This is a genomic window from Brevibacterium picturae (genome assembly GCF_900105045.1).
GTDB classification, from domain to species: Bacteria; Actinomycetota; Actinomycetes; order Actinomycetales; family Brevibacteriaceae; genus Brevibacterium; species Brevibacterium picturae.
Window position 1 is genome coordinate 3,148,744 of sequence record NZ_LT629739.1, and the last position, 57,521, is coordinate 3,206,264.

Below are 57,521 nucleotides of genomic sequence, written 5' to 3' on the forward strand. Positions count from 1 at the left end.
CTCTGGTCTTCACCGCGCTCTTCTTCCCTGGCCGAGCCAATGTCGACATCGCCAACCAGTACGCGCAGGCCACAGGCGACATTCCGTTCTCCGATTGGCATCCGCCGATCATGAGCGCCGTGTGGCGAGTCCTCATCGGCCTCACCGGCGAGTCCGGCAGCCTGTTCGTCCTCCAAGTGGCCATTCTCGCGCTCGCCTGCTGGCTGCTCGGCGTGCTTGTGCACCGGTGGGGAGAACATCGGTGGGTGTCGCTGGTCGGGCCCGCGATCATGGCGACCCCTTGGGTCGTGTCGCAGATGACGACGATGTGGAAGGACACGCAGATGGCCGTGGCCATGCTGCTGGCCGTGGTCCTGCTCATCATCACCCGCTTCGTGCCGAAGACGTGGGTGCTCTGGATACCGGCAGTGGTGCTGCTCGTCTACGCGTTCGGGCTGCGGAAGAACGCCATCTTCGCCATCATCCCGATCGCGGTCTATGTCGCTTGGCTGCTGGTCAAACGGCTGCGTAGCAGTCCGCAGCGCGATAGTCGGCTGCTGTCGCGGTTCGTTGCCAAGCGAGGTCTGGCCACGGCCGTCGCCTCCCTGCTCGTCCTCATGGTCTTGGGTGCTGGAGTCAAGGCCACAGACCTGGCCATCGCATCCCAGGAGGACGTGGCGGCCACCGGTCAGATCTCGCAGATCTTCCTCGACGACGTCATGTTCTCCGTGCCCGATGACGAGCTCCAAGCTTCCGATGCTCCCGCCGAGCTCAAGGACAAGATCAGCACAGCACGGGACAAATGCCTGGAGAAGGGCGAGATCTGGGACGCCTACTGGAACTGCTACGACATGGGGGCGACCGAAGAGCCGTTCTCACCTATCGCCCACCAGGACGATCTCAGGGATCTCTGGCTGTCGGAGGTCATCACTCACCCCCTGCGCTATGTGGAGTACCGAGCCGCAGTGTTCTCCTTCTACTTCTTCTCCTCGGCTCTGGAATACTGGCCGGCCGACTGGCACTATGACGCGGCGAAAGTCGGACTCGAACAGGGTAATGACAAGGCCGACTACATCGTCAAGCCCTACGTCGAAGACTTCGCACTCGACACATTCCCGATGCTGTTCAAGCCGTGGTTCTGGACCCTCCTCGCCGGCCTCCTGCTGGCCTTCGGATATCGCGCCCGGCGGCGGAGTTCGACGTTCGCCACCGCGGCGGTGAGTTCGCCCGCGAAATCGACTGCTGAAACGACCTCGAAGCCTGTCCAGAAGATGGTCTCGAGGCCTGCCGACGCACGGACCTTCTGGCCCGAGATCACGATGTTGGCCACCTCGGCGCTGTTCTATGTGGTCGGATATTTCCCCATCGTCCCGTCGAACCATTTCCGGTACACGTTCTGGCCGGCGCTGGCCGTCACCACCGCGCTGCTGTTCGTTTTGGCGATGTGGCGGTCCAAACGTACAGAGGCCGCCTCGGACGGCTCGGAGGGGTCGAAGCCAGCGGATACCTCGGACATCGTGGACAACTCAGACACTCGAGAGCCGGGGGACACCCCATGATCGCCGGGCACGCCGCGATCGGGGGCATTCAGCGAGTCCGAAACCTGGCCGATTAGACTCGGTGACTGTAATGAAAGAGTCATTTTCGGCCCGTATGCGGCGCCTCGCGGCGGAAGCGTTCAAGTTTCTCACTGTCGGTGGTCTGGGATACATCGTCGACGTGGGACTCTCCAACGTCCTCGCCTACGGCGTGGGATCGATGCCTGCGCTGCTCGAGGGCAGCCCGATCAAGTCCAAGATCGTCTCCACCATCATCTCGATGATCGTCGTATGGCTGGGCAACAGGCTCTGGACCTATGGGGACCGGACCACGGGTTCGAATCTGCGCGGCGTCTCGCTCTTCGTCGCGGTCAACATGGCTGGCATGATCATCACCGTCATCCCGCTGGGCGTGACCTGGTACCTGCTCGACATGCGTGACCAGCTGACCTACAACATCTCGACGAACATCATCGGCGTCGGCCTGGCCATGATCTTCCGCTTCTACGCCTACCGCACGTGGGTGTTCAAAGAAGCATCTCCCGACGCCGAGGTGGTCGTCGAGATGGACGAACCGAGCACCGTTCCCGACGACCGGAAGTAAGGTTGCCGCGCCGACTGCCGCGCCGACTGCCGTGCCGACTTCATCGAGACAACGGTGGAGCTTCGTGACACCTGTGCGTGCACAGGTGGTTCGGCGCTCCAGCGTCGTCTCGACGGAAGCTGAGATAACCAGAGAGGAACAGAGCAATGAGTGAAAAAGCCACGACCATTGATGAGTATCTGGAGGGGATTGATCCGGCTTTCCGGGCGGAGCTCGAACGGATTCGCGCACTTGTGACAGAGCTCGTTCCGAGTGTGGACGAGACGATGAGCTACAGCATGCCGACGCTGAAGTACAAGGGTCGTGCCCTGGTCTACTTCACTGCCTCGAAGAAGCACATGAGCCTGTTCCCCTCGTGCTGGGCGATCGAAGAGTTCAAGGACCGGCTGGAGGACTACAAAACCACTGTGCACGCGATTCAGTTCACGTTGGCAAAGCCACTGCCTACCGAACTGGTCGAGGACCTCGTTCGCTACCACGCACTCCAGATTGACGAAAACCGGCAATGACCAGCTCCCACATGGCCCTCCGCTGAGAAACAGGAGATCCCAACGTCGCGCGTCGGCTGGTCGGGATTGAAATGAGGGATTCATATCCCCAACCACCTGTGATCTAACGTGCACACGGTCAGCGTCGCCTGGTGACTCTGGTGGAATTCGGAGTCGCTGCTGACCCTCGGGAAGCGGCCGAACAGGGCGCCTTCTGACCACAAGGCAGCTGATCATTTCTGATCTTCAGTACAGGAAGCCCCGGCAGAATAGACCCATGACCGCGCTCCAGCCAATCCCACTGGTCCTGCTTGCAGGCGTGCCGGGGGCTGGAAAGACCGAAGCGCTGAAGATGATCAGCAAGCAGGCTCCATGGGTCCGCATCTCTGATTCGGAGACGGTACGTTCCCGGCTGAGCAACTACGTGCCTTGGCTGCCGTATACGATGAGCCGGCCTGTCGTCCACACGATAGGTCACTTCGCGGCACTGTTTCAGGTTCTTCGGCGAGACAGGGGTCCGCTTATCGTGCACGACCCGGGAACTCGTCATTGGAGCCGCCGTCTCTTACTGCGCTTAGCGCTTCTCCGAGGTCATAGACCAGTCGCCGTTTACATTGACATCGATCGCGAATCCGCAATTCTTGGCCAGGTGAGGCGCGGTCGTGCCGTCAGACATCAAGCGTTCGAGCGACATTGGCGGCATTGGGTCGAATTGCGCAAGGCGATTCTTGCTGGCGTCGAGCCTTCCCCGGGTGAGCGATGGCCGCGAATGATGCTCTCCAGCCGCGATTCGGCCGTAGACGACCTGCACCAGCTGCTGGATTCCACCGATTGTGGCCAGGAACTCCAAGCAGATCGAACTTAGTCCACTGAGCTGTCGTCATCTCTCCAGGCTCAATTTCGACAACTGGGCTGAACGCATCGCCTCAAGCTCGGCTGATGACCCTGTCGTAGAGGTCTGCTACTTCCTCAACCGCCGGTAGGCCCGAACTCGCAACGGTTCGATCCCGAGAATGCCGACGTGGTCCTGCGCCTGCTCTGGCGCGATCATCTCGACGTCGAGCAGGGCCGGCGTGGCCCGCGCCGGAAGCTCAGCGTCGATCAGGTCATCGATGCTGCGATCGTTCTCGCCGACGCGGACGGGCTCGAGGCGCTCTCGATGCGCAAGGTCGCCGAGGCGGTCGGAGTCTCGGTCATGTCCCTGTACAGCTATGTGCCGCACCGGTCAGGTCTGATCGGGCTCATGGTGGACAAGGTCATCGGCCGCAGTCCGCGGCCCGAGCATTCGGGGTCGTTGGCGGACCGGGTGCGCACCTTCTCGGAAATTCTCTGGGACGAGTATCACCGGCATCCATGGCTGGTCGATGCACAGTCACACCGGCCGTGGATCGGGCCTGAGATCTCCGCCCGCTATGAGTGGGCGCTCGAGGCCTTCGAAGGCACGGGCCTCGACGACATCGCCATGGACCACACGGTCTCACTCATCGAATCGCATGCCTCGGCCAGCGCGGCCGGCAGCATCAATGCGCAGAGACTCATGGAAGGTTCGGGTGTCAGCGACGTCGAGTGGTGGGACGCCAATGCTCCGCTGCTCGAGCTGGTGATGCCCGCAGGCTCTTTCCCCATCTCCAGCAGGGTCGGGTCAGCAGTGGGGGAGAAGTACCAGGCGGTGACCAGTCATAGGGCGATCTACGAATACGGGTTGGAGACCATCATCCTCGGTGTGGAGGCTCAGCTACAGAGCCGCGCCTGAGGCTACCGACCGCACAGCTTTATCGGCACAACGGTGGAGCTTCGAGACACCTGTGCGTGCACCGTTGGCTCGGCGCTCCAGCGTTGTCGCGGCGCGAAGTGACCAAGTGGCCCCGCGCGAAGCGGCCTCGTCAGCGCAGCGTGCGCAGCTTCCTGTAGGCACGGACCACTGGGGTGGGCGCAATTGTTCGCAGCTCGGCGCGGATGAGCAGACGTTTCTGCTTCCACACAGCGCTGCGCCGGTTCGGCAGCTGACCTTCCCTGGCTCGTGTGGCCAGCAGGCTCAGATGATGACGCAGTCTTCCCTCGTCGACATGGAAGTAATTCTCAGCCAACCACGCCGAGGTGGGGAAGCCGATGTCCCCAGCCGCCACCTCGGCGAGGGTGCCGGTGGCGCCGGATTCGGCGAAGGCCTCATTGAGCAGGGCCCTGTCGAAGCCGAAGTCCGAGATCAGCAGGGTGGGGATGCCACGGTCGAAGGACTCCAGAGCAGCCGTCGATGACACTGTCACCAGGGCTGATCCGGGCACGAGGAACTCGTCGAGAGGACCATAGCCGAGGCCGATGAGGTCGGCGCCATCAAAGCCCTGCTTGCGCAGAGAATCGAGGATGTCGAAGTACGAGTGCTGTTCATGGTGGGTTTCGTGCTCCCCGGGCCGGGACCGCATTTTGATGACCACGCTCGAGTTTTGGTGGTGCGAGGCGAAGCCAGCGAGGGCACGCACGATCGCTTCACGATCGGCCAGAGTTTCGGGCACCTTGGCCTGCGGAGCGAAGACGAGAGTCTGGGGGACGTCGTCAGGCATGGGCAGCGAGTGTGCACCCGCGGCGGCGGGCTGCTCGACGTCCTCAGCGACGGCGAGCTGCGGGATCCCGAGTGAGCGCAGCATCGGCAGGCGGGCCAGGTAGATCTCACAAGGCACCTGCGTGAGTGCACTGACCTGGGTGTACTGGGCCACCTCGGCGAAGGAATGGGCAATGAACGCGTCCATCAGACGGCGATAATTCATGCCTTTGGTGCTGGCAGGAAGGCCCATGCCGGGAAGGCCCGAGACCAGGGCCGGGCGGTGCTCGAGCAGGTGCGCGGTGAGGAAGAGCTGAGCGACGATCGGGCCGGTGGCGGCACCGAGGACGATGTCGGCGTGATGGTCGGTGATGATGCGGGCCAGATCGGTGCGGGTCACGACAGGGATGCGGCGGCCGGCCCAGGCGGTGCCGGCGACGGCGTGGGTGATCTGCTCGTCGGTGGGCAGGATCGGGCTGTCGATGAGGTAGACGTGGGCCTCGACGCCGGGCAGGGAACTCAGCAGCCGGGTCGCCCATTTGAGGTAGGACTCGGAGTCGGAGACGGAGACGATGCGGATTGGTACGTCCGAGCGCGATGGTGGTTCAGGTATCGACATCTGCCTTGACCGATTGGGCATTGAGGGACTTACGCAGACTATCGGCTGAGGCACCGGTCCACCATTCCGGCGGAATCTCGGTGACGGCGATCGTCACGTCCGGGTTGAGCGTGGCCAGGGAGATCGCTGCGGTGCTGGGCAGACTGCGGATGGTGGAGTTCGGCGGCAGATTCACCAGGCGCAGCTCGATCGGCAGACCGACGTGTTTGATGCGCACACGTTCGTCGCGGTCGAGCTCGGCGAGGAATTCGTCGGTCTCGCGGCGGTGCGGGTAATAAGTGATGGGACCGTGGGCCATGAGCTCGTCGAGCCAGGCGCGGTAGGAGTCTTCGTGGATCAGTCCGTCGGCGACCAGGGCCGAGCCGATGACCGGGTTGTCCCTGGGGTGGCTGCCGCCGGTGGGCAAGGTCTGCAGATGCTTGAACTTGTGACGGGTGATCTCCGCGCCGGTTTTCAGGAAGGCCTTGCGCATGGTCTTCGACACCGGCAGCGCGGTATGCCAACGCAGCTTCCCGGCCGGAGCCAAGCCGCGCAGACGGTCAGCGACATGTGCGGCCATCACCGCACGTGAGGCCTTGAGCTTCTGCCGCGGGCGCACCAGGGGTCCGCGCTTGGCGGTGAGGATCTCGATGGTCGAGTAGGTGGCCAGGCCGTCGTCGAGGATGACGACCTCGGGCATGCGCCTCTCGAGGTAGGCCAGCGAAAGTGCCTTGTGGACCTGCCCGGAGCAGGCATCGCCGATGTAGATGCGATCGAAGGTCTGCTTGCGCAGGATTCCGGGCTTGGCACCGACACGTTCGAGGGAGACGCGCTTCGGCAGCCAGGCGGGATCGAAGGCGTCGAGGAACGAGGTCATTCCCTTCGCATTGGCGCGAGCACGGATGAGCAGGTCCTCATCGGGGTCGTGTGTCTCGAGTGCGGAGAGGAACTGGAGGGGCGACTCGACGAAAGCGATCGAAGTCAGTCGAATCTTCTTCGCCTGCTTGGCCGGACTCTTCTGCGCCTCAGCTGCCTGGCCTGGGGCCTGCTGCGCGGGGGCTTCTGCATCCTGCGTGAGAGTCATTGTGACCTCGTCTTTCTTCGGGCCTGACTTCTTCTTGGCTGACTGCTTCTCGCTCGACTTCTTCTTCGTCGAATTCTTCTTGGCGGAGCTCTTCTTGGAAGCGCCCTTCTTGGCCATCATCACTCTGGCTCCGATCTGCGTTTCGGTCCCAGCTTCGACCTCAGCCTCGACCCCACTCCTGAGTTCATTGCCGAGTCCAGTCGCGAGCTCAGCCTCGAATTCACCTGCGGGACGAGCTTCGCGCCGTCGATGGAGATTCCGTAGGTTCGCAGTGTGCGCTGCGTCCGCTTGGCCTGTGTGCGCAGGCGTCGCTTCGCCGAGCTCAAACCCTTGCGGTGCGGTGGAATCTCCAATTGTCCGGGCAGGTCCAGCTTCGTCAGGCGCTTGCGCTTGAAGTACTTCATGTCCTCCCCGCCGACGGCAGATTCGAGGAAGTCGATTGCACTGTCTCGCAGATACGAGGCCGTTTCGGACTGCATGCAGTAGGTGACCGCATCGATGAGCGGCCCCAGGTCCTTCGTGCCGATTGAGGCCCCACCGGCACCGGACTCCGCGTTCGCCGATCCGGGACCCACCTCGGCGAGGTCACCTGGCAGGACGTAGCCGCCCGTGTGAAGGGCATCGACGATGGTCAGCGGGATCCGGTTGCTGTTCTGGTACGGCGCCAGGGCGTGAAGCATCATCGAGGTTCCGATGGCGGCAGTGGCGGTGCCGAACAGAGCCCGAGCGGTCGCCAGCCCGGTCGAGTAGCAGGACACGACCAGCTGTGGTCGGGTGGTGGCGATGACGATCTCGGCCAGCAGCGGGACGTCGGCGAGCACGAACTCCAGTCCCAGTTCGTGACTGCGTTGGCGCAATGGTTCGATCGTCGTCCGCGCCGAGGTGGGGTGCGGTTTGAAGATGACCGTGGACAGTCCCTGCGCTTTGACCTCATCGATCATCTGCAGGTGCAGTTCCAGCTCCTCCTCGGCGGTGATGAGGTCGATCTGGGCCAGGTACTGACCGAGGACGATCGCAGCGTCGGGAATCGGATCACCGAGGTTCGCCGCCGCCAACTCGGGGGCCACCTCGGCGGCCATGTCGTCGATGACCGACTTCAGGTCGGTAGGCGGCAGGGCCACACGGTCGGGGGAGTGCTCGGCGAGCTGACGGGGTGTGATGCCTGGCAGGAGGTCCGTGTAGTAGATCGTGGTCAGCCGCTGGTACTGCGGCAGGGACAGTGGATTGCGGATCGGGCCGTAGCTCATCAGCCCATCGGAGTGCACCGAGATCCTCGCGGTGGTGAAGATCTGAGTGAGCACGCCGGCAGGATGGCCGGGCAGGGATTCGACGATGAGGTCGAGTGGCTCGTCGTCGGGGATCGTCCATGCCAAGCGCAACGACCGCTGCATGAGCGGGGCGCGTTCGCCGGAGATGCCGAAGGTCTTCGGATGGTTGGGCCAGATGGTGGCGTTCCAGTCCACGACGAGATCGAAGAAGGTCAGCAGGCTGGCCGAGCCGGGCATCGCGTCGGCCGCAGGTGTGAGCTCGGGGGCGAAGGAGTTGTTGGCGACGACGAGGATCCGTCGCCGGCCTGCCTCGCCGAGGCGCCCGGCCCGGATCAGGGCGACGATGTTCGCGAGCTGGTACTGGGTGGAGATCTGGATGATCTGGGTCATCAGCGTGCCCTCCTGACGATCGAGTCGATCACGGGCAGTCGGTGCTCCCCGAAGTTGTGCAGGGCCTGGTCGATGATGTCGGTGTCGACGCCCTTGAGTGTGTTCACCGCGCCCAGGTTGAGCTTCGACCTGACGTCGTGGGTCATCGAGGTGCCGCGATTGTGGATCTGGAAGTAGAGGATGGAGAGGAAGTTGCGGACCGCCTTCTGCTCGAAGCGGCGGAACTCCGGCTTCTCCTCGAGCATGGCGAACACGGACCGGAATGCGGGGATGAAGTCGAGTTGACGTTCGTCGTAGATCGCCGTCAACGAGGTGGCGCTGCCCTTGCGGTAGCAGAGGCCGGCGGTGTCGACGACGGCGAAGCTGTCGGCCTCGAGGTGGTGGCGCCACGTCCAGGGGCGGTCCTCGCAGGTGCGCAGATCCGGGTTGAACTCGAGCAGGCCGCGCCGCGCCATGGAGCGGGAGTAGATGCCTGTCCAGCACTCGGGGAAGTCGACCATCGTCGAGGCATCGTGGGGGAGTATGTAGTTCCTCGGGCGCAGCGCTGTGTTGTGAGTGAAGCAGGGGGCGTTGCGCAGTTTGCGGTTGAACCCGTTGACGATGAGGTAGTTGGTCTTGACGAAGTCCACGCCCAGACCGGTGATCGCATCCGTCAAGGAACGCAGATGTCCGGGGGCGTACCAGTCGTCACCGTCGAGATAGGTGATCGTGTCGCCGGTGGCTGCTTCCAGCGCCGTGTTGCGGGCGGTCGAGACTCCGAGCGATTGGGCGTTGTGGATGTCGACGAGGTTGAGCTGGTCTGCGAATTCGGCGATGACTCCGGCCGTGTCATCGGTGGACCCGTCGTTGACGACGACGACTTCCAGTTCGTCACGATCGAAGCGCTGGTTGACCAGACTCTTCAGACTCCCGCCGATCGTATCCTCGGCGTTCTTCGCGGCGATGATGACACTGACGACTGGCGCTGTCATTGGGTCCTTTCGCGGTGGTGCTCTTGACTCGTGGAGCTCGTGGCGTGCGCTGGTGCTTGCACGCGTTCTCCTGGGCGGACGGGCGGTGTGATTCGCATTCGATTGATCCTAAAATTCCTAAGCGAACGGTGGGTTGCGCCGAGGTTGACGCCCCGGACAGCTCGAATTCATCCGGTGTTCGCTTGTCGCCCACAGTCACGTCGTCGCTCGCCCATAGCCTTGTGCAATGCCAGACCTGAAGCTCTTTCACTTCGACATCCCGACCTGGGGAAACTACGGCGACAAGGCCCTGTTCCCCGTGGTCAGGGACGCATTCCGTGTGCTGGGACCCGGTGGCGCGGACGGTGGGGTTGACTTCACCTCGGCGGCGGCCCTGCGACGCGAGGTGGACACGGCGCTCGTCGAGCGGATCAACGCCCGGGCCGATGCCGTGGTCATCGGCGGTGGCGGACTGTTCCTGCAGGACACGAACCCGAATCGTCTTTCGGGATGGCAGTGGAAGATCTCCGCCGAGGCGCTCGCCGCCATCGAGGTCCCGCTCATCATCTATGCGCTCGGCGACAACCGGTTCCCCGGCCAGCCCGAGTTCGACGAGTTGATGCGCTCCCATGTCGGCCAGGTCCTCGACCAGTCCGTGTTTTTCGGCCTGCGCAACACCGGCAGCATCGAGACGATGTCGCGGTTCCTCGGAGCAGAGGGCATTTCGGCAGACGATTCGGGGCTCGGGACAGCGCGGGAGCGATTCAACCCGGGCCTGGAGGGATTCAACCCAGGCCCTGGGGGAGAGGCAGCGCACGTTCATCCCGGGCCGATCCGATTCCAACCCTGCCCGACGACCATCGCAGGTCTGCTCTACGAACCCTTGCGCGGACGTCGCCCGGATCCTCGTGAGAAGGTGTTAGCAATCCAGATGCTCGTACATCCCCGCCAGCAGGCGGCTGGCTTTGACGCCGAGGTGATCCACCAGGCCACGGTCGACGCAGCCCGCATGCTCGTGGCAAAGGAGTGGACCATCCTCAGCGTTCCCTTCCACCCGGATGATGCTGAGGTGTCGAGACAGTTGGTCGCCGAGGTGCCCGAGGTCAAAGAGATCACACTGTATGGATCGGACGTCGGCTTCTTCGCCGGCTTCGACCTGTTCGCCTCCATCCCCTATGTGCTCGGTGGTCGCGGGCACGCGCAGATGATCCCCTTCGGAGTCGGCTCGATTCCGATCTCCCTGGACCTGCATGCCAAGCTGGGGTACTTCGCCCACGATATCGGGCATCCCGAGTTCATCGTGCCGGTTGAGCCTGAGGGGATGGCGGCGGAAAGCACGACCACGGAGACCGATGGCGCAGGCATCACCGGCACTGGTGGCAACGGTCACGGTGAAGGCACCGGGGACGTGGCTCGGCGAGCACATGCTCTGGCTCAGCGGATTGTCGACACGATCGACCAGGCTTACGCGCACGGCAATGATCTGCAGGACGATCTCGCAGCGACTCGGCAGAGGCTCTTCGACATCACGGCTGAGAACCACGTGGACATCCGCGATGTGCTGCGGCCTTCGTCGGGCACGGGGAATTCCGGTGCGGCCACAGGGAGTCCCGGTGCCGGAACTGGGAGGTGTGGATCAGAAGCTAGTTCCCGAGCCGACCGGGAATCTCGAACCGTCCAAGTTCCCCGAGCAAGCGCCGATATCCGAGCCGAGGAATTCCACCTCGCGGCAGTGTCCGAGGCCGAGGAAATCAGCGCCGCTCAAACGCGAGAGCTCACGAAGCTACGCCGTGAGCACAAGCAACAGCTCGAGAGCGCCAACGCACAGCGCAAGGCCCACGAAGCGGAGTGCGAGAACCTCTGTGCGGAGATCAAACAGAAGGAAACTCAGTTCGAGCGACAGTCTGCAGACCTTGATGCCCGGACCGCGGAGCTCGACGCTCAGACCGCGGAGAAGAACCGTCATGCCGACGATGCTGCCGGACTGCGGAAGCAGCTCGACGAATCCGATGCCCAGCTCAGGTCGATCAACGACCGTGCAGCCATCGCCGAAGCGAAAGTCCTCATCGACAAGACGGTGCACGGGCTGGCTTGGAGAGCCCGGAGAATCAAGCGAAGGCTTCGTCGCTGAAGAGCGTGTGAGGAACCCCGCGGTTGCGAGAGGAAATCGGGCTCATCGAGAATGGGAGTATCGAACGGCCATCCGCTCACTGCCGGCGATGCGTTCGAGCCGGCGCACGATGAGGGCATCTCCCGTAGCTCCTGAGTCGGCGGGGGTGAAGCCAGCGCCGGCTGCGTCTTGCAGTGCGATTCGAGCGATGGCGCGCTGCATTTCCTCGCGTCTAGGCATGTGTGCCCATCAGCTCGGGAAAGCGTCCCTCCCACAGCTCGCGCACGCGAGAATCGAGGCTCAGCTGCGGCCACAGCCGCATCAGCGTGTTCTTGTCCATCAGCTGCGCCTGGATCTCGTTAGTGCCTTCTGCCAGGAGCGCTTGATAGGCCATACGAGCACCGCCGAGGTCGGTCACGTCGATATCACCATCATCGAGCCAGCGGACCCAGATCGGCAGGCGAATAGTGCCCTGCGCTGGGCCGTGCAAATCATCGAGGCTACCAACGACCTCATACGGTTTGATATCCCGGAAACGAACTCTGTCCATGACTCCCCCTCTCACGCTCGTTGTTCTCATTCTAACTATCGGCACAGAAGCGATATAGAAGATGCTTCGGGACAGCCCTGCTGTGGGACAGAGTTTCGGACGGTCAGCGTGTTGAGATTCGTTTAGGACGGCCCGTCGGCGGCCCGATACCTGCGCGGACGCACGGCAACCGCCGCACCACCTCGGCGCGGAAACACGGCAACCGCCGCACCACCTCGGCGAGGGAACACGACAACGGCCCCACCACCTCGGCGAGGTGATGGGGCCGTTGGCAGCTGATCGAGTCAGACTGCGATCAGATCAGACGAGGTTCAGGTCAGATCAGACGCTGACCTTGCGCAGCGAATCGATCTTCGACTCCTCGCCTGGCATGACGCGCTTCTCGCCGTCACCGAAGGCAGTTTCGAGGACGCGCACGCCCTTGACGAGCGAGGTGAACTCGCGTGGTTCCATGGAGGCGGACTGGTCCGAGCCCCACATCGAGGAGTCGAGGGTGATGTGGCGTTCGATGGTCGCGGCGCCCAGTGCTGCGGCGGCGAAGGAGATCTCGAGGCCGAGCTCGTGGCCGGAGTAGCCCACGTTCACACCGTAGCGCTCGCGCATGGCTGGAATGGCCATGAGGTTGACCTCTTCGGGAGGCAGCGGGTAGGTCGAGGTGGCGTGCATGAGGACGAGCTTGTCGCGATCGAAGACCTCGACAGCAGCATCGAGCGTCGCCCAATCGGACATGCCCGAGGAGCAGAGGACGGGCTTTCCGGTGGCGGCGATCGCACGGAGGAGTTCGAAGTCCGTCAGCGAGGCCGAGGCGACCTTGTAGGTGACTGCGTCGAACTCGTTCTCGAGGAAGTCCACGGAGTCAGTGTCCCAGGGGGAGGCGAACCACTGCAGACCGACTTCCTTGGCGTAGCGATCGATCTCGGCGTACTCTTCGTTGCCGAACTCGACGCGCCACTTGTAGTCGAGGTAGGTCATCTCGCCCCACGGGGTGGAGCGCATCTTCGACTTCTGGTGTTCGGGCACAGCCACGTCGGGGTTGCGCTTCTGGAATTTCACGGCCTGGGCACCGGCGGTGACGGCGACATCCATGAGCTGCTTCGCGATCTCGACGTCGCCGTTGTGGTTGATGCCGATTTCGCCGATCATGTACACGGGCTGATTCGGTCCGACGAGCTGGTTGCCGATGGCCACTGGTGCGAGTTGATCAGTCATGAAACCTGCTTTCGATTGGTACGCATTGGTTCTGCGTGATTCGTGAGCAACGGCTGTTGCTGCTGGATGGACGGTTGCTGGATGTGTGAGTCTGAGTCGAGGACCGATGTCAGTCCTCGCGTCGGCAGGTGCTGCTGTGCCTGGTCGGACACGGGGATGAGGTCGCAGATTTCGCGCACTGCTCCCTTTCCGCCGGGCCGATCGAGGACCACTCGAGCCGCTGCGAGCACCTTGGGGTGGGCGTCCGCGACTGCGATGGGCCAGCCGACGACGTCGAAGGCTTCGAGGTCGTTGATGTCATTTCCGACGTAGGCCACGCGAGCCGCGTCGAGGCCCTGTTCATCAATCCACGACGCCAGGACCTTCGCTTTATTGTCGACGCCCTGGGTGACATCCACGTGAAGTTTCTCCGCCCTGCGGGTGACAACTGGATTGCGTTCCTTCGACAGGATCATGACAGGCAGTCCTGATTTCACGAGGCGTGAGACTCCCAGGCCGTCGCCGCGGTGGACGCGGACCTGTTCGTTGCCGTCCTCATCGACGTAGGCACCGTCGTCGGTGTGGACTCCGTCGAAGTCGGTGACGAGTCCGTCGACATCGATGACCTGTGCAGTCTCCTGCGTCGAGGCGATCGCGCGGACCAGTGACAGGTCCGACATGTCATCGATCTCGCGGGCGTGCTCGGGCGGGACCTCTTCGATCGTGACGCGGCCGAAGAAGCGGTGTTCGTGCTCGAGGAGGCCGTCGGTGCGCATGACGTAGAACGCGCCGGTCTCGTTGTAGTGCTTGGCCCGGTCCTGGCGGCGCGGCCGGAAGCTGGCCTCGTGTCCGACGGCTACTGCCGTCTCGCCATCGTCGAGTCGCCACAGGAACGAGTGGTCCTCGACCGCGGAGAACACGACGTCGGCCTCATCGTCGCGGACGGCGGCGACCGCATTGTCGATCGAGGCCGAGTCGATGAATGGGGAGGTGCACTGCATGAAGACTGTGGTGTCGAATTCCTCGCCGAGGTTGGCCAGTGTGTAGATCAGTGCCGACTCACTGCTCGCGGTGTCACCGGCGATGTCCGCGGGACGATGGGACACCTCGGCGCCGGCCCGGATTGCCTCAGCGGCGATGCCGTCGTGGTCGGTGGACACGACCACGCGGTCGATGCTCGGCGTCGCCTGGGCCGCGTTGATCGCGCGCGCCAGGAGTGAGACGCCGGCGACCTTCTGCAGGTTCTTCAGCGGAATTCCCTTGGATCCGCCCCGGGCGGGAATGATGGCCACGGCCCGATGCGGCCGTGCTGCGCTCTCTTTGTCGGCGGGCGTTGTGGCCACGCGATCGGTGGGCGCTGGGGGAGTCAGAGTCGATTGGTAGTTCACAATGATTCGACGCTAACGACGGCATGTGGCCCCCAGGTGAACGAGCAATGTCGCCGAGGCGACGGCTTCGTGGCGGGTGTGTGTCGAGTTCTCGCAGGGGGCTGTTGGGTCTCGTTGTGCGGCGGGGGCTCCCGTGGTTGGGGAGGGGAGCGGTCAGCGCCAGGTGACGTTCCACATGCGGTCGTTCCACGCGTCGAACGGGATGACCTCGCCGGTGTAGATCGGCCAGAAGTAGGCGAATGCCATGATCGCGGCCACGAGGATGAGCCCCACTGTCATGCGTCGGCCGAACAGGGACCAGGGAATTCGGGTGCCGCGGCCGGCGAAGATGGGGCCACGCGGATTGGGGGCGGAATCGAAGAAGCCGGCAGGGTCACTGACCACAGCTGCGCTGGAGGGCACACGTCCCCACAGGAGGGTGAGGCAGTAGGTGAATGCGAGCACGACGAAGGGCACCATGACGATCGTGTAGAAGGTGAAGATGGTGCGTTCCTGGTAGGCGAACCAGGGCAGCCAGGTGGCGGCGAGCCCGGCGAGGATGACGCCGGCGCGGACGTCGCGGCGGATGATCCAAGCGACCAGCGCGATGAGGACGGCGATGGGAGCCAGGCCCCAGATCACCGGGTTGCCGACCGAGGTGATCGCCGAGGAGCAGTGGTCAACGGCGCAGCCCATGCTTCCCCGGTCCGGTGACTCGTAGAAGAAGGAGGTCGGCCGCCACTGGACAATCCACCCCCACGGGTTCGACATGTAGGGGTGCTCCGAGTCGAGATCGACATGGAACGAGTACGCCGTGTAGTGATAGTGCGCCAGCGACGGCAGCCACTGCAGCCAATCTGGAAGCGCCTGCCACCAGCCGGTATTCTCGGCCGCCCACTGTCGGTCCCAGGCATCGTCGGAGCGGATCCATCCGGTCCAGGTGACGACGTAGGTCAGCACGGCGACCGGCACCAGCTTGAGGAACGCCGGAACGCTGTCACGGATGAACATCCCCAGCCAGGGGTGGACGACGCCGGCGCGGTGGCGCGAATGCACATCCCAGGCGACGACGAGGATCCCGAACGCGGCGAGAGCATAGAGCCCCGACCACTTCACGCCCATCGCCAAGCCCAAGCTGATGCCCGCGGCGATCAGCCAGGGTCGCACGCCGAGGCGGGGGCCGAAGTTGATCGGATCTCCACGTCGCGATGATCGACGGTCGCGGGCACTCGACGTGGCGGCCGCCTCGGCGGGGGGACTGGAAGGGGGTGCTTTCGCCCACTTCTCCAGTCGTTTCGTGACGAATTCTCGGTCGAGAACGATGAAGGCGAAGGCGAGGAGCACGAAGGCCATGAGGATGATATCGAGCAGGCTCGTGCGCGAATGCACGAAGTGCTCACCGTCGATGGAGAGCAGGCCGGCGGCGACGCAGGCGAAGAACGCCGAGCGGAAGAGCTTCCACGCGATGAAGCCCATGAGGAAGATCGTCAGCGTGCCGATGATCGCTACGGAGAAGCGCCAGCCGAAGGAATCATCGGCGCCGAAGAGGTGGATGCCGGCACCGATGAGCCATTTGCCCAACGGCGGATGCACGACATATTCGGGAGTGGACTCGATGACGCTCGGGTCACCGGCGTTGAAGGCCTTGTCGGCGTTCTCCGGCCAGGACCGTTCGTAGCCGAATTTGAAGACGGAGTAGGCGTCCTTGACGTAATAGGTCTCGTCGAAGATCAGGCGATGCGGGAACTCGAGATGGAAGAGTCTCAGGACGGCGCCGATGGCCGTGATGATCAGCAGCACCGGCCACATCCAGATCGGTGCGCGGGTCGTCCACATCCCGGCGGTGAAGGAGCGCCTGCGGATGGCGGCGGCGTTGGCGCGGACCGATTCGCGATGTTTCGCGCGACGTTCCCGGGCCATGAGCTTGGTCGGAGCTGCCGTGGTTGGTGTCGCTGATGCGGGTGCGGCGGTTGGTGTGGTTGACGCGGGGGCCGCGGGGGAGTGTGCGGGGTCGGTCGACTCATCCACGGGGTCGGTCGACCGCCTCGGCGCCTGGGGATCTTCGGGGTGAGTCATTATCGTCAAGTTTAAGGTCCGCGACGACACATGCTCCCATCCGGCCCTCAGGGTGCGTCGCGAGTGCGCGGGCAGTGACGTCGACTGCATTCGCCTCGCGCATTGTCCTGCGAACGCTGAGGATGACTAAGGTAGTCCACAACAGGCGGCAAAAACAGGCGGCAAACGAGTGAAACGGTGAAGAGCGTGTCCTACAACCCGAACTATCGCCCGAGCGATCCGCCGCAGGTCGGATCGCAGCAGTTCAACAACGGTTACGGTGCGTCGCAGCCGACGGGCTACAGTCAGCCCGGAGCGTACGGCTACGGACAGCCCGAGGCGTACAGCCAGCCGGGCGCATACGGATATGGCCAGCCGGGTTCCTACAGCCAGCCGATGACTTACGGTCCACCCACGGTCATGGTGCGATCGGCGGTGAACTCATTGTCGGGCTGGGCGATGTGGATGGGCATCATCGGACTCGGCGGCGGTTTCGTCTGCAGCATCCTCTCCCTGATTCCCTTCATCGGCGTCCTGTTCTCCATTCTGACGATGTTCCTGTGGATCGCCCCGGTCCTCGCCGTCATCTTCGGCCATGTATCTCGTGGCCAGATCAACAGGACCGGTGAAGACGGCCGAGGCCAGGCCACCGCCGGATTGGTCATGGGCTACATCGGCATCGGCTTCGCTCTGCTGATGGTCATCCTGTTCGTGGGCATCATGGGACTCGGGTTCATGGCCGCAGGTATGAATTACTGACGGATCCTCTGCAGTCACGGCCTCTTCTGCGGTCCCGTCCTCGACTGCTGTCCCGTCACCGGTGGTGCAGGATTGCAACAGGATCGCGTCTTCGTCTGCTGTTCGGCTCGATAGCGTTGTAGTCAGACGCACAGGGAGCATCCCCTCAGCAGGGAAACTACCCCACAGAAGCCACCGCAACGGGAGCGAATCAGATATGTACACTCGGCAACTGCCAGCCCTCAGCAGCAGCGGAGCTTCAGGTCATTCGCCCTACGGCGGATACCCGAACAACGCGGCATTCCCAAACGCCGCCCCATATGCAGCCCATCCCGGTTTCGCTGGCCCCGTGACCTATATCTACCAGCCGATTGCGCCGACCAACACCGTGGCGATCATCGGCATGGTGCTCTCACTTGTCGCGGCATTGACATCGTTCGTTCCCGCAGGAATCGTCGGGATCGTCATGGGCCACGTCGCCCGCAAGCAGATACGCCAGCGGGGAGAGCGCGGAGACGCAATGGCAGTGACAGCCCTCTGGGTCGGTTACCTCGGGACCGGATTCTGGCTGATCTTCTGGGTTCTCTACATCGGGGTCATGGTGATCGCAATCATGATAGGTGTTGCCGCCGAAGAAGCTGGCTACTGACGGAACTGAGACTCATCTGTAACAACCTGACCTTTTGTTGCGGAGAACGACTCGGTACCGTTGTAGGCATACGCAAGGAGATCGCGCCATGAGCAGTCAGAACAACTGGAACAATCCAGACATGTATTACCAGCAGCCGCAGTCGGGCCCCGCGGTGGACCCCGCTCCGGGCAGCGGCTACAACGGCGCTGATGCCACCTACGGTGCCGGTGCCTCGTACGGTGCCGCGAGCTATAACCCCAATGCTGCGTATGGTGCCAATGCCCAGTACGTCGGTGGAGGACCTGGGGTTGTCTACCAGCCGCTTCCACCCACGAACACGCTGGCGATCATCGCTCTCGTCTGCTCGATCTTCGGAATGATAAGCAGCCTCTTCATCGCCGGAATTGCTGGAATCATCATGGGCCACATGGCCCGCAAACAGATTCGGCAGTCCGGGGAGCGCGGCGACGGAATGGCCGTGGGCGCACTGTGGGTCGGCTATGTCGGCACTGCTCTGTGGCTGCTGTTCTGGGTCGGCTACATCGGCATCATGGTACTCGTTCTCGGAGTCGCCATGGTCGGTGCAGGCTCGGCCGGTTGATGCCGGAGATGTCGGCTGCCGTGGGCAGTCGGGACCACGCCACCGACGAAGCGGACTCAACCGGGGAAGCGGACACGACCGGGGACGCAGACTCAACCGGCGAAGCTCGGGACGGTCGTGATTCGGCGGATGCTGACCAAGCCTCGGCCTCAGCCGGCGGGAAACTCGTGCTGGTGGGTACACCGATCGGCAACCTCGGCGACGCCAGCCAGCGCATGCAGCGCGCCATCACCTCGGCCGATGTCATCGCAGCCGAGGACACTCGCCGGTTCCTGTCGCTGACGCAGCGCCTGGAGTTGACGCACACCAACCGTGTCATCAGCGTCTTCGACCACAACGAACAGTCCCGCGCGCCCGAGCTCGTCGAACTCATCCGCGCCGGCCAGACCGTCGTCCTCCTCAGCGATGCAGGAATGCCGGCCGTCTCCGACCCCGGTTACCGCGTCGTCAAGGCCTGCGCTGAGGCGGGTCTGCCGATCACTTCCACGCCCGGTCCCTCTGCCGTCCTCATGGCGCTCGCAGTCTCCGGGCTGCCCAGCGACCGGTTCAGCTTCGAAGGCTTTCTGCCGCGCAAATCCGGGGCACGCAAGAACCTCCTCGAGGAACTGCGCGGTGAGAAGCGGACCATGGTGTTCTTCGAAAGCCCTCATCGTATCGCCGACACGATGGGCGATTTCCTTGAAGTCATCGGGCCCGACCGTCCGATGAGCATCAGCCGCGAACTGACGAAGACCTACGAGGAGACCCTGCGGGGAACCGTGTCCTCGCTGCATGAACTGGCGGCCGACGGACTGCGCGGGGAGCTGACCCTCGTCCTCGCCGGAGCAACCGCAGTCGAGACCGCCCCGGAGGACCACCTCGGCGCCGTCGGTGAACTCGTCGAGTCCGGTGTGCGGGCGAAGGACGCTGCGGGCCAGGTCGCGAAGCAGTTCGGACTGTCCAAACGTGAGGTCTACGAGACCTGGCTGCACCGGGAGTGAGGTTCAGTTGGGCGGGAGCACACCGGCCGTCGAGTTGAACGTATGTGGGTGTGGACCCGCCGAAGCTCAGGTTGAGTCGCGCGTAGCGGCGTGTGGATTGGTTGGGGTTCGATCGAAGTTTCAGAGTTCGCATTTAAAGCAGGGCCCTGAAACTTCGATCGGCCTTAACCGCAAAACGCATTGGCGACTGCGCGCGGGCTCTCCACGTAATCCGCATGAAATCAGCTCAACTGAGCCTAGTCGGTGCGCCAAGTGCGTCTGATCCAGATGACCGAATCGGTGATTCACTCGGCCGCGACTGGCTGTGGATCCTTTGGCGACTCGTGTGCGATCGGCCTGGGGACGGGCCTGCGTGATCCACAGGCCCGTGTTGAGTGCTGGTCATAAGTCCGATGGGGACACCAGTGTGTCGGCATGTACAACGTCGTCCACTTCCAGGACCTCAGAGCAACGGGCGCTGCCACCACCGAAATCAGCAGTGCGCTGGGCTGCTGCCTGTTGAAGCTCGATCGCGGTGTCTACTCGGTGATACGGCGGTGCAAGGTCACCTCTCACCGGCGGTTCACCAGATTCGCGATCGATGCGGCATGGATGGAATATCACGAGACAGGACGACATCGGGAGCGCTCCCAGCGGAGGAAGTATCAAGAGCATCTCGACCGGCTTCGGATACTCCACTACCCTCATTACCGGTCTGGCGACGTGGTCTGGGGAGTGTCGGCGGCAAAGCTTCACAAACTGGGATTGTTCGACGTGCCGACTCAGCCAGTCAACGTCGCTCATCCTGTGTCCAGTTCACGAACTGGTTCTTTGACCAGGCGGCGTATTTCGGTGTGTGAAGAGGACAGCAGTGAAGTCGATGGAATCAGAGTCACTACACCAGAAAAGACCGCACTGGCACTGATTACGGTACTGGGGCCAGTGAGCGGGTTCGCCGTAATGGAACAAGTGCTTCGACGATCCATGCTCGGTACCGATGAAGAAGCGATCTTCAAGATGGGCTATCCGCCTGGGACCATGTCCCTGGTGACCGATGCCGTCGAGGGGTTATTCGGCCCGCCGATTTCTCGCATGCTTCGGGGCGCAAAGAACGCGCAGAAACTCACCGCGCTGATCACTCCGCTCTCGGAAAGCTACGCTGAGAGTCGGGCATCGTTCAATCTGCATCTGCTCGGTCTGCATAACTTTGTGCAGCAGTTCGATGTCAAAGAGGGGTATCGGACCTTAACTCGATTGGATTTCCTCTTCGAAGACTGTGGCGTTGCTCTGTACGTCGACGGAACTCAGAAGTATGTGGATGGAGGTTTCGACGTTATGAACAAGGAGAGTCGGCAGCACAATCGACTGCTGTCGTTGGGATACAAAGTGATCCGGTTCAAGTTCGGCGAGGTTATGAATGTCGCGACATTCTCCAGGAAGTTGTTCGACCAAGCACCTGAGCTGAAGCAGCAGTGCGCGAAGAAGCTTGTGCTGTGAGGTGAAGAGAACCTGCGGCGGGTGGATCCGGTCGGGCCGTGTAGTGCCCTTTGCGAAAAACCCAGTGTTGGGGATCGATCGAAGTTTGAGGGCTCACGTTCAAACTGGAGCTATAGAACTTCGACGGACCTGTTTCTCCTTACGGATACGAGCTGCTCTCATATCCACGGCGCCTCACACCTACACAATCCGCCCACCCCACCTTCCCCGCGGACCCTTGCGCGTGTGCGGCTCGGCTTCCCTTAGACTGTGAGGCCTATGGGTTATTACTTGACGACAGCTATCGCTTACCCCAATGGGGCCATCCACATCGGACACGCATATGAGTACATTGCGGCCGATACGATCGCGCGGTTCAAGCGCCTCGACAATCATGAGGTGTTCTTCGCGACCGGCACCGACGAGCATGGTCTCAAGATGCTGCAGGCGGCGAACAAGCTCGGCATCACTCCCAAGCAGCTCGCCGACGACAACGCGGCGAACTTCCGCGACACGCAGCTGGCGCTCGGCTCGACCTTCGACCGCTTCATCCGCACCACCGATGAGGACCACTACGAGGCGTCCAAGGCGATCTGGCGCAGGCTCGAAGAGGCCGGCGACATCTACCTCGACACCTACGCAGGCTGGTATTCCGTCCGCGACGAAGCCTTCTACACCCAGGACGAGACCGAGGTCGTCGACGGTGTCCGCCTGTCGACGGAGACCCGCACCGAGGTGACCTGGACGGAAGAGGAGTCCTACTTCTTCCGCCTCTCGAAGTACCAAGACAAGCTGCTCGAGCTGTACAAGAACCACCCGGAGTTCATCGGCCCCGATTCGCGCCGCAACGAGGTCGCCTCGTTCGTCGCCTCTGGCCTGAAGGACCTCTCGGTCTCCCGCACCACCTTCGACTGGGGAGTGCCGGTGCCGGGCAACGAGAAGCACGTGATGTACGTGTGGATCGATGCCCTGACGAACTACCTCACCGCGGCCGGATTCCCCGATGACCAGGAGCGCCTGGAGAAGTGGTGGCCCGCCGACGTCCACATCATCGGCAAGGACATCATCCGCTTCCACAGCGTCTATTGGCCCGCGTTCCTCATGAGCGCCGGCATCGAACTGCCGGGGCGCGTCCACGCCCACGGCTTCCTCTTCAACGCCGGTGAGAAGATGTCGAAGTCCGTCGGCAACGTCGTCGATCCCATTGCCCTCGTCGACGCATTCGGCCTCGACACCCTGCGCTTCTTCCTCTTCCGCGAGTTCTCCTACGGCAACGACGGGTCCTACACGAAGGATTCGATCATCACCCGCAAGAACTCCGACCTGGCCAACGAGTACGGCAACCTCGCCCAGCGCTCGCTGTCGATGATCGCGAAGAACTGCGAAGCGCAGGTTCCCCAGCCCGGTGAGCTCACCGAGGACGACGAGACCCTCCTGGCACTGGCCCGCGCGGTCCCCGAGACCGCTCGCCGTCACGTCGACACCCAGGCTCTTCACCTCTACGTCGAGGCCTGCTGGAAGGTGCTGACCGAGGCCAACCGCTATTTCTCCGCCCAGGAGCCCTGGAAATTGAAGAAGACCGATCCCGATCGCATGGCCACCGTGCTGTGGGTGACGATCGAGGTCGTGCGCATCATCTCGATCCTCATCCAGCCCGTCATGCCGGATTCCGCCAGCAAGATCCTCGACCTCCTCGGAGTCGAGGAAGGTGCTGGTGAGGCCGGAGCCAAGGTGTTGCCGACTGCGACGGACAACGGCGCCGGCGCCGAGGCGATGGCCCCCGTGACCGTGGGCGCCGGAGTCGGCGTCGCCGCAGGTGCTGCCATCGCCGGTGCAGGCATCGCGCCGGCAGCCGCAGAGTCGGCTGAAAGTGGCGTCAGTGCCGCCGAGGTGGATCCTCGGTCGTTCGCCGCCATCGACTTCCCGCTCGAGCCGGGCACCCCACTGCCCAAGCCGCAGCCCGTATTCCCCAAGTTCGTGGAGGAGACCGAATAATGGCTTCTCGCGCCGCCGGAACCTATCCTCCGGTGCCTGAACCACTTGCCCACCCGGTAGTCGACACCCATACACACCTCGATATCTGCACCGGTGCGCGACTGCCCTTGGGCGCCGACGAACCCGCACCCGAGGTGAGACCCGACGAGGACGAAGAGTTCCCCAGCCTCGACTTCTTCTTCGACACCGCGCAGTCGGCCGGAGTCCAGCGCATCATCCAGATCGGCTGCGATCTGCCCGCCGCGAGGTGGACGACCGAGCTCGTGAAGGAACAGCGTGAACTGGGCCGGTCGTGGATGCTCGGCGGTGCGGCACTGCACCCGAACGAGGCACCGAGGCTGGCCGAACGCGGCATGCTCGATGATGCGCTCACGGAGATCGAGTCGCTTGTGTCCTCCCATGATCGTATGCGCGTGGTGGGGGAGACCGGTCTCGACTACTTCCGCACCGGCGAAGACGGTGTTGCCGAACAGCAGCGCTCCTTCCGCGCCCACATCGAGATCGCCAAACGCACAGGCAAGGCCCTGCAGATCCATGACCGTGAAGCCCATGCCGACGTGCTGCGCATCCTCAGAGAGGAAGGCGCCCCCGAGGTCACGATCTTCCACTGCTACTCCGGCGACGAGGCGATGGCCCGGGAGTGTGCAGAGGCCGGGTACTACATGTCCTTCGCCGGAAACCTCACATTCAAGAATGCGGGCGAGCTTCGACGCGCAGCGGCTGCGGCGCCACTGGATCGACTGCTGACCGAGACCGATGCTCCGTTCCTCACCCCGCACCCGCACCGCGGCAAGCCCGGCGGTCCGTATCTGACCGCGGTCACGGCACGTAAGCTCGCCGAGGTGCGCGGGATGAGCGAGGAGGACCTCTGCGCCGCCGTATGGACGAACGCGGAGACCGCACTGGGAGGCTGGGACTGAACGACCGCCTCGGCGAGGGTGAGGATAACGCTCGACCAGCCACCTCGGCGGGGAAATGTCACGATTGTGACGAAGCCCTGAAGTACGGGGAAGTCCTGGTCAGAGCACCATTACGGTCACCACCACTGTTACATGTTCGTGATGTTTTGCGTATCTTGTAACGAATCGGTTACAGTAGACGAGTTGATGACCTCTGCCCAGGGATATTTTTGTGATTGATTTTCTCAAGAACCGCAAAGTGCAAATTGCTGCACAGGCGGTCGTGATTACCGGACTCGTGGGTGGCACGGGTGCCGTAGTTACCATGAACAAGCCAGTGACCTTGGATGTCAATGGTCAGTCCGAAGAAGTTCGGACCTTCGGCGGTACCGTAGGGGATGTCCTCGACAGCCGCGATCTCGACATCCAGAAGCGGGACAAGATCAAGCCAGGCGTGAACAAAGAGATCACGCGGGACATGACGATCACCGTCAACACCGCGAAGAAGCTCTCACTGTCCGTCGATGGCAAGGAAAGCAATGAGTGGACGAACGCGAACACCGTTGGTCAGGCACTGGCCGACCTCGGTGTGGACGCGAAGGGCGCCGATCTCAATGCTGAGCCGAGTCAGAAGCTCAAGGAAAAGGGCAATGACATCGATGTGACGACCTCCAAAGACATCACGATCGTTGCCGATGGCAAGGACCACAAGGTCTCGGCTACAGCGGAGACCGCCAAGGAAGCCCTCGGCGAGACCGATCTGAAGCTGGACAAGGACGACTTCATGTCCGTTCCTCTCAGCTCCAAGGTCTCCGACGGTCAGGTTCTCACCGTGAATCGCGTGGAGAACAAGACGGTCAAGGAAAAAGAAGCGATTGAGCCCAAGGTCGAGAAGAAGAAGTCTGACTCCCTGTACGAGGGCGAGACTGAGGTCAAAGAAGAGGGCAAGGACGGTCAGAAGGAGATCTCCTACAAGATCAAGACGGTCAATGGCGAGCAGGTGGAGAAGGAGAAGAAGGACGAGAAGGTCCTCTCCAAGCCTGAGACCAAGGTCGTCATCGAAGGCACCAAGGAGAAGGAAGCTCCCGCCGAGGAGCCGGACGACTCCGATGCCGGAACCGGTGACGGCGGCTCTGACGATGGTTCGGGCGGCTCCGATGACGGTGACAAGAGCACCGGCGGCGGCTCCGGCGGAGGCGGCGGTGACATGAGCACCCAGGAAATCAAGGACATGCTCGGCGGACCGGGATCCAAGTGGTACCAGGTCGCCAAGTGCGAGTCGAACTTCAACCCGCGAGCCGTGAACCAGTCGAACAACGCCCACTTCGGCCTGTTCCAGTTCAAGCTCCAGACCTGGCACTCCGTGGGTGGCAGCGGCAACCCGATCGATGCCAGCCCGCAGGAGCAGTTCGACCGTGCTAAGAAGCTGCAGGCTCAGGCCGGCTGGGGTCAGTGGGCCTGCGCCTGATCGCAGAGCGCGACCATTGACGCGAGCGTCCGCCAAATGAACTGAAGCGTTCAAGGCACACGCCTCAGGGCACACGTTCAGCGCACAGTGCGGACCCGGGAGATAGTCTCCCGGGTCCGTTCGCGCATTCACGGCCCGTCTCCGTCACGCTGCGCTGGTGCAAAGTGGCGGTATCAGGGCGGCAGTCGGCAACTCCTGGTCGAATCCAGGGCGCGGTGACGACCACCAATTACCGACTGTTCGCCACTTCGCGTCCCCGAGCACGCGAGGACGAGGAGTGTTCTGAGGTTGCCCCGACGGGCCCCTCGGAGCCTGCTTTCAAAGACGCCTCCGAGCGCTCTTCCTGGGGTTTCGCCCAGAGCGTGGACAATCCTTGGCACTCGAGTTGACCGAGTGCTAAGAGCGTTCTAAAGTCGAATTAGCACTAGCGCTCATTGAGTGCCAGTTTTATGAGACGGTCGAATCGCTCGGCACCCGCGACGACGAGAGGTTCATGGCACACGCCGCCGTCTGACTCAAAGAAGAATTGAACCCAGCGAAGGGAGAGGGCCCGATATGTCGGTCTCCATCAAGCCACTCGAAGATCGGATTGTCATCCGTCAGGTCGAAGCAGAGCAGACTACCGCCAGTGGTCTGGTCATTCCCGAAACCGCCAAGGAAAAGCCTCAGGAAGGCGAAGTTGTCGCAGTGGGCCCAGGCCGCGTTGCTGACAACGGAAACCGCGTCCCAGTTGACGTGGCCATCGGCGACAAGGTCATCTACTCCAAGTTCGGCGGCACCGAAGTCAAGTACGCAGGGGAAGAGTTCCTCGTGCTCTCGGCTCGTGACGTGCTCGCCGTCATCGGCTGAATCCCCTGAACAACTACTTCACTGACAGGAGGACGAATGCCTAAGAATCTGGAATTCAACGACGAGGCCCGTCGTGCACTCGAAAAGGGTGTGAACACCCTCGCGGACACCGTCAAGGTGACGCTGGGGCCCAAGGGTCGCAATGTCGTGCTCGACAAGAAGTGGGGCGCGCCCACAATCACGAACGATGGTGTGACCATTGCCCGTGAGGTCGAGGTCGACGACCCATACGAAAACCTTGGCGTTCAGCTGGCCAAGGAAGTTGCCACCAAGACCAACGACATCGCCGGTGACGGAACCACCACCGCGACCGTCCTGGCACAGGCTTTCGTCAACGAAGGTCTGCGCAACGTTGCCGCCGGCGCCGCACCAGGTGCCCTCAAGCGCGGAATCGAAGCTGCCGTCGAGGCTGTCTCCACTGAGCTCGGAACCATCGCTCGCGATGTTCTCGACTCCTCGGAGATCGCGCACGTCGCCGGTCTGTCTGCTCAGTCCGAAGAGATCGGCAAGCTCATTGCCGATGCCTTCGACAAGGTGGGCAAGGACGGCGTCATCACGATCGACGAATCCCAGGCCGCATCTGTGGAACTCGAAATCACCGAGGGAATGCAGTTCGACAAGGGATATCTCTCGCCGCACTTCGTGACCGATGCTGATCGCCAGGAAGCAGTGCTCTCCGACGCGCTCATCCTCATCAACCAGGGCAAGATCTCCAACATCCAGGAGCTCCTCCCTGTGCTGGAGAAGGTGCAGCAGGCCGGAAAGCCTCTGTTCATCGTGGCTGAGGACATCGAGGGCGAGGCTCTGTCGACGCTGGTCGTCAACAAGCTGCGCGGCATCATCAACGTTGCCGCCGTCAAGGCTCCCGGATTCGGTGACCGCCGCAAGGCGATCCTTGAGGACCTCGCAGTCCTCACCGGTGGCCAGGTCGTCACGCCGGACATGGGCATGAAGCTCGACCAGGTCACCCTGGAAGAGCTCGGCAACGCTCGCACCATCACCGTCACCAAAGACAACACCACCATCATCGATGGTGCTGGCTCCGACGAGGACGTCAATGGTCGGGTCGCCCAGATCCGCAGCGAGGTCGAGAACACCGACTCCGATTGGGACCGCGAGAAGCTGCAGGAGCGCTTGGCCAAGCTCTCCGGCGGTGTCGCAGTCATCAAGGTCGGCGCCGCCACCGAGGTGGAGCTCAAGGAACGCAAGCACCGCGTCGAAGATGCAGTGTCTGCCACCCGTGCGGCCATCGAAGAAGGCGTCGTCGCCGGCGGTGGATCGGCTCTGATCCACGCAGCCAAGGTTCTGGCCGGAAACGACCTGAGCCTGACCGGAGACGCAGCCACCGGTGCCGACATCGTCAAGCGCGGAGTCGTCCAGCCGCTGCGCTGGATCGCTGCCAACGCTGGCCAGGACGGCTACGTCGTCGTGTCCAAGGTCGAGGAGCTCGCTTCCGGCCAGGGATACAACGCCGCTACCGGTTCCTACGGCGACCTCATCGGCGCGGGAATCATCGACCCGGTCAAGGTCACCCGCTCGGCACTGCGCAACGCCGCTTCGATCGCCGCACTGGTTCTCACCACTGAGACACTGGTCGTCGAGAAGAAGGAAGAAGAGGACGAGGACTGAAGTCCCATCTGATTCGCATCGGCGCGCAGCGACTGCGCTGAACTGATACACAAGTGGCCCGGAACAATGTTCCGGGCCACTCGTGTATTCACCATCAGTCAGCCAGACACTCCGCCAGCGACCTGTTCGGCCTGCTGGTCGACATCCAGCCTCGCAAACGACGCGAATTGCACAGGCGGCTCACACCTACTGATCAGTCAGATCCTATGTTCCTTGCCGTGGTGGGTCGCTAGTCTGGATGAGACAGTTTGATGCACCAATGTAGGGACCATATGACGACCGCCTCACCGATGCCCATCGCTCAGCTTCGTAATGTCTCGAAGATCTTTGATCCCGACGGGGCAGCGCTGGTGGCTCTCAACCAGGTCTCCCTCGATATCGCCCCTGCCCGACTGACGGCCGTGATGGGACCCTCGGGTTCGGGCAAATCCACGCTCATGCATATTCTCGCCGGACTCGATCGGCCGAGCTCGGGCACTGTGCACATCGGTGAACGTGAGATCACCGCATTGCACGAGGACGAGCTCACGGCCTTGCGCCGGCGGCGGATCGGCTTCGTGTTCCAGGCATTCAACCTCGTGCCGACCCTCACCGTCAGGGAGAACATCGTCCTGCCCTTCGAGCTCGATGGTCGAAGGCCCAATGCCGATGAACGCGCCTGGATCTCCAGCATCATCAAGCGGCTCGGCCTCGACGGGCGGCTCAAGCATCGGCCCAGCGAGATCTCGGGCGGACAGCAGCAGCGCACCGCCATCGCCCGGGCCCTGGCCACGAGACCAGACATCCTCTTCGCCGACGAACCGACCGGCAACCTCGACGGCCGGTCGGGGCGTGAGGTCATGGCCATCATGTCCGAGGCCGTGCGCGAGCTCGGACAGTCGATCGTGCTCGTGACCCATGATCCGATCGTGGCAGCCTATGCCGACCGCGTCGTGTTCATCGCCGATGGCACGCCCGTCTCAGAGCTCAACGACTCGATCAGCGCCGAGGTGATTGCACAGACGATGCTCGATCTCGACGCGAAGGCAGAGGCCGCGGAGAACGCAGCCGCCGGGTCCCCGCAGCATCCCGTACGGTCCCCGCAGTATGCCTCGGAGACCGGAGGGCGCCGATGAACCCGATGCGGGAGATCCGGTCCAACCCCCGCCAGTTCGCTCCCAGCCTCCTCGTCGTCTTCATCGCGGCACTCTTCGGCACCGTCATCATGCAGGGCATCGAGATCCTCACCGCCTGGATGTCTTCGGCCGAGATGGTCTCCGAGTCGGACACGGCTCAGGGTCTGCTCACCATGGTGGGGCTGGTCTTCTTCGTCATCGCACTGTTCGTTTCGAGCATCGTCATCGCCAATACGTTCTCCATCATCATCGCCGGCCGCACCCGCCAGTTGGCGCTGTTGCGGCTCATCGGCGCCTCGTCGGCACGGCTGCGCCGAGCCGCCTCGGTGGAAGGACTGCTCGTCTCGATCCCCAGCGCCGTCGCCGCGTTCCTCGTCTCCACCGCGCTCGCGCTGGCGGCATCGGCCTACCTCGGTGGCCGGATCACCGAGGAGCCCGAGCTGCTGGGTCTCATGATGTTCCTGCCGGGAGCTGCGACCATCGTCGTGACCTGGTTCTCCGCGTACCTGGGCGCCCGCCGCATCACCGGCATCTCGCCGATCGAGGCCACCTCGCAGGCAATCGAGCGCCGGCCCGAGGACGCGCGCGCATCGATGGGGGCACTGTCGGGTGCACTCATCCTGCTCTCGACTGGGCTCACCTTGCTCATCAGCGCCATCGTCGGCGCCGGCGAGAATACGGTGAGCGCAGTGGGTGTGCTGCTCGTCGCAATCGGTGCGGTGCTGACGTTCATCGGCATCATCGTCGGCAACCCCTGGATCCTTCCACCTCTGCAGGCTCTCACCGGGTGGCTGCTCGGCCGCACCGCAGCCTCACGCCTGGCCGCCTCGACGATCGCTCGCCACCCCACCCGCAACGCGCGCACGGTCATCGGTCTCGTCATCGGCATCACCCTCATCGTCATGTTCGCCACGGCCATGACGACGTTTCGAGACCAGCTGCTCGAATACGCTGAATCGCTCGGCGAAGACGGCTGGGGCGGCTTCGAGGATGTGCTCAAGACCATCATCGACCAAACGATGATGTTCTTCCTCGGCATGGTCCTCTTCTCCGTCATCATCGCCGTCATCGGAGCCGCGAACGCGCTCATGCTCTCCGTGCGGCAGCGCACGCAGGAGATCGGTCTGCTCATGGCCCTCGGGCAGACGCCGCGACGGGTGCGCCGGATGATCGTGGCCGAAGGCATGCAGCTGACCGCGACCGCCTGCATCGTCGCGGTGCCTCTCGGCATCGCCTTCGGTTGGATCGGTGCGCTGACCCTGCTGTCCCCGCTGACCGGATTCTTCGCTCCGTCCGTGCCCTGGTGGGTGATCATCTCCGTCGTCGCCGGCTCGCTCCTGGCCGTGATCGCCGCCAGCCGTGGACCAGCGCGCGCGGCCACGTCGATCAGCCCCGTGGCCGCCCTCGAAGCCGTATAAGCCAGGGCCTTCGCCGAGGTGGTCGTTCAGTCCAGGACTGACCGTTCCGTTGCCCCGCACACAGGAATCGGGCACGACGGTGGGATGATTCCTCCTGGTTCTGATGAGCCGACAGGGCAGTCCGGAGACCCTGCTCGCACGATGCGCATCGGCTACCCCGAGCGCGACGCCGCGATTGAGACTCTCCGGACGGCCGCAGGCGAGGGACGGATCATGCTTGACGAGCTCGAGGAGCGGATGGAATGAGTCGAGGTCCGGTCCCGGCTGGAGCGCCGAGGACAGAGAGATCCTGCACGCGCCGTGGACCACCGGACTCATTCGACGCGGCCGTTGGCCCGTGCCTGCGTTCCTGCGCTGCGAGCCCGCCGGGGTTCTTCTCGAGCTCAACTTCCTCGAGGTCAGCACAGACCTCACAACCATCGATATCGAAGTCGCGGCCCGTACCGGCACCCTGAAACTCGTCGTCCCCGAAGGCTGGGGCGTCGACATCACGGATCTCCAGCGCAGAGCGATTGCAGTCATCACGTTCAGGGCCAACGAGGCTGCGGAAGAAGGGTGTCCCACGATCCGCGTCAACGGAAATATCGGCGCCGGAGTCCTCCAGGCACTGTTGCCCAATCGTCGACAGCGCAGGATGTTGAGCAGCTGATCGTCACACTCATCCGCCGAGGTGGGCCTCAGCTCGGTGTCACCGTGCCGTTGCTGCCGTTGACGCTCACCGTCTGTCCCGAGGTGAAGCGGCTGGTGGCGTCCCGGACGGCCATGACTGCAGGCAGGCCGAGTTCACGGGCCGTGACCGCACCGTGTGAGAGCGCACCGCCGCTTTCCGTGATGACGCCGCTGGCCTGGTAGAACAACGCGGTCCACGCTGGGTTCGTGGTGCGGGCGACGAGGATGGCGCCATCCGGGAAAGAAGAGAAGTCATCGGGGCTGTGGACGACGAAGACCTCGCCCTCGACCTCACCGGGACTGCCGGCAGTGCCCTTGATGAAGTCACCGTCGGTATCGTCGCCGACCTCGGGCGCACGACCGTGCTCCCACTCGGGAGTCCGGGTGACCGCTTCCTGGTACCCGGCCTTGTTCTTGGCCGCGATCGCAGTCAGGCCGGCCAGCGCCTCGGCGGGGGAGTGCTGCCCGCTGCCATCGGCGGCATCCGCGGCACGGATCGCCTCATCCAAGGGCTCGTAGTTGATGAAGTAGACATCCATGGGGTCGGTGAGAACGCCGACGTTGACGAGGCGCTGGCCCAGTTCGCGCAGGGCTCGGCGCATCGGCAGCGTCAGGCGTGTGGTCTGGTAGTGCTCCAGGTCATCGAGTGCCGTGTACGAGCGTGCCAAGCGGATGACCTCCTGCACCAGATAGCGCAGCTTCTCCGGGGCGGCATTGACCACGGCTCGCTCAGTCTCGGCTTGCAGGACCTTGCGCTCCATGTCTGAGTCCGCCGAGGCGTTCGTGGCCCGATCGGCCAGGAGGCGGAGCTGATCGAGGACGATGTGCGGGGCCTCGACCCAGGTCGGATGGTAGGCGTCGAAGTCGAGCTCACGGTGGCCGTGCTTGGCGAGGAAAGTGTCGAACTCGGCAGCGAAGTCGGGGAAGTCACCGAGGACCGTCAGTCCCTCCTCGCCCGTGTGACTGCGCAGCGCAGACAGCAGCTTGGGACTGCTGCGCACGGTGCGAGAGAGCTCCCAGAGTTCGGCGTTGACCTGCGAGGTCTTCGTCTCAGTCGATGTCAGGAGTCGCTCGAACACGAGCTGCGCCGTCTCCTTGTCCACCGCCATCTCGAGCATGTGCGACAGGGCCTTGTAGAGGGTCTGCTGCGTCAGTGAGATCGCGATGTTGGGGCGGAAATACTCGGTGCCAAGGTCGCTGATGGCGATCACGTGATCCCACACCTCGGCCAGTGACTTGTCCTCCAACGGTTCGTGGGAGAGCTTGCCGATGCCCATGAGGTACGTGTCGAGATCGCGCATCCACTGCACCGGCAACTCCTGCACCCACCCGAACTGAGATGCGATCTCCGGCAGCGATTCGGTGATGGTCTCGACGCTGGAGAGCATCTTGGTCGGCAGCCTGCCGGCGTAGAGGTCGACGGCCGTCTGGTTGCCGTAGATGTAGAAGTCGCGCATGACGAACCATTTGTCGTCAAACGGCGGCAGACCCATGAGATCGAAGCTGTGGTTGAGCGAGTGGTGGAATCCTGCCTCGACGAGGTCCCAGGTCAGAGGCGTCACCGGCGTGGGAAAGCGTTCGGCCGATTCGTCGCGGGTCCACCGGGGTGCGACTCGAGTGATCGGCCGCGACTGCAGGAGGAAGAGATCGTCACCGCTGAAGGCCCACTCGATGTCCTGTGGGAATCCGAAGTGGTCCTCTGCCAGCACCGACAGTTCGGCCACCGCTTGGGCCTGGTCCGCGCTCAGTGCCGGACGAGTCCGCTGATCCTCGCCGAGGTGGACGACCGTTGTCCGTCCAGCGCCGTGGGCGCGCATGACGAGTGCCTTCGGCTTGTCCGCGAGCTCGGCCGCGACCTGTGCGCCGTCGGCGCGAGCGATTCGGAATTCGTCGACCGGCTCCTCTCCGCCGACGACGGTCTCGCCGAGGCCGAACGCCGCATTGATGAGGACCTCGTCCGTGTTGCCGCGCACCGGGTCGACGGAGAACGCGACCCCGGCAGCTTCCTCGGGGCCGACCGCGACCATGAGCTGAACGACGACGGCCATCTTCGCCTCCAGCTGGTCGACGCCGAGCTGCTGGCGGTAGCGGAAGGCGTGGGGATTCCACAGGGACGCATAGCAGTCACGCACCGCCTCGGCGATGGCTTCGGTTCCGCGCACACCAAGGTAGGTGTCGTGCTGACCGGCGAAGGCCGCGCCCGGCAGGTCCTCCATGGTTCCCGACGACCGGACCGCCACCGCCTGGTCGCTCAGGCGTGCTGCGGTGGCAGCTGCCTCGAACTCGGCAAGCCAAGAAGCAGGAAACGGGGTGCTGCGGATGAGCTCGCCGATCGCCTCGGCAGGATGTTCGCTGGTCATGAGCTCGGTGATCCGAGCCTGCAGGGGTGCGACGAACTGCGTGTAGGCGTCGGCGGTGACGATGAAGCCGCCGGGCACGGGCAGGTCCTGCGCGGACTTCGCGAGGCTGGCGCCCTTGCCGCCGCTGGTCGACAGTTCGGTGGCGAGGGGATCGGTGAAGCCGAGGGTGAGTGTCACGAGTGCTCCTAGGGATGTCTCAGGCGGGAGAGGTCTCAGTTGGGTCGAATATCGAGCGGACGGCGGACGTGCCGGTCACAGGCGGAAGCGGTTCAGGCCGAGAAGCAGCCAGCCGCACACCGCGCTGAGTATGCCGATTCCGATGACCAGGGGCCAGAAGAACGCGGCAACGATGAGCACCGGTACCCAGACCATAACCGCTGCGAAGCCGCCGAGGAGGCGGAAGAATGTGACAGTATTGCGACCGTCTGCGCGCGATCCGGCAAAGGCGGCGGCCCCGAGCACGGGGGCGAAGAGCCACATGAGCACGAGCCCGACCCAGCGCAGCACCGGGAAGGTGGGGGTCGAATCGGTGAGGTCGCCAGTCGCATTGCGTGCTTCGGTGGCGGAGAAATCACGCTGCAGGTCCAGGAACGCCTGCGCAAACGGGGCCGGGCCTCCCGTGGCAGATCCGCCGCCAGTTCGCCGGGCGATGTCGAGAGCTCTCGCCTGGATGCGGTCGAAGGTCTCCTCATCGGGGCAGTCCACGGAGACCTCATCGAGTGCTGATCCCATCGCCGAGGCGACCTCGGCCTCCCACTCGGATCGGTCCCGGCCATTGCGGTCAGGAATCGTGACAGACTTCCCGCGGACCACCTCGGCGCGGGAGCGGAACCGGTCGGGAGTCGAATAGAACAATCCGACCGGGATGACCTCGAGATCGATGCCCTCCTCGATCAGGGTGCAGGCGATGCGGGCGGCACCCGATTTGTAAGGTTGGGGCCTGTGGCCCCACTCGCTGCTGGCTTCGGGGAAGATCCCCAGGTCACCGCCTCGGCGAAGGTGGGCAGTGCCGGCTTCGACAGGACTGGCCACCGAGGCGGGGTCGAGGTTGTAGCGTTCGACGTCCTTGGGGCGCACGACGGGGATGCCGGCGATGAAGAGACGCAGGAACCAGCTGCGGATGAGTTGGATCGAGATGAGGAACTGGGCTCGCGGGAACGCGGCGAGCACCTGATGGCCGTCGATGGCGCCATTGCGGTGGCTGGAGATGATGAGGCGCGGACGAGCCCGGGATGTGTCCGTCTCAATCTCGCGGTCGGCCGACTCCTGCCCGCGGTCGACGGATTCGCCGCTGAGGTCGAGGACTCGGATGCGACCGAAGTACAGGGTGCGCATGGCGGCATTGATGAACCGGTGCCCCCACCCCAGGGAGGTATCAGATCCCAAGGAGGTGTCCGTTTGATCAGCCTTCGAGGACATCGCGCAGTCGTTCCAGATCCTTCTGCACGGCTTCGAGGTCGCGGGCGAATTCCTCGTCGCTGACCCGCGGGAGGCGGTAGACGGTGAAGACGACCTCGCTGACGTCATCGTTGTGGAGCACACGCAGCGGATTGTGCACGGTGGTGCCGTCCGGGAAGATCACGTCGTGGTCGAGGATCCCGAATTCGATGCCAGAGCGGAAACTGACCTCGACCTCACCCATCGGCGAATCGGTGATCCACCGCCCGGTCTCGTTGCGGATGCCCTCGCTCAGGCCCGCCGCCCACTGCGGGAGGTTTGCCGGATTACCGGCGAAGACCGCGATGTCGGAGGGGTCGCGTCGGATCGTCTGCGAAATGTGGCGTGCGTAGAAGCTCATGATCCAAGTGCACCACAGGTGCCGCGATCCGACCAGGGCAATCCGTGCGTGGCCGTCGGCACCGTGACCTCGCCCTACCCGGCAGTGACCTCGCCCTATCCGGCGGCGACTTCGCCGCGCAGCTTGTGCTTGAGCAGCTTGCCCGATGGGTTGCGGGGGAGCTCCTCGGTGATGATGACCTCTCGGGGCAGCTTGTACCGCGCAAGCTTGTCGCCCAGGTAGTCACGCAGTTCTTCGACATCGAAGGGTCGGCCATCGGCGGTCGTGATGAACGCGACGACCTTGTCGCCCCATTCGGCATCCGGTTTGGCCACTACCGCTACATCAGCGACTCTCTCATGAGCGATGATGGCCTCCTCCACTTCGAGGGAGTAGACGTTCTCACCGCCGACGATCATGACGTCCTTGCTGCGGTCGACGATGAAGAGATAGCCGTCCTCGTCGAGCTTCGCGATATCTCCGCTCTTGTACCAGTCTCCTTCGAACGCGGCCCGCGTCGCCTCTGGATTGTTGAGGTATTCGCGCATTCGGGTGTCACCGGTGAACCAGATCTCGCCGGTCTCGCCCGGGCCGGCATCTGTGCCATCGGCCTTGACCACGCGCATGGCATTGCCGATCATCGCCGTTCGCCCGATTGACCCGGCCTTGCGCAGTTGGTCCTCGGGCCGGAGCATGCAGCCGGTGGGCCCCATTTCGCTCATTCCGAACAGGTTGAAGAACTGGTCGGTCCCATAGGCGTCGATGAGCATGGCTGCGGTCGACCTGTCGATGGGCGCACCGCCGTAGTTCCAACGCCTGATGGAGGAGAAGTCGTAGTCCGAGAACTCGATGGCGAGCTTCTTCGCCGTCATCACCGGTGCGACATAGGCGATGGTCGGGCCGAAGAAGGTGGTGATCTTCTCCTCGGCGATGATTGCCATCGAATCCACCGGATGGAACGCACGCTGGAGGACAATCGTGCCGCCGGTGAGGACGGTGGGAACGAGGCTGATGTTCAGCGGAGCCGAATGCCAGATCGGCATGCAGATGAGATAACGGTCGTCGCTGTGATATCCCATGTTGAGATTGATGAGGGTCGCGACCTGGGAGATGTTGCGGTGCGAATGCACACACCCTTTGGGTGCGCTCGTGGTGCCCGAGGTGTAGAGGATCTGCGCGACGTGCTCGTCCGTGAAATCACCCGGCTCAGCGGGCTCGGCCGCCTCCAACTGAGAGTCGAAGCTCGAAGGTGCTGCGGACTCGGTCTCCAGCCAGGTGATGTCCGGGGCGCCCGCGCGCGCCGTCTCAGCCAGTTCAGCGCTGACGATGCCGAACTTCGCACCGGAATGGTCGATCGTGTACTTGACCTCGGGGGCTTGTATCTTGTGATTGACCGGCACGACGATGGCGCCCAGGTACCAGGCGCCGAAGGCTGCGAAGACGAACCCCGGTACGTTGAACGTCATGATCCCGATGGTGTCACCAGCGACGATGCCGTTGTTCTCGAGGACACGTGCCGCTCTGAGGGCGCGGTCGCGAAGCTCGGCATAGGTGTACCTCTCGTCCCCATAGACCAGTGCTTCCTTCTCGGGGTCGCGCAGCACGGTGGAATCGAGCATGGTTCCGAGCTTCATTGCTTCTCCTTGTGACGAGTGCCATACTTTCAACAATTGAACCATGATTCATTTCTTTGGGGAAGGGCAGCAGTGGCCTATCGCGAAACTCCCAGAACTCGCGCCAAAGCCGAGCAGCGGCGTGCCCGAGTCGAACGCGCAACCCAGTATGTCATCGCCTCGGGCGGATTCACCGCGGCCAGCATTGCGGCTGTGGCGCGTGAGGCCGAGTGCAGTGCCGGCCTCATCTACACCTACTTCGACAACCGCGACGAGCTGCTCGGGATCGTGTTTGCCCGTGCCGCTTCGCACGAGCTCGCCGTCGTCGAGGCAGCCGTCGGTGCGTCGACGAGTGCCGCGGAGGTCGTCGGATCGGTCGTCGACGTCTTCATCCGTCGCGCGGTCGCCGGCCGCACCCTCGCCCACGCACTCCTGTTCGAAGAAGTCCCCGACACCGTGCAGATCGAACGCCGAGCACTGCGACGCGGGTATGTCTCCGTGATTGCAGAGGGGCTGAACCACGGGTACTCCGCCGACATCCCCGCCGAGGTGGTGGCCCGGTCCCTGGTCGGATCCATCGCCGAGAATCTCGTCGACGTCCTCGATCCCGAACAGGCTCCTCCGAGCACTTCCGAGGTCGAATCACTCATCACCGCACTGTCCACATTCGCGCGCACAGCCATAGGAGAACAATGAGCCACGCACCCTCAGCAACCGCACCGGGCACATCCGCCACACACGAGGTCTTCAACCAGGCGCCACCTCGGCGGGACATCAACGAATTCAGTCTCAACACGGCCCTCGTCGAGGCCGTGGACACATACGCACCACACGCATCGACGGCTGAGCTCGAACGCATCGGGGGGCTGGTCGGCAGCGCGGACTTCATCAATGACGCACGCCTGGCCAATGAACACGGACCGGAGCTGAAGACCCACGACGAGTGGGGCAATCGCATCGATGCGATCGAATTCCACCCCGCCTATCACCGCATCATTTCCGATGCGCTGCGAAGTGGTGCTCACTCACACGCGTGGGCTCATCCCGGACCGGGAGCGAACGCGGACCGTGCCGCCAGATTCATGCTCTTTTCCCAGATCGAACCCGGCCATGCCTGCCCCGTGTCGATGACGCACGCCGTCATCCCGTCCCTGCAGGCCGACTCGAGGCTGGCCGACTTCTGGGTCCCGAAGGCCACCGCGAATGACTACGACCCCAGACGTATCGACCCGGCGGAGAAGACCGCGGTCACCTTCGGAATGGCGATGACCGAGAAACAGGGCGGCTCGGACGTGCGGGCGAACACCACCCGCGCGATCCAAGACGGCGACCACTATCTCATCACCGGACACAAATGGTTCTGCTCGGCGCCGCAGTCCGATGCATTCCTCGTCCTCGCCCACCTCGAGGAGGGGCTGAGCTGCTTCGTCGTTCCCCGCATCCTGCCCGGTGGCGGCCTCAACACTGTCCGAATCCAACGGCTCAAGGACAAACTGGGCAACCACTCCAATGCTTCCTCGGAGATCGAGTTCGACTCCACGGACGGGTGGCTGCTGGGGCAGCCGGGCAAGGGTGTGCGCACGATCATCGAGATGGTCTCCCAGACTCGCCTCGACTGCGTCCTCGGATCCACGGCGGGCATGCGCCAGTCCGTGGCAGAGGCCGCCTGGCATGCTCGCGGACGCGCTGCGTTCGGTGCGAGACTGATCGACCAGCCACTCATGCGCGCCGTCATCGCCGACCTGCAGCTCGAATCCGAAGCCGCCACCTTCACTGCCATGCACCTGGCCTCCGTCCACGATGACGACAGTGCCGACGCCGCAGACTTCCGACGTCTGGCCACCGCGGTCGGCAAGTACTGGATCTGCAAGCGCGGACCCGAACACGCCTACGAGGCACTCGAATGCCTGGGCGGAAACGGGTACACGGAGGCCTTCCCGCTGGCCCGTCGGTACCGTGAACAGCCGGTGATGGCCGTGTGGGAAGGGTCCGGCAATGTCATCGTCCTCGACGTGCTGCGCGCCCTGGGGCGGGAGCCGAGAACGGCGAAGGCCTTCCTCGGTTTCCTCGAGACCGGACTGGGTCGCCACCCGGACTTCGATGCCGCCTACGACGGACTCGCCGGTTCCCTCCAGTCCTCACTTGAGGCTGTCACCAGCGGAGATCCTGCCAGAATCGCAGGAGTTCAGCGCAGTGGCCGGGTTCTGGTGGAGAAGATGGCGCTGCTCATGCAGTCGGCGATCCTCTTCGACTCCGCCCCCGCCGAGGTGGCAGCCGGGTTCGCGTCGGCACGTCTGGGGCCTAGTCGGGGCCGGGAATACGGCGCCCTGCCGAGTGATATCGACATCGACTTCCTCGTCGAACGGGCCTGAGCCGGTTTCCGCGGTGAGTCAGATTCCGCGGTGGACCCAACGGGCGTGAGTCAGCCTCTGCGGTGGGCCGAGCGGCAGCGGCGCCGGTCGAGTAAGAGATTGCGCGAGCCGATCCTGCGGCGGCGCATCGTGCACTCCGCCGGTCCGTTGAAGTCCGGACGAGGCGTACGCGTAAGACCGGAGTGAGGAGCATTGTGTTCGTCGGCCGCCCAGTCCTCGTCTCGGCGCTGCCCGAACTCCGAGCGATCGATGAACGCGCGGAGCTCGGCGATGAGCGTGCGTTGGAGTTCATCGACCGATTCGGTGCCCTCCGAGTATTCGAGGGGGATGTCGACGGCTTCTCGCTCGGCGACGACTCTGACGATCCACTTACCTTCGTCGGCAGGATCGTGATTCATCCCGTAGCTGTCCCATTCGTCGTTGGCGAACATGCCGAGCACGACCGGAGCGATGACCTTGTTGAGGAGGAACTCTTCCGTCAATTCGGTGTTGTCCATGTCATCCACCATAGAACGTTGCGCTCCTGATCTCTCGTAGGCCCCCGTGCCCCGAGCGACTGCGTGTCGACGGCTAAACTGGTCCGATGCCACGCAGTCCGCTCCCGCCCCGCGAAGGGATCTCGGCGACCCCACTGCGGGCCCCGGGCGGGAAGGCGACTCATGACAAGAACCATCTGCCCGTGCCCGAGAAGATCGGCGCATGGTTAGAAGACGAATTCCCCGAGGCGACCGATGACGCTCGGCGCAGCCTGCTGACCACGGGCGATATGCGCGACGAGGCCGGGGCACCGGTTGTCTGGGGTGACCCGGTCGTTCCCGGAGGCTTCTACTTCTTCCACCGTCCGGTCCCGGCCGAGGAGCGGATTCCCTTCGAAATCTCCGTGGTCTTCGAGGACGAAGAGCTGCTCGTCGTCGACAAGCCGCATTTCCTCGCCAGCACACCCAACGGACGCTTCGTGCGCGAATGCGTCGTCACCCGAGCCAGAACGGACTTCGCCCAACCCGACCTGGTGGCCATCCACCGCCTCGACCGTGTCACTGCCGGCCTGCTGATCCTCTCGAAACGTCCCGAGACCCGTGGTCGTTATCAGCGTCTGTTCCAGGACCGGAACGTGGCCAAGACCTATCGGGCCCTGGCGCCGACGCCGCCTGCGGGCATGGAGTTTCCCCTGGTCAAGGAGTCGAGGTTGGTCAAGCCGCGCGGGGGCAGGCAGGTCCTCGAAGTCGAGGGCGAGCCCAACGCGTTCAGCCGGATCGGATTGCTGGGCGAACGGACCCCGACAATCGGCGAGTACGTTCTCGAACCGCTGACGGGTCGGACCCATCAGCTGCGGGTCCACATGAACTCGCTCGGGCTGCCCATCCTCGGCGATCCGGTCTATCCGGTCGACCTGGCCCCGGACCCCTACGACTTCAGCTCACCGTTGCAGCTGCTGGCAGCCTCGATCGGGTTCGACGATCCGTTGACCGGGCGAGAACGATTCTTCGAATCAGGGCTCCGCTTGGGGGAGTCGATCTAACGACGGGCCTTCTCGATGGCTTCGACCATCCTCGGTCCTGAAGGCGGGGCGATCACGCAGGCCTACCTCGTCGGGATGTTCGTGCCGAGGCGAGAAGAATTCTCCGCAAAGATCCGAGGTGCCCAGGACGATGGCCACATCGATCCCGGCGTCGTTGCGAGCCGGCGTTCTCCACGATTCGCGGGGACACGGTAGCCTGGAGACATGAGTCCACACGAACCCGGATGCACATCAGAGGCGATCGTCGCCCTGGTCCGGTCCCGAATCACGACCGGCGAATACTCCGCCGGCTCTCCGGTCCGGGATGGTGCGCTGGCGAAGGAATTCAACGTCTCGCGCAACACCGCGCGCGAGTCCCTGAGCCTGCTCCGCCACGCCGGTCTGCTGACCCAGGAGACGAATCGCGGCTTCTTCGTGCGCACCTTCGACCTCGACGAACTCAAGGACCTCTACCAGGCCAGGCGCGTCTTCGAGATCCGCGCCGTCCAAGAATCGCAGGACGCCACCGAGGAGGCGATGGGTCGCGTGGAAGCATCTGTCGTCCGCGCCGAAACCGCGCCGAACAACGAGAGCTGGACCGATGCGCAGGAACACTCCGCATCCTTCCACCGCGCCATCGTGGGACTGCTCGGTTCGCCGCTGCTCGACGAGTTCTACGTCAACCTCATGGCTCGCCTGTCCACGACATTCGCCCGCTCGAAGGAGCCCGGCAAATACCACTCCCACTGGGCGAACCCGCACCGCGACATCTTGGAGAAGATGCGTTCGGGGGACCGCCACGGAGCCGAAGGCCTCCTGCGCATCCACCTCGATGACTCCGAGGCCTCGACGCTGGACCTGGCGCGCTCGGTCGGCGAAGGCCGCTGAGGGAACAACCGCCTCGGCGAGGGAGCCTGAGTATTGGTGTCGGCAGTCTCACAGTGCTCGGTATTTGAAACTGTAGATAAGCGTTGTATGACTTCGATAGCATTGAGCCACCGTACTCACCGCGTCGAAAGGCTGTACCCATGGGGATTCCCGAGCAGGAAACACAGGCCGCAAACGATCCGTTCTCGCTGACGGGCCTCACGTATGACGACGTCCTCCTCCTGCCCGGTGACACCGATGTCATCCCTTCGGACGCCACCACGACCACACGTCTGACCAAAGAGATCGAACTCAATATCCCCCTGGTCTCGGCCGCCATGGACACTGTGACCGAGTCGCGACTGGCCATTGCCATGGCCCGCATCGGCGGACTGGGCATCATCCATCGCAACCTGTCGATGGAAGACCAAGCGGCCCAGGTCGACTACGTCAAGCGCTCCGAATCCGGAATGATCAACGACCCGCTGACGATCACCCCCGAGAAGACGCTGGAAGAGCTCGACGAGATCTGCGGAAAATACCGGATCTCCGGACTCCCCGTCGTCGACGAGAACAACGTGCTGCTGGGCATCGTGACCAACCGCGACCTGCGCTTCGTCACCCGCAGCGAATTCCCGACCCGCACCGTCGCCGACACCATGACCCGCATGCCGCTGGTCACCGCACCGGACGGTGTGTCCGCGGAGAAGGCCTTCGAGCTGCTGGCCGAGCACAAGGTCGAGAAGCTGCCGCTGGTCGATGAGAACAACGTCATCCGCGGCCTCATCACCGTCAAGGACTTCGTCAAGACAGAGGAATACCCACTGGCCACGAAGGACGACGAAGGTCGCCTGCGCGTGGGTGCCGCCGTCGGATTCCACGGCGATGCCTACGAACGCGCGACCCTCCTCGCCGAGGCGGGCGTCGATGTCCTCGTCGTCGACACCGCCAATGGTCACGCTCGCGGCGTGACGGACATGATCAAGACGATCAAGGCCGATCCGACATTCGCCGGCGTCCAGATCATCGGCGGAAACGTCGCCACGAAGGAAGGCGCACAGGCCCTCATCGACGCCGGTGCCGACGCCATCAAGGTCGGCGTGGGACCGGGCTCGATCTGCACCACCCGCGTGGTCGCGGGCGTCGGAGTTCCGCAGGTCACCGCCATCTATCTCGCAGCTCAGGCGGCACGTGCCGCGGGTGTGCCGGTCATCGCTGACGGGGGACTGCAGTACTCGGGCGACATCGCCAAGGCCATGGTCGCCGGTGCTGACACCGTCATGCTCGGCTCGCTGCTGGCAGGCTGCCGGGAATCGCCCGGCGAACTCATCTTCGTCAACGGCAAGCAGTACAAGGCCTACCGCGGCATGGGGTCACTCGGTGCCATGGCCCCACGCCAGGGCAAGTCCTATTCGAAGGACCGTTACTTCCAAGACGACATCGACACCGATACGGATCTCATCCCGGAGGGCATCGAGGGTCGCGTCGCCTACCGTGGACCGCTCAAACAGGTCGCCCACCAGCTCACCGGTGGTCTGCGCCAGTCGATGTTCTACGTTGGCGCCCCGACCATCGACGAGCTCAAGGCCAAGGGCAAGTTCGTCCGCCTGACCGCGGCGGGACTCAAGGAGAGCCACCCGCACGACATTCAGATGACCGTCGAAGCACCGAACTACGTCGTGAAATAGGACTTCACCCGACCGTCGTCCGACGGTGCTTCGCGATCGTTTCGAACGTGCTTCGCGATCTTTTCGCGGCGGTCCGCAACACTGTCAACGGCCGTAGCCTCTGCCTCCTGCGCAGGGGCTACGGCCGTTTTCGCTGTCTCAGGATGTCAGACGAATCGCCAGGGTGTGACGAATGCCACGTGTGAATCTCCGGGCCGTATACGCCTGTCGTCGATCGTGGGCTTGGCCGCTCGAGAGTTGACGAGAGCGCCCCTGGGCTCCGGCAGAGGTTACTTGTGTAGTCGAGAATCGGCGGCACCACCCACCTTGCTTCTTCGTTCACTTAGGGTAGGTTTCCCTAATGTAGTCCGGCCTTACCGGACCGTGAACCGAAGGAGGCAACCCTACCGCTATGACCTCACTGCTCTCTGACACCTCAGCGCCACTGACCGAGGCGACGACACCGACCGACGCTCCGCCAGCCGACGTTGCGCCGCCGACCGACAATTCGCCTCTGAGCGAGGACGCGCCTCGCCGGGTCCGCAACGATGACGCATCACAGGCGACCGCCACTGGCGACGCGCTCCTGGGATCCCACAGTGCCGATGCCTACGCCGAACTCATGCACGAGGTCGTCGACGCACTCACCGAACGCTTTACGCGGGTCGACGCACCCACCTCGGCGAATGACAGGGCCAGTCTGGAATCGGAGGTCGCCGGCTTCGACCTCGACTGCCACGGCATCGGAAACGTCGCGGCCCTGCGGGAGGCCGACGACCTCTACGCCCGTAACGCCGTCTGGTTCCACCACCCCAGCTACGTCGCCCATCTCAACTGCCCCGTCGCCGTCCCGGCCGTTGCCGCCGAGGCGATGCTCGCGGCCATCAACACCTCCGTCGACACCTACGACCAGTCCGAGGTCGCCACGCTCATGGAACGACGCCTGGTCCACTGGGCCAGCCGCCACGTCGGCTTCGCAGCCGGCGACGGAATCTTCACCTCCGGCGGCACACAGTCGAACCTGCAGGCGCTGTTCCTCGCCCGGGAGAACGTCCTGCGCGCCCACGGCGACTCGACCCGCCGTGACTTCCTGTCCCGACTGCGGGTACTCACGACCGATCAGACCCATTTCTCAGTCTCCCGCGCCGCGTTCATCCTCGGACTCGACGCCGAGGCGGTCGTGACCGTGGACACCGATGCCACCGGTCGGATGGACGCCGAGGCGCTGGCCGAGCTTCTGCGCGACATCGACGAGACCGGCGGGATCGTCATGGCCGTCGTCGCCACGGCCGGAACCACCGACCTCGGCGTCATCGATCCGCTGACCTCCATCGCCGAGGTCTGCGAGGCATCGAACGTGTGGATGCACGTCGACGCCGCATACGGCGGAGGACTGCTGTGGGCACCGCAGCGCAGGCACCTGCTCGCAGGAATCGGACGAGCCACCTCGGTGACGATCGACTTCCACAAGACCTTCTTCCAGCCGGTGTCCTCGAGCGCACTGCTGGTGCGCGACGTCGCCCTGTTCGAACCGACGATTCATCACAACGACTACCTCAACCCCGAAGCCGAGGCCCACAGCGCCGAGGCCGAACCGAACCAGGTCGACAAGTCCCTGCAGACGACCCGCCGCTTCGACGCACTGAAACTGTGGACGACGCTGCGCGCCCGCGGCGCCGACGAGATCGGAGAGATGGTCGACACCGTGTGCGACCTGGCCGCCGAGGTCCGCGAACTCCTCGAGACTCAGCCGGACTTCGAAGTGCTCGGCGCCTCGGACCTGAGCACGGTCCTGTTCCGATTCGTGCCCGCGACCGCACGCGGCCGAGAGACAGACAGCGCCACCGCCGACGAGTTAGTGCCGATGATCCGCCGCGTCCTCTTCCGCTCCGGACGCGCAGCCGTCGCCCGCACCACCATCGACGGCACCCCCTGGCTCAAACTCACCCTGCTCAATCCCGACACCACGGTCGCCGACATCACCGCCGTGCTCGACCTCGTCCGCGCCACCGGCCACGGCATCCTCGCCGGCAGGTATCTGGAGAGCACAACGACAGAAGGAGGTGCCGCATGAGCGCGCCGGACACACAGATCCGCGACATCGTCGGCATCGGCATCGGGCCCTTCGGACTGGGCTTGGCTGCGCTGTCGGACCCGCTGCCCGACGTCGACGCCGTCTTCCTCGACCAGCGCCCGGAGTTCCGCTGGCACCCGGGCATGATGATCGAGGGCGCGACGATCCAGGTGCCGTTCCTCGCCGATCTCGTGACAATGGCCGACCCCACTTCCCGCTTCTCATTCCTGAAGTTCCTCAAGGACAGCGGCCGGCTCTACCCCTTCTACATCCGCGAATCCTTCTCGCCCCTGCGCGCCGAATACGACGAGTACTGCCGCTGGGTCGCCGCACAGCTGGAGACGCTGCGCTGGAACCGCACCGTGACCTCGGTGACGAAGAGCGACGACATCTACACGGTGACCGCCGAGGTGACCGATGGCTCCGGTCGAGCGCTGAGAACCGAGTCCTACCGCGCTCGCCACCTGGTCCTCGGTGTGGGTACCGAACCGGTCCTGCCTGAAGCCCTGCGGAACCTCGAAGTAGGGGAGGCCGGATCCGGCGCTGGACCGGTCATCCACACCTCGCAGTACCTCGACCACAGGGAAGAGCTGCTCGAGAGTGGATCCATCACGATCGTCGGCAGCGGACAGTCCGCCGCCGAGATCTACCGGGACCTCATCGACGACACCGAGGCCAGGGGAGTCCGGCTCGACTGGCTGACCAGGTCGCCGCGGTTCTTCCCGATGGAGTACACGAAGCTGACCCTGGAGATGACGTCCCCGGAATACACGGACCACTTCCGTGCCCTGCCCGATGACCTGCGCGAACAGCTCGGGCGCGAGCAGCGGACCCTCTACAAGGGCATCAGCGCAGACCTCGTCGACGACATCCACGACACCCTCTACCGACTCAGCCGCGGCGGCAGGAAACTGCGCACTCATCTGCTGGCCGAATCGGAACTGCTGGCCGCCGAGTACGACGCAGAGTCCGGAGCCTACGTTCTGCGCTTCCGCCACACCGCCTTGGACAAATGCTTCGAACGTCGCAGCGGAGCGGTGGTCTCCGCCACCGGCTACAAATCTCAAGTGCCGGACTTCCTCGCCCCGCTGGGCGACGAGATCCGCCTGGATGGCAGGGGCCGCCTCGACGTCAGCCGCCACTACACCATCAACGACGCAGGCACCGTCCACGTCCTCAACGGCGAAGAGCACACTCACGGAGTCACCGCCCCTGACCTGGGCTTCGGCCCCTGGCGGGCATCGGTCGTACTCGCGCACGTGACCGGCCGCGAACCGTATCCGATCGAGCGCTCGATCGCGTTCCAGACGTTCGGCCTTCCCGACGACGGAAACCTGGACAGCGAGACTTCGGATTCCGAGATCCCGGATGCTGAGACCGCGGACGGCGCGCCGCTGAGCACCCAGGACGACTTCGACATGAACTTCGACTTCGCCGACACCGGCGACAGGGAGATGACACACGTATGACCACCGACCTCATCAACGACGCCCCAACAACATCCGCACTCGACGCACCTATCACCGCTCTCGACGCACTCACTGTGGAGATCCGCGCGATGGACCCAGCGCGGGACACCCAGAACATCCATGTCTGGCTGAGCCACCCACGTGCCCACTATTGGCAGATGACCGAACTCGACGAGTCCGGAGTCCACAACTACCTCAGCGGCGTGCACGATTCCGCCGATGACAACGGCTGGGTGGGCTCCGTCGACGGCATCGACTGCTTCTACGTCGAAACCTACGTGCCCTCCACACTGATCCCACACGATGTAATTCCGACCGGGTTCGACGACATCGGAATGCACCTGCTTGTCGCACCGCCCGACGGCGACGGAGTGCGCGGACTCACCAACCGGATCATGGCCGAGGTCATCGACTTCTGCCTGCGCCCGAGCGAACAGGGCGGCCGAGGCGGACGCCGAGTCATCGTCGAACCCGACGTGAGGAACACGGCCATCCTCGAGAAGAACCGGGCGGCAGGCTTCAGTCCGGTGCGCGAGGCGACCATCATGATGGGTCAGGAGCGCAAACGCGCCCTGATCAGCATCTGCACTCACGAGGACTTCGAATCCAGTGAGCTGGTCGCACTCCTGGACCGTGAGGATGTCGAAGCCACCCCGAGCACCTACTCCCACCTCAATCGCGATACCTTCGCGGTGGCCCAGCGCCACCTCGTGGCCAAGGCTCTGTCCGAATTCGCCCACGAACGCCTCATCGCCCCGGTCCGGGTCGCGGACTCGAGCAGAGTCGCGGAGCCGGCCCACGGCACGGATTCAGCTGCCGACCCCGTCGAGTGGGAACTGCGCATCGGGGATTCGAACACTTCCGCTGGCCCGGCCACCCGCTACACCTTCACCGCCAGAGTCCTGCCGCTCGAACACTGGGTCATCGACGAGGCCAGCATCACCCGCTTCGTCGATGACGCGCAGACGCCACTCGACGCCCAAGAACTCGTCGTCGAACTCCAAGACGCGCTCGACATCCCAGAAGACCTGATATCGACCTACCTCGAGGAACTCGCCTCGACCCTGGCCAGCAGCGCCTTCAAACTCGACGAGGCGGTCAGGGGTCAGCGCCCGGACTCCACCGACCTCCTCGACGCCGACTTCCAGACCACCGAGGCGGCCATGACCGAGGGCCACCCCGGGTTCATCGCGAACAACGGGCGCATCGGATTCTCCCTGTCCGACTACCGCCGTTGGGCCCCGGAGACCGGCCGCACCACACGCATCGAATGGGTGGCCGCGACCCGCGAACACAGCCACCTCTCGCTCGGTGAAGGCTTCGATGAAGCCACGCACCTCGGCTGGGCGCTCAGCGCGGACGAACGTGAACTCTTCGACTCCAGAATTCGGGCGGCCGGCCGTGCCCCCGAGGACTTCCATCTCCTCCCGGTCCACCCCTGGCAGGCCGACCACCGACTCGCGATCACCTTCGCCGCCGACATCGCCCGCGGTGACCTGCTGCCCCTGGGAGCAGGGCTGGATGAGCTTCAGCCGCAGCAGTCCCTGCGCACATTCTTCAACCAAACACGGGCCGACGCCCCTTATGTGAAGGTTGCGCTGGCCGTGCAGAACATGGGCTTCCTGCGCGGACTGTCCCCGAAGTACATGCGCGATACACCGGCCATCAACGACTGGATTGCCGAGCTCATCGGGACCGATCCCACCTTCGGGCAGGCCGGATTCCGCGTCCTGCGCGAACGCACCGCGCTCGGCTACACCGGCGACGTCTACCACTGCACCCAGGAGACGAATCCGCACCGGAAGATGCTCGCCGCCCTCTGGCGAGAGAACCCGCTGACCGTGCTCGAACCCGGGCAGAAGGTCATCACCATGGCGGCTCTGCTGCACCGCGATCACAGGGGAGTCGCCTTCGTCAGCGAACTCATTCGTGCCGCAGGTCAGGCGCCCGAGGATTGGGTGCGCTCCTACCTGCGGGCGTACCTGCACCCGCTCGTCCACGCTCTGTTGGCCCACGATCTCGTGTTCATGCCGCATGGGGAGAACCTCATCCTCATCCTCGACGAGCACGTCGTGACCGGAGCCTTCATGAAGGACATCGGCGAGGAGGTCGCCGTCCTCGGTCACCGCGAACTGCCCGGCGATGTGGAGCGGATCCGCGCGCTGGTCCCGGGGGAGGAGAAGGCCCTGTCCGTGTTCACGGACATGTTCGACGGGGTGCTGCGCCACCTCGGCGGGATTCTCGACTCCGACGGTGTGCTGGGTGCACAGAAATTCTGGGCTCTGGTCGCCGAGGTGCTCGACCGTTACGAGACCGAGCACCCGGATCTCGCCCGCGGGCTCGCCGGAGATGTGGACCTGCGCGCAGAACGCTTCGCCCACTCTTGCCTCAACAGGCTGCAGCTGCGGAACACGAAGCAGATGGTCGACATCGGCAACCAGGCCGAATCGCTGCTCTATGCCGGAACGATGAGGAACCCCGTGACGCGCTGATCGCCCCACCCACGAGGGCCTGACCGCTCCGGCGACCGTCGAATCGCCGGACGGTCAGCGTTCTCTCGATTGCCAGCGGCTATCATCATTCCTATCGGTCGCCTCCACGGGACCGCTCAGCAGTTCGAGGAACTCCCGACTCAAAGGTGTGGTCATGGCGAAGCAGAACGATCGGCCGACTCTGGCCACGGTCGCTTCGCGCGCAGGGGTGAGCATCAAGACAGCTTCTCGGGTGCTCAACGGCGAAAAGCATGTGGCCACGTCCACCGCCGAGAAGGTCGAGGACGCCGCCGCCGAGCTCGGGTTCCGTCTCAACTCCACCGCCAGACGCCTGCGTGCCGGCGGTCGATCACCCTACATCGGTGTGATCATGAGCGATGGCCGCGATCCGTTCCAATCTCGGCTATTCACCCTACTGGAGGCCGAGTTGGGTCGAGTCGGCCTGCGCCCGGTCGTGACCATCACGGCTGATGATCCCGAACGTGAACGCGCCTTCCTCGACGAGTGCTTGGCCAATGACATGTCCGGACTCTGCATCATCCGCTCCCACCCGGATGCAGCACGTTCCTACGCCGAGGCGGCATCTGCTGACGTGAAGATCGTGTCCTTCGACCCCTCGACAGCAGGGGGTGCAGTGGCCGTCATCGCCGGCGATGAAAAACGTGCCGGCAGGCTCGCCGCCACCCAGCTCCTCGACCACGGGCACATCAGCATCGGCGTCGTCGGCGATCACTCGACCAGCCCGATCACCGTCGACCGACTCGCCGGAATCCGGTCGGCATTTGCCAGACGTTCGGACGTCGGGTGGCGAGCCTACATGGAGGAGGACGCTCACGACCTGGTCAGTGCGAAGAACGTCGTGGCCGCCTGGCTGGGGTCCCGCACCGCACCGAGCGCACTGATCACCCTGTCCGCGACCCTGACCCAGGGCGCCATCGACGCCTGTCGGCGACTTGACCAATGGCCGGCGCTGGTGGGAATCGATGACTTCCCCACCGCGGATCTCCTGGACGTGACCGTGATCGACCGGGATGTCGCTTCCATGGCCGCCGAGGCGGTCCGACGTCTGCAGGACGCCTCCCATTCCGCGCTTGACGCTGGTGCGGGGCACGGTTCCGACGGGGCGGGGCACGGTTCCGACGGGGCTGTCGGCAGCGGCCCCTCGCCTCGGCGGTGGGAGATTCCGGTCCACGTGATCGCCCGCGGCAGCGGCGAAGAACCTCCTGACAAGTGACGCTGTCCGGAGAGACTTTCGGCAGAACTTTTTCGGCGAAACAGTTGACACAGGGCCTCGATCAGCGAATTATATTGAACAGCCTGACAACGTTGTCAGAAAGATTGAAAGGTTCATGATGAGGCAAAACCTGCAGTCCCGCAACAATTCGTCCCGGAAGAGGTGGGCCCTCCTCGGCGCCTCGGTTGCTATCGGCGCTCTGGCGCTCAGCGGCTGCGGGAATCAGAAGGGCCAAGGCAATGAACAAGCCGATAGCGGCTCGGGCGGCGACGGTGACGTCACCATCGCCCTGCTGCTCCCGGAGTCCAAGACCACTCGCTACGAATCCCTCGACAAACCGAACTTCGAGAAGTACGTCGCAGAGGCCAACCCTGATGCGAAGGTCGAATACCGCAACGCGAACCAGGACGCGACCCAGCAGCAACAGCAGTTCGAAGCCGCGGTGACCGAGGGCGTCGACGCCATCGTGCTCGACCCGGTCGACGCTTCGGCGGTGGCATCGGCACTGTCGAAGGCTCAAGCTAAGAAGATCCCGGTCATCGCCTATGACCGCTTCTTCGAAGGGGCGGATTACTACACCTCGTTCGACAACAAGAAGATCGGCAACCTGCAGGGGCAGGCCGTCCTCGACGGGCTCAAGGCCGAGGGCACAGACCCGAAGTCGGGTCCGGTCTGGATGGTCAACGGTGATCCGAAGGACCCGAACGCCGCCGACTTCAAGGCCGGTGCCGAGGAGACGCTCAAGGGCGCCGGGGTCGACATCGCCGAAAGCCATGACACCCTCGACTGGAACCCGGACGACGCCCGCAAATGGGTCCAGGGTCAATTGCAGAGCGCGGAGGAAGAGCCGATCGCCATCTACGCGGCCAATGACGGCACCGCCGGAGGTGTCCTCGCTGCCACGAAGAGGGCCAAGGTCAAGCCCGTTGTCACGGGACAGGACGCCGAGGTCGACGGACTGCAGAATATCCTCAGGGGCGACCAGTACGCCACGATCTACAAGTCGATTCCACCCCAGGCGGAATTCGCGGCGAATGCGGCAGTCGCCCTGGCCGGCGGCGAGAAGCCCGAGGGGTCAACGACCTACAAGGACACTCCGACGGACTTCGTCGAGGCCAAGGTCGTCACGAAGGACACGGTCAAGGACATCGTGGGTGATCAGATCAAGGCCGAAGACATCTGCACCGGTGATGTGAAGAAGCTCTGCGAAGACGCCGGCGTCAAGTAGGCATCGCGCAACGGCAAGTGGAGATCGGCGAGTAGGAACATATGAATTCTCATAGCAATGATCCGGCGCCCGCGAGTTCGCGGGCGCCGGACCGAGGAGCCGAAACGGTCCTCGAACTGCGCGGAATCAACAAACGATTCGGCGCGGTCCAGGCACTGACCGATATCAACCTGACCATCGGCCGCGGCGAAGTCGTCGGCCTCGTCGGTGACAACGGTGCGGGCAAGTCCACCCTGGTCAAAGTCCTCGCCGGAGTCCATCCGGCCGATGAAGGCGAGATCCAGTTGGACGGGCGGGCCCAGAAGTTCGCCTCTCCGAAGGATGCGCAGAAGGCAGGGGTCGCCACGGTCTTCCAAGACCTCTCGCTGTGCGAGAACCTCGACGTTGTTGCCAATCTGTTCCTGGGACACGAGAAGACTCGGCGCGGTGTCCTCGACGAGGTCGCCATGGAAGCGAAGTCGTGGGAGCTGCTGCACAGCCTGTCGGCGAAGATCCCGAGCGTCAGGGTGCCGATCGCAGCCCTGTCGGGCGGACAGCGTCAGACGGTCGCGATCGCCAGGTCCCTCCTCGGCGAACCTTCGATCGTGATGCTCGACGAACCGACGGCTGCGCTCGGTGTCGCGCAGACTGCAGAGGTGCTCAACCTCATCGAACGGCTGCGTGAACGCGACCTCGGCGTGCTGCTGGTCAGCCACAACATGGCCGATGTGCAGGCTGTGTGCGACCGAGTCCACGTTCTGCGATTGGGCAAGGACGCCGGCGACTTCCCCGGCGACGAGCGCACCGATGTGCTGGTCGCCGCGATCACCGGAGCCAGCGACAATGCAGTGACGCAGAGAGCAACCCGGAGAGGTGAGCGCCGATGACCCGCAACTCGTTCATCACCGACGAACGCATCACCAGCGACGGTCTCATCGCCACATTCGTGCGCAGGGTCAAGGAGGGACAGCTCGGCTCGTTCCCCGTGATCCTGGCGCTCATCGTCATCGTCGTCGTCTTCCAGACGGCGGACAGCAACTTCATCTCCCCGGCCAACTTGGTCAATTTGTCGTCGACGGTGGCCTACCTCGCGATCCTCGCGTTGGGCATCAACCTCATCCTGCTGCTCGGCGAGATCGACTTGTCCCTGGCACAGCTGGGCGGACTGGCGGCCTCGCTGTTGGGCGTGCTGGTCATCAGACAGGGGGTACCGCCCCTGGCCGCCCTGGGCATCATGCTGCTCTTGGGTCTCATCGTCGGAGCGATTCAGGGGTGGTTCTTCGCCGTTGTCGGCATTCCGGCATTCGTCGTCACGCTTGCGGGTCTGCTCGCGTACACCGGGCTGACACTGACGACGCTGGGGACGCAGAAGAACCTGTCGATGGCGAATTCCTTCGCCTTCGACTTCGCGAGCTTCTACTTCCCTGCCCTGTGGGCCTATGTCTTCGGAGCGGTCGCGGTGATCGGCTTCGGCGCCGGAATCGTCTACTCGAAGCTGCGTCGACACAAAGAGGGGCTCTCCAGCCCGAGCTGGACCTCGATCATCGTGCGCACCGCAATCCTCGCTGCTGTCGTGTTCGGGTTCCTCATCCTGGTCAATCAGGACTTCGGTCTGGCCATGCCCTTCTTCCTCATGATGGTCATCGCCATTGCCATCGACCTCGTTCTGCGCAAGACCAAGTACGGGCGTTCGATCTATGCTGTCGGCGGCAAGGTCGAGGCCGCCAGGCGCGCCGGCATCCGCGTCACCTGGGTGCGGATCAGCGTGTTCATGGCCGCCGGTGTCCTGGCGGCACTGTTCGGCTTCATCAAAACCGGTGTCACGACCAACGCCGGATCGACGCTGGTGAGCACCCAGGATCTGCTCAATGCCATCGCCGCAGCGGTCATCGGCGGAACCTCCCTGTTCGGCGGGCGCGGTTCAGCTTGGGCCGCCGTGCTCGGTGCACTGGTCGTGGGTGCCATCAACAATGGTCTCTACCTCATCGGCTTCAGCTCCGATGCGCAGCAGATCATCACCGCCCTCGTCCTGCTCGCGGCCGTCGTCGTCGACGCCCTGAGCCGCCGCGGGCAAAGGTACGTGGGGCGGGGATAGCACCGGCGGGCGTCGAAAGCATAGTCAAGCGTCGAGAGCAGACTCTCTGCTGAGGTCTGCTCTCGACGCTTGACTATGCCCTCGGTGCAAGGGCGCCAGAGCGAGCGCTTCAGCTCGCTCCGGGTGGGCTCAGCTCGCCGTGCCTCTACGGTGCTGATACAGTCGTGGGCAATGACATGGGGTGCCTCGTGAGTATGAAGCGAGGCTGAGACAACACCCATCGAACCTGATCTGGGCCATACTAGCGAAGGGATCGTCATGGTTGACTTCGACCTGCGTTCTGCCAACGCACGACTGCGTGCGAGCAATCCACTCATCCAATGCATCACGAACACCGTCGTGCAGCAATTCAGCGCCAACGTGCTCCTGGCCATCGGCGCCTCACCGGCCATGCTCGACCACGAGGCCGATTCCGCACAGTTCACCCGCATTTCCAGCGGCCTGCTGGTTAACTTCGGCACGGCCACGAATCAGCAGTTTCTCGCCGCCGACGCCGCAATCGACGCGGCCAACGACGACTCCACACCCTGGGTCCTTGACCCGGTGAGCATCGGCGCCGTCGATCACCGGACCACGCGGATACGTCGCGCCGCCGACTCCAGTCCAACGGCTATCCGCGGAAACGCCTCCGAGATCGCGGCTCTGGCCGGCATAGGTTTGGGTGGACGAGGAGTCGACTCCACCGACGAGGTTGATGCAGTGATTCCGGGCGCCGTGGAACTGGCACGGACCACCGGCGCGATCGTTGCAGTCTCGGGAGCAAGAGACGCGATCGTCGCTCATATCGACGGCGTCGACCGCGTCGCCCGCATCGACGGAGGGCATGAGTTCATGCCCTTGGTCATCGGCACCGGTTGCTCGCTCGGCGCTGTGACCGCGGCCTACCTGGATGGAGCGACGACCACCTCGGCGAGGTTCGAGGCCGTCGTCGCGGCCCATGCTCACTTCAAGGTGGCCGGCCAGGCCGCTGCCGCAGGTGCGCAGGGCCCAGGCAGCTACTCGGTGAACTTCCTCGACGCACTGCATGCCCTCACCGGCGAACAGCTGGCCACGGCTCGTGTCGAAGCCGGTACCGTCGAAGGCTCACAGTCATGAACGGCCCAGAACGTCATGAAAGCGCCCGCCTGGCCGACATCGACACTCGGCTCTACCTTGTCACCGACTCGGCTCAGTGCCGGGAGGCCGGGCGCAGCGTCGCCGACACTGTCCGTGAGGCCGTCGCTGGGGGAGTCGGGATCGTGCAGGTCCGAGACAAGGACATCGACGATGACGCGTTCTACACTCTGACCCGTGAGGTCATCGATGCCGTCGACGACGCATTGGCCGACGGGCCCGGCACGGCTGGCGCAGGCTCCACTTCCGTCGGAACGAAGCGCCGCGTACCCGTCGTCCTCAATGATCGCGTCGCCGTCGCCCAGCGACTGCTTGCCGAGGGCGCGGACGTCCACATCCACGTCGGACAGGCGGACACCCCGGTCGAAGAGGTGCGCGAACTCATCGGCCACGGGCCCCTCATCGGACTGTCCGCGGCCAACGACGCAGAATTCGCTGCGGCGCGGGACTCGGGAGCCGTCGACCTCGTCGGAATCGGGCCCGTCTACGACACCACGACGAAGTCCGACGCACCCGATGGCATCGGTCCCGACCGCCTCGGCGAGTTGGTCAGTGAAGCGGGACTGCCCGCTGTCGCCATCGGCGGAATCAGCACTGTGCGTGCCGCCGAGCTGCGGGGGCGTGGTCTGATCGGGCTCTGCGTGGTCTCGGCGATCTGCCGAGCCGAGGATCCGCGAGCCGCAGCCGAGGAACTCCTCGCCGAGTTCGGTGACGGCACCACTACTTCAAGCGACGCATCATGACCGGTGCAGACCAGACCACCCGGCCGCCCATTGCACTGTCCATCGCCGGCACCGACCCCAGCGGGGGAGCCGGCATCCACGCTGACCTCAAGACCTTCACGGCTCGCGGGGTGCTGGGCACCACGGCCATCACGGCCCTGGTCGCGCAGAACACGCACGGAGTCTCGCGAGTCTACGGAATCGACGACGACTTCGTCTCCGACCAGCTCGACAGCGTCTTAAATGACATGCCCGTCGACGCCACGAAGTCGGGGTTGCTCGGCTCACGCTCCCTCGTCGAACTCGTCGTCGCCCGTGCAGCCGAGAACCAGTTGGGCTTCTACACCGTGGACCCGGTCATGGTCGCGACCTCCGGACACCGCCTCCTCGAGGTCGATGCCGTGGCGGCCGTTCGCGACCATCTGCTGCCGGTCTCCGACCTCATCACCCCGAATCTGCCCGAGGCGGCGCTGCTGCTCGGCGATGATGTGCCCGTGGCGCAGACTCCACAGGAGATGTTGGACCAGGCCAGACAGCTTGTTGACCGGGGCCCCCGCGCGGTGCTGCTCAAGGGCGGGCACGCGCTCGAGGGCGACGTCGCCGACGTTCTTGTCACCGCCGAAGGCGCGGTCACCGAGTTCACACACCCACGGGTGGCGACATCGAACACCCACGGGACCGGGTGCACATTGTCGGCTGCGATCACCGCCGAGGTGGCCGTGCTCAAGCGTGCACGTGCAGTTGACGATGTGAGCTCGGATCTCCTCCACGAAGCCGTCGACAATGCCCTGAACTATCTGGCTCGGGCGCTGAAGTCCGCCGCGAACTGGCAGGTCAGCTTCGATCCGAAGGGCGCTCACGGACCCGTCGACCACCAGGTCGACATCGTCCGCCGTTAGAACAACCAGTCACACACCCGGATGGGCTTGCCATCCGAATACCGCTCAAAGACGCTGTGGGACCGCCGAGGTCCCCTGAACAAGGGAGATATCAATGACGACAGACTTTTCCGCAGGCCCCCAGACCACTCAGCTGTGGGACCGTGTCCGCCCGATCGTCGAACAGATCGAGCGCCTGCCCTTCCTCGGCCAGCTCGCCGAGGGCAGCCTCGATGTGAAGGCCTTCACGAACTACATCATCCAAGACGGCATCTACCTCACCGGTTACGCGAAGGCGATGTCCTTCCTCGCCGCCGGAGCCAACGACCGGGACGAAGCACGATTCTGGGCCAGTTCGGCAGCCGAGGCCATCAGTGTGGAAGAGGAGATGCACGGTGAGCTGCTCGCCGATTCTCGCCTGGCCGCGTCCCACGATGAACTCGTCAGCAGCGGAGCCGGTTTCAAGGCCTCACCCACCACCTTGGGCTACGTGTCCTACCTCGTGGCCACCGCTGCCAGCCGCTCCTATGGCGAAGGCGTGGCCGGAGTGCTGCCGTGCTTCTGGGTCTACGCACACATGGGCAAGGTCCTCGTCGAACGGGCCGGCCAGATGAGTGCTGACCACCCCTACCGCACCTGGGTCCAGACCTACGACTCACCTGAATTCGATGAGTCGACCCGGCAGGCCGTACAGCTGCTTGAACAGGAACTCACCAATGCCCCCGCCGAGGTGGCCGCAAGAATGCGTGCCACGTTCGAGCAGGCCTGTGTGTACGAACTCCACTTCTGGGCCTCTGCCCATGCGCTCCAAGGCTGGGATGCAGGAGTGTTCGTGCCGCAGGGTTGAACGCAAACGACCGCGGACGAATTGTGCGCTCAGTCGAGAGGTTTGAGCTGGCGGTAGAGAAGCCACAAGGCGGCGCCGACGATC

Annotated in this window: 52 protein-coding genes and 1 riboswitch (2 of these 53 only partly in view); of the genes, 37 read left to right on the forward strand and 15 right to left on the reverse strand. The window is 64.0% G+C overall.

Annotated elements, in window-relative coordinates; all coding sequences use genetic code 11:
* The 5 genes from BLT92_RS14385 to BLT92_RS14405 form a co-directional block, all read left to right on the forward strand.
* Positions 1-1,538, forward strand: partial view of a hypothetical protein gene (locus BLT92_RS14385; RefSeq protein ID WP_092106635.1) — the 3' portion only. Its footprint begins 124 nt before the window's first position; only the last 1,538 of its 1,662 coding nucleotides appear in the window; its start codon lies beyond the left edge, outside the window; its stop codon occupies positions 1,536-1,538.
* Positions 1,539-1,608: 70 nt separating this feature from the next.
* Entirely contained in the window at positions 1,609-2,121 is a 513-nt protein-coding gene (locus tag BLT92_RS14390; protein ID WP_226830350.1) for a GtrA family protein, read from the forward strand.
* Positions 2,122-2,267: 146 nt separating this feature from the next.
* Positions 2,268-2,630 carry an iron chaperone gene (locus BLT92_RS14395; RefSeq protein WP_092106640.1) on the forward strand — a complete coding sequence of 121 codons (363 nt, stop codon included), beginning with the start codon at positions 2,268-2,270 and terminating at the stop codon, positions 2,628-2,630.
* Positions 2,631-2,961: 331 nt separating this feature from the next.
* Positions 2,962-3,474, forward strand: coding sequence for a hypothetical protein (locus tag BLT92_RS21275; protein WP_407922888.1), 513 nt, complete (start codon positions 2,962-2,964; stop codon positions 3,472-3,474).
* Between the two features lie 156 nt (positions 3,475-3,630).
* A complete protein-coding gene (locus BLT92_RS14405) occupies positions 3,631-4,362 on the forward strand; it encodes a TetR/AcrR family transcriptional regulator (protein ID WP_092106644.1) in 732 nt (243 codons plus the stop codon).
* 130 nt (positions 4,363-4,492) lie between these two features.
* Here BLT92_RS14405 and BLT92_RS14410 read toward each other — a convergent pair whose 3' ends face one another.
* Genes BLT92_RS14410 through BLT92_RS14425 form a run of 4 tightly spaced genes read right to left on the reverse strand, consistent with a single transcriptional unit; the run spans position 4,493 to position 9,456 of the window.
* Positions 4,493-5,764 carry a DUF6716 putative glycosyltransferase gene (locus tag BLT92_RS14410; RefSeq protein WP_231938847.1) on the reverse strand — a complete coding sequence of 424 codons (1,272 nt, stop codon included), beginning with the start codon at positions 5,762-5,764 and terminating at the stop codon, positions 4,493-4,495.
* Positions 5,751-6,947: a hypothetical protein gene (locus tag BLT92_RS14415; protein ID WP_231938848.1), complete on the reverse strand. Its 1,197-nt coding sequence runs from the start codon at positions 6,945-6,947 to the stop codon at positions 5,751-5,753. The genes BLT92_RS14410 and BLT92_RS14415 overlap by 14 nt, the downstream gene beginning before the upstream one ends.
* Positions 6,947-8,485: a polysialyltransferase family glycosyltransferase gene (locus tag BLT92_RS14420; protein WP_092106646.1), complete on the reverse strand. Its 1,539-nt coding sequence runs from the start codon at positions 8,483-8,485 to the stop codon at positions 6,947-6,949. The genes BLT92_RS14415 and BLT92_RS14420 overlap by 1 nt, the downstream gene beginning before the upstream one ends.
* Positions 8,485-9,456: a glycosyltransferase family 2 protein gene (locus BLT92_RS14425; RefSeq protein ID WP_092106648.1), complete on the reverse strand. Its 972-nt coding sequence runs from the start codon at positions 9,454-9,456 to the stop codon at positions 8,485-8,487. Before BLT92_RS14425 ends, BLT92_RS14420 begins: the two co-directional genes overlap by 1 nt.
* A gap of 226 nt (positions 9,457-9,682) precedes the next feature.
* On the opposite strand from BLT92_RS14425, the gene BLT92_RS14430 reads away from it, so the two are divergent.
* Positions 9,683-11,566, forward strand: a complete 1,884-nt coding sequence (locus BLT92_RS14430) for a polysaccharide pyruvyl transferase family protein (protein ID WP_092106649.1) — start codon at positions 9,683-9,685, stop codon at positions 11,564-11,566.
* Positions 11,567-11,608: 42 nt separating this feature from the next.
* Here BLT92_RS14430 and BLT92_RS20485 read toward each other — a convergent pair whose 3' ends face one another.
* The 5 genes from BLT92_RS20485 to BLT92_RS14450 form a co-directional block, all read right to left on the reverse strand.
* On the reverse strand, positions 11,609-11,785 hold the full coding sequence (locus BLT92_RS20485) for a hypothetical protein (RefSeq protein WP_157691459.1): 177 nt from the start codon (positions 11,783-11,785) through the stop codon (positions 11,609-11,611).
* On the reverse strand, positions 11,778-12,095 hold the full coding sequence (locus BLT92_RS14435; protein ID WP_092106651.1) for a transcriptional regulator: 318 nt from the start codon (positions 12,093-12,095) through the stop codon (positions 11,778-11,780). The genes BLT92_RS20485 and BLT92_RS14435 overlap by 8 nt, the downstream gene beginning before the upstream one ends.
* A 321-nt stretch (positions 12,096-12,416) precedes the next feature.
* The gene (locus tag BLT92_RS14440; protein WP_092106653.1) at positions 12,417-13,304 is read right to left on the reverse strand and encodes an N-acetylneuraminate synthase family protein; all 888 of its coding nucleotides are present in this window, start codon (positions 13,302-13,304) and stop codon (positions 12,417-12,419) included.
* Positions 13,301-14,671 carry an acylneuraminate cytidylyltransferase gene (locus BLT92_RS14445; protein WP_092106655.1) on the reverse strand — a complete coding sequence of 457 codons (1,371 nt, stop codon included), beginning with the start codon at positions 14,669-14,671 and terminating at the stop codon, positions 13,301-13,303. The genes BLT92_RS14440 and BLT92_RS14445 overlap by 4 nt, the downstream gene beginning before the upstream one ends.
* A 153-nt stretch (positions 14,672-14,824) precedes the next feature.
* On the reverse strand, positions 14,825-16,726 hold the full coding sequence (locus tag BLT92_RS14450; RefSeq protein WP_231938849.1) for a dolichyl-phosphate-mannose--protein mannosyltransferase: 1,902 nt from the start codon (positions 16,724-16,726) through the stop codon (positions 14,825-14,827).
* Positions 16,727-16,912: 186 nt separating this feature from the next.
* Here BLT92_RS14450 and BLT92_RS14455 point away from each other — a divergent pair, with 186 nt between their 5' ends.
* From BLT92_RS14455 to BLT92_RS14515, 14 genes are all read left to right on the forward strand, one after another.
* Positions 16,913-17,464 (forward strand): DUF4190 domain-containing protein, encoded by a 552-nt coding sequence (locus BLT92_RS14455; RefSeq protein ID WP_231938850.1) that lies wholly within the window; start codon positions 16,913-16,915, stop codon positions 17,462-17,464.
* A 196-nt stretch (positions 17,465-17,660) separates the two neighbouring features.
* Positions 17,661-18,092 carry a DUF4190 domain-containing protein gene (locus BLT92_RS14460; protein WP_092106659.1) on the forward strand — a complete coding sequence of 144 codons (432 nt, stop codon included), beginning with the start codon at positions 17,661-17,663 and terminating at the stop codon, positions 18,090-18,092.
* A gap of 88 nt (positions 18,093-18,180) precedes the next feature.
* Positions 18,181-18,675: a DUF4190 domain-containing protein gene (locus tag BLT92_RS14465; protein WP_092106661.1), complete on the forward strand. Its 495-nt coding sequence runs from the start codon at positions 18,181-18,183 to the stop codon at positions 18,673-18,675.
* A complete protein-coding gene (rsmI, locus tag BLT92_RS14470; protein WP_231938851.1) occupies positions 18,675-19,655 on the forward strand; it encodes a 16S rRNA (cytidine(1402)-2'-O)-methyltransferase in 981 nt (326 codons plus the stop codon). The genes BLT92_RS14465 and rsmI overlap by 1 nt, the downstream gene beginning before the upstream one ends.
* A gap of 414 nt (positions 19,656-20,069) precedes the next feature.
* The gene (locus BLT92_RS14475) at positions 20,070-21,131 is read left to right on the forward strand and encodes a type IV toxin-antitoxin system AbiEi family antitoxin (protein WP_092106663.1); all 1,062 of its coding nucleotides are present in this window, start codon (positions 20,070-20,072) and stop codon (positions 21,129-21,131) included.
* A gap of 258 nt (positions 21,132-21,389) precedes the next feature.
* Positions 21,390-23,105: a methionine--tRNA ligase gene (metG, locus tag BLT92_RS14480; protein ID WP_092106665.1), complete on the forward strand. Its 1,716-nt coding sequence runs from the start codon at positions 21,390-21,392 to the stop codon at positions 23,103-23,105.
* On the forward strand, positions 23,105-24,025 hold the full coding sequence (locus tag BLT92_RS14485; RefSeq protein WP_092106667.1) for a TatD family hydrolase: 921 nt from the start codon (positions 23,105-23,107) through the stop codon (positions 24,023-24,025). The genes metG and BLT92_RS14485 overlap by 1 nt, the downstream gene beginning before the upstream one ends.
* A gap of 304 nt (positions 24,026-24,329) precedes the next feature.
* Positions 24,330-25,472, forward strand: coding sequence for a resuscitation-promoting factor (locus tag BLT92_RS14490; RefSeq protein ID WP_231938852.1), 1,143 nt, complete (start codon positions 24,330-24,332; stop codon positions 25,470-25,472).
* A 555-nt stretch (positions 25,473-26,027) separates the two neighbouring features.
* Positions 26,028-26,321, forward strand: coding sequence for a co-chaperone GroES (gene groES / locus BLT92_RS14495; RefSeq protein WP_009883265.1), 294 nt, complete (start codon positions 26,028-26,030; stop codon positions 26,319-26,321).
* 36 nt (positions 26,322-26,357) lie between these two features.
* Positions 26,358-27,950, forward strand: coding sequence for a chaperonin GroEL (gene groL / locus BLT92_RS14500; protein ID WP_092106671.1), 1,593 nt, complete (start codon positions 26,358-26,360; stop codon positions 27,948-27,950).
* Between the two features lie 272 nt (positions 27,951-28,222).
* A complete protein-coding gene (locus BLT92_RS14505; protein ID WP_231938853.1) occupies positions 28,223-29,065 on the forward strand; it encodes an ABC transporter ATP-binding protein in 843 nt (280 codons plus the stop codon).
* Complete coding sequence (locus BLT92_RS14510) at positions 29,062-30,483, forward strand: FtsX-like permease family protein (protein WP_092106673.1); 1,422 nt, start codon at positions 29,062-29,064, stop codon at positions 30,481-30,483. The genes BLT92_RS14505 and BLT92_RS14510 overlap by 4 nt, the downstream gene beginning before the upstream one ends.
* Before the next feature lie 84 nt (positions 30,484-30,567).
* Positions 30,568-30,729: a DUF1707 SHOCT-like domain-containing protein gene (locus BLT92_RS20930; protein WP_231938854.1), complete on the forward strand. Its 162-nt coding sequence runs from the start codon at positions 30,568-30,570 to the stop codon at positions 30,727-30,729.
* Complete coding sequence (locus tag BLT92_RS14515; protein ID WP_231938855.1) at positions 30,701-31,132, forward strand: hypothetical protein; 432 nt, start codon at positions 30,701-30,703, stop codon at positions 31,130-31,132. The genes BLT92_RS20930 and BLT92_RS14515 overlap by 29 nt, the downstream gene beginning before the upstream one ends.
* 28 nt (positions 31,133-31,160) lie before the next feature.
* Here the strand turns inward: BLT92_RS14515 and BLT92_RS14520 are convergent, their stop codons facing one another.
* The 4 genes from BLT92_RS14520 to BLT92_RS14535 form a co-directional block, all read right to left on the reverse strand.
* Entirely contained in the window at positions 31,161-33,689 is a 2,529-nt protein-coding gene (locus tag BLT92_RS14520; protein ID WP_092106675.1) for a PEP/pyruvate-binding domain-containing protein, read from the reverse strand.
* 75 nt (positions 33,690-33,764) lie between these two features.
* Entirely contained in the window at positions 33,765-34,898 is a 1,134-nt protein-coding gene (locus BLT92_RS14525; protein WP_157691460.1) for a lysophospholipid acyltransferase family protein, read from the reverse strand.
* 16 nt (positions 34,899-34,914) lie between these two features.
* On the reverse strand, positions 34,915-35,310 hold the full coding sequence (locus tag BLT92_RS14530; protein ID WP_092106679.1) for an SRPBCC family protein: 396 nt from the start codon (positions 35,308-35,310) through the stop codon (positions 34,915-34,917).
* Positions 35,311-35,405: 95 nt separating this feature from the next.
* Positions 35,406-36,923 (reverse strand): class I adenylate-forming enzyme family protein, encoded by a 1,518-nt coding sequence (locus BLT92_RS14535; RefSeq protein ID WP_092106681.1) that lies wholly within the window; start codon positions 36,921-36,923, stop codon positions 35,406-35,408.
* 72 nt (positions 36,924-36,995) lie between these two features.
* On the opposite strand from BLT92_RS14535, the gene BLT92_RS14540 reads away from it, so the two are divergent.
* Together BLT92_RS14540 and BLT92_RS14545 are read left to right on the forward strand one after the other, a co-directional pair.
* Positions 36,996-37,598, forward strand: coding sequence for a TetR/AcrR family transcriptional regulator (locus tag BLT92_RS14540; RefSeq protein WP_157691461.1), 603 nt, complete (start codon positions 36,996-36,998; stop codon positions 37,596-37,598).
* Entirely contained in the window at positions 37,595-39,274 is a 1,680-nt protein-coding gene (locus tag BLT92_RS14545; RefSeq protein ID WP_092106685.1) for an acyl-CoA dehydrogenase family protein, read from the forward strand. Before BLT92_RS14540 ends, BLT92_RS14545 begins: the two co-directional genes overlap by 4 nt.
* Before the next feature lie 50 nt (positions 39,275-39,324).
* On the opposite strand, the gene BLT92_RS14550 is transcribed toward BLT92_RS14545, so the two are convergent.
* Positions 39,325-39,771 (reverse strand): hypothetical protein, encoded by a 447-nt coding sequence (locus tag BLT92_RS14550; protein WP_157691462.1) that lies wholly within the window; start codon positions 39,769-39,771, stop codon positions 39,325-39,327.
* Positions 39,772-39,857: 86 nt separating this feature from the next.
* On the opposite strand from BLT92_RS14550, the gene BLT92_RS14555 reads away from it, so the two are divergent.
* From BLT92_RS14555 to BLT92_RS14625, 15 genes are all read left to right on the forward strand, one after another.
* Positions 39,858-40,793 carry a pseudouridine synthase gene (locus BLT92_RS14555; protein ID WP_092106689.1) on the forward strand — a complete coding sequence of 312 codons (936 nt, stop codon included), beginning with the start codon at positions 39,858-39,860 and terminating at the stop codon, positions 40,791-40,793.
* Between the two features lie 15 nt (positions 40,794-40,808).
* The gene (locus BLT92_RS14560; RefSeq protein ID WP_092106691.1) at positions 40,809-40,988 is read left to right on the forward strand and encodes a hypothetical protein; all 180 of its coding nucleotides are present in this window, start codon (positions 40,809-40,811) and stop codon (positions 40,986-40,988) included.
* A gap of 9 nt (positions 40,989-40,997) precedes the next feature.
* Positions 40,998-41,660: a GntR family transcriptional regulator gene (locus BLT92_RS14565; protein WP_092106693.1), complete on the forward strand. Its 663-nt coding sequence runs from the start codon at positions 40,998-41,000 to the stop codon at positions 41,658-41,660.
* A 140-nt stretch (positions 41,661-41,800) separates the two neighbouring features.
* On the forward strand, positions 41,801-43,327 hold the full coding sequence (gene guaB, locus BLT92_RS14570) for an IMP dehydrogenase (RefSeq protein ID WP_092106695.1): 1,527 nt from the start codon (positions 41,801-41,803) through the stop codon (positions 43,325-43,327).
* Positions 43,328-43,928: 601 nt separating this feature from the next.
* Complete coding sequence (locus BLT92_RS14575; protein ID WP_092109410.1) at positions 43,929-45,380, forward strand: pyridoxal phosphate-dependent decarboxylase family protein; 1,452 nt, start codon at positions 43,929-43,931, stop codon at positions 45,378-45,380.
* Complete coding sequence (locus tag BLT92_RS14580; protein ID WP_092106697.1) at positions 45,377-46,849, forward strand: lysine N(6)-hydroxylase/L-ornithine N(5)-oxygenase family protein; 1,473 nt, start codon at positions 45,377-45,379, stop codon at positions 46,847-46,849. The genes BLT92_RS14575 and BLT92_RS14580 overlap by 4 nt, the downstream gene beginning before the upstream one ends.
* Positions 46,846-49,341: a GNAT family N-acetyltransferase gene (locus BLT92_RS14585; protein ID WP_092106699.1), complete on the forward strand. Its 2,496-nt coding sequence runs from the start codon at positions 46,846-46,848 to the stop codon at positions 49,339-49,341. Before BLT92_RS14580 ends, BLT92_RS14585 begins: the two co-directional genes overlap by 4 nt.
* Before the next feature lie 154 nt (positions 49,342-49,495).
* A complete protein-coding gene (locus BLT92_RS14590; RefSeq protein ID WP_092106702.1) occupies positions 49,496-50,575 on the forward strand; it encodes a LacI family DNA-binding transcriptional regulator in 1,080 nt (359 codons plus the stop codon).
* Between the two features lie 115 nt (positions 50,576-50,690).
* Positions 50,691-51,803 (forward strand): substrate-binding domain-containing protein, encoded by a 1,113-nt coding sequence (locus tag BLT92_RS14595; RefSeq protein WP_231938856.1) that lies wholly within the window; start codon positions 50,691-50,693, stop codon positions 51,801-51,803.
* Positions 51,804-51,844: 41 nt separating this feature from the next.
* Entirely contained in the window at positions 51,845-52,669 is an 825-nt protein-coding gene (locus tag BLT92_RS14600) for an ATP-binding cassette domain-containing protein (protein WP_172802606.1), read from the forward strand.
* Positions 52,666-53,877 carry a sugar ABC transporter permease gene (locus BLT92_RS14605; protein WP_092106704.1) on the forward strand — a complete coding sequence of 404 codons (1,212 nt, stop codon included), beginning with the start codon at positions 52,666-52,668 and terminating at the stop codon, positions 53,875-53,877. Before BLT92_RS14600 ends, BLT92_RS14605 begins: the two co-directional genes overlap by 4 nt.
* 167 nt (positions 53,878-54,044) lie before the next feature.
* Positions 54,045-54,148, forward strand: a riboswitch (TPP riboswitch).
* Complete coding sequence (thiM, locus tag BLT92_RS14610; RefSeq protein WP_092106706.1) at positions 54,136-54,972, forward strand: hydroxyethylthiazole kinase; 837 nt, start codon at positions 54,136-54,138, stop codon at positions 54,970-54,972. It overlaps the preceding riboswitch by 13 nt.
* On the forward strand, positions 54,969-55,733 hold the full coding sequence (locus tag BLT92_RS14615) for a thiamine phosphate synthase (RefSeq protein WP_092106708.1): 765 nt from the start codon (positions 54,969-54,971) through the stop codon (positions 55,731-55,733). Before thiM ends, BLT92_RS14615 begins: the two co-directional genes overlap by 4 nt.
* Positions 55,730-56,611 carry a bifunctional hydroxymethylpyrimidine kinase/phosphomethylpyrimidine kinase gene (gene thiD, locus BLT92_RS14620; protein WP_092106710.1) on the forward strand — a complete coding sequence of 294 codons (882 nt, stop codon included), beginning with the start codon at positions 55,730-55,732 and terminating at the stop codon, positions 56,609-56,611. Before BLT92_RS14615 ends, thiD begins: the two co-directional genes overlap by 4 nt.
* 94 nt (positions 56,612-56,705) lie before the next feature.
* The gene (locus BLT92_RS14625) at positions 56,706-57,437 is read left to right on the forward strand and encodes a TenA family protein (protein WP_092106712.1); all 732 of its coding nucleotides are present in this window, start codon (positions 56,706-56,708) and stop codon (positions 57,435-57,437) included.
* Positions 57,438-57,466: 29 nt separating this feature from the next.
* Here the strand turns inward: BLT92_RS14625 and BLT92_RS20935 are convergent, their stop codons facing one another.
* On the reverse strand, positions 57,467-57,521 hold the final stretch of the coding sequence (locus tag BLT92_RS20935; protein ID WP_231938857.1) for a hypothetical protein. Its footprint extends 203 nt past the window's final position; 55 of the gene's 258 nt are visible here — the last part of the coding sequence; its start codon lies beyond the right edge, outside the window — the gene reads right to left on this strand; the stop codon is at positions 57,467-57,469.

Excerpts from the sequence above, each read along its gene's own strand:
- BLT92_RS14590 (WP_092106702.1), top strand. The coding sequence starts at position 49,496 with ATGGCGAAGCAGAACGATCGGCCGACTCTGGCCACGGTCGCTTCGCGC.
- BLT92_RS14605 (WP_092106704.1), top strand. The coding sequence starts at position 52,666 with ATGACCCGCAACTCGTTCATCACCGACGAACGCATCACCAGCGACGGT.
- BLT92_RS20485 (WP_157691459.1), bottom strand. The coding sequence starts at position 11,785 with ATGCCTAGACGCGAGGAAATGCAGCGCGCCATCGCTCGAATCGCACTG.
- BLT92_RS21275 (WP_407922888.1), top strand. The coding sequence starts at position 2,962 with ATGATCAGCAAGCAGGCTCCATGGGTCCGCATCTCTGATTCGGAGACG.
- BLT92_RS14430 (WP_092106649.1), top strand. The coding sequence starts at position 9,683 with ATGCCAGACCTGAAGCTCTTTCACTTCGACATCCCGACCTGGGGAAAC.
- BLT92_RS14545 (WP_092106685.1), top strand. The coding sequence starts at position 37,595 with ATGAGCCACGCACCCTCAGCAACCGCACCGGGCACATCCGCCACACAC.
- BLT92_RS14625 (WP_092106712.1), top strand. The coding sequence starts at position 56,706 with ATGACGACAGACTTTTCCGCAGGCCCCCAGACCACTCAGCTGTGGGAC.
- BLT92_RS14585 (WP_092106699.1), top strand. The coding sequence starts at position 46,846 with ATGACCACCGACCTCATCAACGACGCCCCAACAACATCCGCACTCGAC.
- BLT92_RS14435 (WP_092106651.1), bottom strand. The coding sequence starts at position 12,095 with ATGGACAGAGTTCGTTTCCGGGATATCAAACCGTATGAGGTCGTTGGT.
- BLT92_RS14530 (WP_092106679.1), bottom strand. The coding sequence starts at position 35,310 with ATGAGCTTCTACGCACGCCACATTTCGCAGACGATCCGACGCGACCCC.
- BLT92_RS14580 (WP_092106697.1), top strand. The coding sequence starts at position 45,377 with ATGAGCGCGCCGGACACACAGATCCGCGACATCGTCGGCATCGGCATC.
- BLT92_RS14535 (WP_092106681.1), bottom strand. The coding sequence starts at position 36,923 with ATGAAGCTCGGAACCATGCTCGATTCCACCGTGCTGCGCGACCCCGAG.
- BLT92_RS14600 (WP_172802606.1), top strand. The coding sequence starts at position 51,845 with ATGAATTCTCATAGCAATGATCCGGCGCCCGCGAGTTCGCGGGCGCCG.
- thiM (WP_092106706.1), top strand. The coding sequence starts at position 54,136 with ATGGTTGACTTCGACCTGCGTTCTGCCAACGCACGACTGCGTGCGAGC.
- BLT92_RS14555 (WP_092106689.1), top strand. The coding sequence starts at position 39,858 with ATGCCACGCAGTCCGCTCCCGCCCCGCGAAGGGATCTCGGCGACCCCA.
- BLT92_RS20930 (WP_231938854.1), top strand. The coding sequence starts at position 30,568 with ATGATTCCTCCTGGTTCTGATGAGCCGACAGGGCAGTCCGGAGACCCT.
- BLT92_RS14490 (WP_231938852.1), top strand. The coding sequence starts at position 24,330 with ATGAACAAGCCAGTGACCTTGGATGTCAATGGTCAGTCCGAAGAAGTT.
- guaB (WP_092106695.1), top strand. The coding sequence starts at position 41,801 with ATGGGGATTCCCGAGCAGGAAACACAGGCCGCAAACGATCCGTTCTCG.
- BLT92_RS14415 (WP_231938848.1), bottom strand. The coding sequence starts at position 6,947 with ATGATGGCCAAGAAGGGCGCTTCCAAGAAGAGCTCCGCCAAGAAGAAT.
- BLT92_RS14615 (WP_092106708.1), top strand. The coding sequence starts at position 54,969 with ATGAACGGCCCAGAACGTCATGAAAGCGCCCGCCTGGCCGACATCGAC.
- BLT92_RS14410 (WP_231938847.1), bottom strand. The coding sequence starts at position 5,764 with ATGTCGATACCTGAACCACCATCGCGCTCGGACGTACCAATCCGCATC.
- rsmI (WP_231938851.1), top strand. The coding sequence starts at position 18,675 with ATGCCGGAGATGTCGGCTGCCGTGGGCAGTCGGGACCACGCCACCGAC.
- groES (WP_009883265.1), top strand. The coding sequence starts at position 26,028 with ATGTCGGTCTCCATCAAGCCACTCGAAGATCGGATTGTCATCCGTCAG.
- BLT92_RS14575 (WP_092109410.1), top strand. The coding sequence starts at position 43,929 with ATGCACGAGGTCGTCGACGCACTCACCGAACGCTTTACGCGGGTCGAC.
- BLT92_RS14505 (WP_231938853.1), top strand. The coding sequence starts at position 28,223 with ATGACGACCGCCTCACCGATGCCCATCGCTCAGCTTCGTAATGTCTCG.
- BLT92_RS14560 (WP_092106691.1), top strand. The coding sequence starts at position 40,809 with ATGGCTTCGACCATCCTCGGTCCTGAAGGCGGGGCGATCACGCAGGCC.
- BLT92_RS14465 (WP_092106661.1), top strand. The coding sequence starts at position 18,181 with ATGAGCAGTCAGAACAACTGGAACAATCCAGACATGTATTACCAGCAG.
- BLT92_RS14420 (WP_092106646.1), bottom strand. The coding sequence starts at position 8,485 with ATGACCCAGATCATCCAGATCTCCACCCAGTACCAGCTCGCGAACATC.
- BLT92_RS14565 (WP_092106693.1), top strand. The coding sequence starts at position 40,998 with ATGAGTCCACACGAACCCGGATGCACATCAGAGGCGATCGTCGCCCTG.
- BLT92_RS14440 (WP_092106653.1), bottom strand. The coding sequence starts at position 13,304 with ATGACTGATCAACTCGCACCAGTGGCCATCGGCAACCAGCTCGTCGGA.
- BLT92_RS14395 (WP_092106640.1), top strand. The coding sequence starts at position 2,268 with ATGAGTGAAAAAGCCACGACCATTGATGAGTATCTGGAGGGGATTGAT.
- metG (WP_092106665.1), top strand. The coding sequence starts at position 21,390 with ATGGGTTATTACTTGACGACAGCTATCGCTTACCCCAATGGGGCCATC.
- BLT92_RS14485 (WP_092106667.1), top strand. The coding sequence starts at position 23,105 with ATGGCTTCTCGCGCCGCCGGAACCTATCCTCCGGTGCCTGAACCACTT.
- thiD (WP_092106710.1), top strand. The coding sequence starts at position 55,730 with ATGACCGGTGCAGACCAGACCACCCGGCCGCCCATTGCACTGTCCATC.
- BLT92_RS14595 (WP_231938856.1), top strand. The coding sequence starts at position 50,691 with ATGATGAGGCAAAACCTGCAGTCCCGCAACAATTCGTCCCGGAAGAGG.
- BLT92_RS14425 (WP_092106648.1), bottom strand. The coding sequence starts at position 9,456 with ATGACAGCGCCAGTCGTCAGTGTCATCATCGCCGCGAAGAACGCCGAG.
- groL (WP_092106671.1), top strand. The coding sequence starts at position 26,358 with ATGCCTAAGAATCTGGAATTCAACGACGAGGCCCGTCGTGCACTCGAA.
- BLT92_RS14550 (WP_157691462.1), bottom strand. The coding sequence starts at position 39,771 with ATGGACAACACCGAATTGACGGAAGAGTTCCTCCTCAACAAGGTCATC.
- BLT92_RS14390 (WP_226830350.1), top strand. The coding sequence starts at position 1,609 with ATGAAAGAGTCATTTTCGGCCCGTATGCGGCGCCTCGCGGCGGAAGCG.
- BLT92_RS14460 (WP_092106659.1), top strand. The coding sequence starts at position 17,661 with ATGTACACTCGGCAACTGCCAGCCCTCAGCAGCAGCGGAGCTTCAGGT.
- BLT92_RS14450 (WP_231938849.1), bottom strand. The coding sequence starts at position 16,726 with ATGACTCACCCCGAAGATCCCCAGGCGCCGAGGCGGTCGACCGACCCC.
- BLT92_RS14475 (WP_092106663.1), top strand. The coding sequence starts at position 20,070 with ATGTACAACGTCGTCCACTTCCAGGACCTCAGAGCAACGGGCGCTGCC.
- BLT92_RS14510 (WP_092106673.1), top strand. The coding sequence starts at position 29,062 with ATGAACCCGATGCGGGAGATCCGGTCCAACCCCCGCCAGTTCGCTCCC.